Source organism: Cognatundibacterium oligocarboniphilum, from assembly GCF_013377855.1.
Taxonomy (GTDB): Bacteria; Pseudomonadota; Gammaproteobacteria; order Burkholderiales; family Burkholderiaceae_D; genus Undibacterium; species Undibacterium oligocarboniphilum.
The window spans coordinates 1-57,671 of the sequence record NZ_JABXYJ010000001.1 but is presented as its reverse complement, the minus strand read 5'-3'; the positions used below and the strand labels follow the sequence as shown (position 1 = coordinate 57,671).

At 49.9% G+C, this 57,671-nt stretch carries 51 protein-coding genes and 1 tRNA gene (1 of these 52 running past the window's edge); 23 read left to right on the top strand and 29 right to left on the bottom strand.

Features of this window, described 5'->3' with window-relative positions; genetic code table 11:
• Positions 1-542 carry the start of an aldehyde dehydrogenase gene (adh, locus tag HV832_RS00260; protein ID WP_176802050.1) on the bottom strand. The gene continues 979 nt to the left of window position 1, outside the view, so the window shows 542 of its 1,521 coding nt (coding positions 1-542); the start codon lies at positions 540-542; the stop codon falls past the left edge of the window.
• A 345-nt stretch (positions 543-887) separates the two neighbouring features.
• Entirely contained in the window at positions 888-3,236 is a 2,349-nt protein-coding gene (locus HV832_RS00255; protein WP_176801556.1) for a Tex family protein, read from the bottom strand.
• A gap of 367 nt (positions 3,237-3,603) precedes the next feature.
• Between HV832_RS00255 and HV832_RS00250 the strand changes: the two genes are divergently transcribed.
• From HV832_RS00250 to HV832_RS00230, 5 genes are all read left to right on the top strand, one after another.
• Positions 3,604-4,542 carry an alpha/beta hydrolase family protein gene (locus tag HV832_RS00250; protein WP_176801555.1) on the top strand — a complete coding sequence of 313 codons (939 nt, stop codon included), beginning with the start codon at positions 3,604-3,606 and terminating at the stop codon, positions 4,540-4,542.
• A 214-nt stretch (positions 4,543-4,756) separates the two neighbouring features.
• Positions 4,757-6,298 (top strand): COG3014 family protein, encoded by a 1,542-nt coding sequence (locus HV832_RS00245; RefSeq protein ID WP_176801554.1) that lies wholly within the window; start codon positions 4,757-4,759, stop codon positions 6,296-6,298.
• Positions 6,299-6,320: 22 nt separating this feature from the next.
• Complete coding sequence (locus HV832_RS00240) at positions 6,321-6,719, top strand: YcfL family putative periplasmic lipoprotein (RefSeq protein WP_176801553.1); 399 nt, start codon at positions 6,321-6,323, stop codon at positions 6,717-6,719.
• A 34-nt stretch (positions 6,720-6,753) separates the two neighbouring features.
• Positions 6,754-7,368, top strand: a complete 615-nt coding sequence (gene lpoB / locus HV832_RS00235) for a penicillin-binding protein activator LpoB (RefSeq protein WP_176801552.1) — start codon at positions 6,754-6,756, stop codon at positions 7,366-7,368.
• A 21-nt stretch (positions 7,369-7,389) separates the two neighbouring features.
• Positions 7,390-8,211: a penicillin-binding protein activator LpoB gene (locus HV832_RS00230; RefSeq protein ID WP_176801551.1), complete on the top strand. Its 822-nt coding sequence runs from the start codon at positions 7,390-7,392 to the stop codon at positions 8,209-8,211.
• 183 nt (positions 8,212-8,394) lie between these two features.
• On the opposite strand, the gene HV832_RS00225 is transcribed toward HV832_RS00230, so the two are convergent.
• The 12 genes from HV832_RS00225 to minC all read right to left on the bottom strand — a co-directional run bounded on the left by HV832_RS00225 (position 8,395) and on the right by minC (position 21,505).
• On the bottom strand, positions 8,395-10,005 hold the full coding sequence (locus HV832_RS00225) for an alkaline phosphatase D family protein (protein WP_176801550.1): 1,611 nt from the start codon (positions 10,003-10,005) through the stop codon (positions 8,395-8,397).
• 69 nt (positions 10,006-10,074) lie between these two features.
• Positions 10,075-10,494, bottom strand: a complete 420-nt coding sequence (locus HV832_RS00220; protein ID WP_176801549.1) for a GNAT family N-acetyltransferase — start codon at positions 10,492-10,494, stop codon at positions 10,075-10,077.
• 22 nt (positions 10,495-10,516) lie between these two features.
• Positions 10,517-11,341, bottom strand: a complete 825-nt coding sequence (gene prmC, locus HV832_RS00215; RefSeq protein WP_176801548.1) for a peptide chain release factor N(5)-glutamine methyltransferase — start codon at positions 11,339-11,341, stop codon at positions 10,517-10,519.
• Positions 11,341-11,841: a disulfide bond formation protein B gene (locus HV832_RS00210; protein ID WP_176801547.1), complete on the bottom strand. Its 501-nt coding sequence runs from the start codon at positions 11,839-11,841 to the stop codon at positions 11,341-11,343. Before HV832_RS00210 ends, prmC begins: the two co-directional genes overlap by 1 nt.
• A 97-nt stretch (positions 11,842-11,938) precedes the next feature.
• Positions 11,939-13,018 (bottom strand): peptide chain release factor 1, encoded by a 1,080-nt coding sequence (prfA, locus tag HV832_RS00205; RefSeq protein WP_176801546.1) that lies wholly within the window; start codon positions 13,016-13,018, stop codon positions 11,939-11,941.
• An 87-nt stretch (positions 13,019-13,105) separates the two neighbouring features.
• A complete protein-coding gene (gene hemA, locus HV832_RS00200) occupies positions 13,106-14,398 on the bottom strand; it encodes a glutamyl-tRNA reductase (protein ID WP_176801545.1) in 1,293 nt (430 codons plus the stop codon).
• An 80-nt stretch (positions 14,399-14,478) separates the two neighbouring features.
• The gene (locus tag HV832_RS00195; protein ID WP_223827309.1) at positions 14,479-16,860 is read right to left on the bottom strand and encodes a CHASE2 and HATPase_c domain-containing protein; all 2,382 of its coding nucleotides are present in this window, start codon (positions 16,858-16,860) and stop codon (positions 14,479-14,481) included.
• Positions 16,861-16,894: 34 nt separating this feature from the next.
• The gene (locus HV832_RS00190) at positions 16,895-18,598 is read right to left on the bottom strand and encodes a FecR family protein (RefSeq protein WP_176801543.1); all 1,704 of its coding nucleotides are present in this window, start codon (positions 18,596-18,598) and stop codon (positions 16,895-16,897) included.
• Between the two features lie 53 nt (positions 18,599-18,651).
• The gene (locus HV832_RS00185; protein WP_176801542.1) at positions 18,652-19,344 is read right to left on the bottom strand and encodes a response regulator transcription factor; all 693 of its coding nucleotides are present in this window, start codon (positions 19,342-19,344) and stop codon (positions 18,652-18,654) included.
• A gap of 268 nt (positions 19,345-19,612) precedes the next feature.
• A complete protein-coding gene (gene minE, locus HV832_RS00180) occupies positions 19,613-19,876 on the bottom strand; it encodes a cell division topological specificity factor MinE (RefSeq protein ID WP_176801541.1) in 264 nt (87 codons plus the stop codon).
• A 1-nt stretch (position 19,877) separates the two neighbouring features.
• The gene (gene minD / locus HV832_RS00175; RefSeq protein ID WP_176801540.1) at positions 19,878-20,693 is read right to left on the bottom strand and encodes a septum site-determining protein MinD; all 816 of its coding nucleotides are present in this window, start codon (positions 20,691-20,693) and stop codon (positions 19,878-19,880) included.
• Positions 20,694-20,758: 65 nt separating this feature from the next.
• Complete coding sequence (gene minC / locus HV832_RS00170; protein ID WP_176801539.1) at positions 20,759-21,505, bottom strand: septum site-determining protein MinC; 747 nt, start codon at positions 21,503-21,505, stop codon at positions 20,759-20,761.
• Between the two features lie 482 nt (positions 21,506-21,987).
• On the opposite strand from minC, the gene HV832_RS00165 reads away from it, so the two are divergent.
• Positions 21,988-23,826 carry an AMP-dependent synthetase/ligase gene (locus tag HV832_RS00165; protein ID WP_176801538.1) on the top strand — a complete coding sequence of 613 codons (1,839 nt, stop codon included), beginning with the start codon at positions 21,988-21,990 and terminating at the stop codon, positions 23,824-23,826.
• A gap of 586 nt (positions 23,827-24,412) precedes the next feature.
• On the opposite strand, the gene HV832_RS00160 is transcribed toward HV832_RS00165, so the two are convergent.
• Positions 24,413-25,234: an AraC family transcriptional regulator gene (locus HV832_RS00160; protein WP_176801537.1), complete on the bottom strand. Its 822-nt coding sequence runs from the start codon at positions 25,232-25,234 to the stop codon at positions 24,413-24,415.
• A 170-nt stretch (positions 25,235-25,404) separates the two neighbouring features.
• On the opposite strand from HV832_RS00160, the gene HV832_RS00155 reads away from it, so the two are divergent.
• A complete protein-coding gene (locus HV832_RS00155; RefSeq protein WP_176801536.1) occupies positions 25,405-27,102 on the top strand; it encodes a methyl-accepting chemotaxis protein in 1,698 nt (565 codons plus the stop codon).
• Positions 27,103-27,746: 644 nt separating this feature from the next.
• Here HV832_RS00155 and HV832_RS00150 read toward each other — a convergent pair.
• The gene (locus HV832_RS00150) at positions 27,747-28,025 is read right to left on the bottom strand and encodes a hypothetical protein (protein ID WP_176801535.1); all 279 of its coding nucleotides are present in this window, start codon (positions 28,023-28,025) and stop codon (positions 27,747-27,749) included.
• 173 nt (positions 28,026-28,198) lie between these two features.
• Between HV832_RS00150 and mobQ the strand changes: the two genes are divergently transcribed.
• From mobQ to HV832_RS00110, 8 genes are all read left to right on the top strand, one after another.
• Positions 28,199-29,515 carry a MobQ family relaxase gene (gene mobQ / locus HV832_RS00145; RefSeq protein ID WP_176801534.1) on the top strand — a complete coding sequence of 439 codons (1,317 nt, stop codon included), beginning with the start codon at positions 28,199-28,201 and terminating at the stop codon, positions 29,513-29,515.
• A 220-nt stretch (positions 29,516-29,735) separates the two neighbouring features.
• Positions 29,736-30,056, top strand: coding sequence for an XRE family transcriptional regulator (locus HV832_RS00140; RefSeq protein WP_176801533.1), 321 nt, complete (start codon positions 29,736-29,738; stop codon positions 30,054-30,056).
• A 119-nt stretch (positions 30,057-30,175) separates the two neighbouring features.
• Positions 30,176-32,080: a Dam family site-specific DNA-(adenine-N6)-methyltransferase gene (locus HV832_RS00135; protein WP_176801532.1), complete on the top strand. Its 1,905-nt coding sequence runs from the start codon at positions 30,176-30,178 to the stop codon at positions 32,078-32,080.
• Between the two features lie 102 nt (positions 32,081-32,182).
• Positions 32,183-33,208 (top strand): DUF7226 domain-containing protein, encoded by a 1,026-nt coding sequence (locus tag HV832_RS00130; protein ID WP_218131918.1) that lies wholly within the window; start codon positions 32,183-32,185, stop codon positions 33,206-33,208.
• A 175-nt stretch (positions 33,209-33,383) separates the two neighbouring features.
• Entirely contained in the window at positions 33,384-33,944 is a 561-nt protein-coding gene (locus HV832_RS00125; protein WP_176801531.1) for a hypothetical protein, read from the top strand.
• Positions 33,941-35,653, top strand: coding sequence for an AlwI family type II restriction endonuclease (locus HV832_RS00120; protein ID WP_176801530.1), 1,713 nt, complete (start codon positions 33,941-33,943; stop codon positions 35,651-35,653). The genes HV832_RS00125 and HV832_RS00120 overlap by 4 nt, the downstream gene beginning before the upstream one ends.
• A gap of 542 nt (positions 35,654-36,195) precedes the next feature.
• Entirely contained in the window at positions 36,196-36,837 is a 642-nt protein-coding gene (locus HV832_RS00115) for an antirestriction protein ArdA (RefSeq protein WP_176801529.1), read from the top strand.
• Positions 36,838-37,023: 186 nt separating this feature from the next.
• Positions 37,024-37,983, top strand: coding sequence for a replication initiation protein (locus HV832_RS00110; RefSeq protein WP_176801528.1), 960 nt, complete (start codon positions 37,024-37,026; stop codon positions 37,981-37,983).
• 271 nt (positions 37,984-38,254) lie between these two features.
• Here the strand turns inward: HV832_RS00110 and HV832_RS00105 are convergent, their stop codons facing one another.
• Positions 38,255-38,545 (bottom strand): hypothetical protein, encoded by a 291-nt coding sequence (locus HV832_RS00105; protein ID WP_176801527.1) that lies wholly within the window; start codon positions 38,543-38,545, stop codon positions 38,255-38,257.
• Between the two features lie 31 nt (positions 38,546-38,576).
• Entirely contained in the window at positions 38,577-39,827 is a 1,251-nt protein-coding gene (locus HV832_RS00100; RefSeq protein WP_176801526.1) for an MT-A70 family methyltransferase, read from the bottom strand.
• A gap of 148 nt (positions 39,828-39,975) precedes the next feature.
• On the opposite strand from HV832_RS00100, the gene HV832_RS00095 reads away from it, so the two are divergent.
• On the top strand, positions 39,976-40,848 hold the full coding sequence (locus HV832_RS00095; RefSeq protein WP_176801525.1) for a hypothetical protein: 873 nt from the start codon (positions 39,976-39,978) through the stop codon (positions 40,846-40,848).
• Here the strand turns inward: HV832_RS00095 and HV832_RS00090 are convergent.
• From HV832_RS00090 to HV832_RS00070, 5 genes are all read right to left on the bottom strand, one after another.
• A complete protein-coding gene (locus HV832_RS00090) occupies positions 40,802-41,365 on the bottom strand; it encodes a hypothetical protein (RefSeq protein ID WP_176801524.1) in 564 nt (187 codons plus the stop codon). The genes HV832_RS00095 and HV832_RS00090 overlap by 47 nt on opposite strands.
• A gap of 87 nt (positions 41,366-41,452) precedes the next feature.
• Positions 41,453-42,573 (bottom strand): IS3 family transposase gene (locus tag HV832_RS00085; RefSeq protein WP_399311108.1). Its coding sequence is split into 2 segments (ribosomal slippage): positions 41,453-42,315 and positions 42,315-42,573, totalling 1,122 coding nucleotides; the frame shifts between segments, so codons are not numbered across the junction.
• A 31-nt stretch (positions 42,574-42,604) separates the two neighbouring features.
• A complete protein-coding gene (locus HV832_RS00080; RefSeq protein WP_176801522.1) occupies positions 42,605-43,189 on the bottom strand; it encodes a hypothetical protein in 585 nt (194 codons plus the stop codon).
• 85 nt (positions 43,190-43,274) lie between these two features.
• Positions 43,275-44,894 (bottom strand): site-specific integrase, encoded by a 1,620-nt coding sequence (locus HV832_RS00075; protein WP_176801521.1) that lies wholly within the window; start codon positions 44,892-44,894, stop codon positions 43,275-43,277.
• Positions 44,895-44,986: 92 nt separating this feature from the next.
• A tRNA-Phe gene (locus tag HV832_RS00070) sits at positions 44,987-45,062 on the bottom strand.
• Positions 45,063-45,217: 155 nt separating this feature from the next.
• On the opposite strand from HV832_RS00070, the gene HV832_RS00065 reads away from it, so the two are divergent.
• The 5 genes from HV832_RS00065 (at position 45,218) to HV832_RS00045 (ending at position 50,346) form a co-directional block, all read left to right on the top strand.
• Positions 45,218-46,423 (top strand): FAD-dependent monooxygenase, encoded by a 1,206-nt coding sequence (locus tag HV832_RS00065; RefSeq protein WP_176801520.1) that lies wholly within the window; start codon positions 45,218-45,220, stop codon positions 46,421-46,423.
• A 10-nt stretch (positions 46,424-46,433) separates the two neighbouring features.
• Positions 46,434-47,177, top strand: a complete 744-nt coding sequence (locus HV832_RS00060) for a DsbC family protein (RefSeq protein WP_176801519.1) — start codon at positions 46,434-46,436, stop codon at positions 47,175-47,177.
• A 5-nt stretch (positions 47,178-47,182) separates the two neighbouring features.
• On the top strand, positions 47,183-47,782 hold the full coding sequence (locus HV832_RS00055; RefSeq protein WP_176801518.1) for a nucleotidyltransferase family protein: 600 nt from the start codon (positions 47,183-47,185) through the stop codon (positions 47,780-47,782).
• A gap of 156 nt (positions 47,783-47,938) precedes the next feature.
• A complete protein-coding gene (locus tag HV832_RS00050; protein ID WP_176801517.1) occupies positions 47,939-48,391 on the top strand; it encodes a DUF3429 domain-containing protein in 453 nt (150 codons plus the stop codon).
• A 59-nt stretch (positions 48,392-48,450) separates the two neighbouring features.
• Positions 48,451-50,346, top strand: a complete 1,896-nt coding sequence (locus HV832_RS00045; RefSeq protein ID WP_176801516.1) for a M61 family metallopeptidase — start codon at positions 48,451-48,453, stop codon at positions 50,344-50,346.
• A gap of 115 nt (positions 50,347-50,461) precedes the next feature.
• Here HV832_RS00045 and trpC read toward each other — a convergent pair whose 3' ends face one another.
• The 6 genes from trpC to rpe form a co-directional block, all read right to left on the bottom strand.
• Complete coding sequence (gene trpC / locus HV832_RS00040; protein ID WP_176801515.1) at positions 50,462-51,265, bottom strand: indole-3-glycerol phosphate synthase TrpC; 804 nt, start codon at positions 51,263-51,265, stop codon at positions 50,462-50,464.
• Between the two features lie 3 nt (positions 51,266-51,268).
• Positions 51,269-52,300: an anthranilate phosphoribosyltransferase gene (gene trpD, locus HV832_RS00035; RefSeq protein ID WP_176801514.1), complete on the bottom strand. Its 1,032-nt coding sequence runs from the start codon at positions 52,298-52,300 to the stop codon at positions 51,269-51,271.
• The gene (locus HV832_RS00030; protein ID WP_176801513.1) at positions 52,297-52,869 is read right to left on the bottom strand and encodes an anthranilate synthase component II; all 573 of its coding nucleotides are present in this window, start codon (positions 52,867-52,869) and stop codon (positions 52,297-52,299) included. The genes trpD and HV832_RS00030 overlap by 4 nt, the downstream gene beginning before the upstream one ends.
• Positions 52,870-54,366, bottom strand: coding sequence for an anthranilate synthase component I (trpE, locus tag HV832_RS00025; protein ID WP_176801512.1), 1,497 nt, complete (start codon positions 54,364-54,366; stop codon positions 52,870-52,872).
• Between the two features lie 243 nt (positions 54,367-54,609).
• A complete protein-coding gene (locus tag HV832_RS00020) occupies positions 54,610-55,293 on the bottom strand; it encodes a phosphoglycolate phosphatase (protein ID WP_176801511.1) in 684 nt (227 codons plus the stop codon).
• 90 nt (positions 55,294-55,383) lie between these two features.
• On the bottom strand, positions 55,384-56,049 hold the full coding sequence (gene rpe / locus HV832_RS00015) for a ribulose-phosphate 3-epimerase (RefSeq protein WP_176801510.1): 666 nt from the start codon (positions 56,047-56,049) through the stop codon (positions 55,384-55,386).
• 128 nt (positions 56,050-56,177) lie between these two features.
• On the opposite strand from rpe, the gene apaG reads away from it, so the two are divergent.
• Entirely contained in the window at positions 56,178-56,552 is a 375-nt protein-coding gene (gene apaG, locus HV832_RS00010; RefSeq protein WP_176802048.1) for a Co2+/Mg2+ efflux protein ApaG, read from the top strand.
• Positions 56,553-56,822: 270 nt separating this feature from the next.
• Positions 56,823-57,599 carry an enoyl-CoA hydratase gene (locus HV832_RS00005; protein ID WP_176801509.1) on the top strand — a complete coding sequence of 259 codons (777 nt, stop codon included), beginning with the start codon at positions 56,823-56,825 and terminating at the stop codon, positions 57,597-57,599.
• The last annotated feature ends 72 nt before the right edge of the window (positions 57,600-57,671 follow it).

Here is a 57,671-nt window from a genome sequence, read left to right as displayed (position 1 = left end):
GCAGCGAGCGCTGGCGCGACTTTCCAGACAGCCATCAGAATCGGGAAATTCCACGGAATGATCTGGCCGACCACACCCAACGGCTCATGAAAATGGTAAGCATAAGTTTCGGCATCAATCTGCGCCACGGTACCTTCCTGAGCGCGGATGCATCCCGCAAAATAACGGAAATGATCAATCGCCAGCGGAATATCGGCTGCCATCGTTTCGCGGATCGGCTTGCCATTGTCCAGCGTTTCTGCGGTCGCCAGCAGCGTCAGATTCGCTTCCATGCGATCGGCGATCTTGTTCAGAATGCCGGCGCGTTCAGCAGGGGAGGTTTTGCCCCAGGCCGTCTTGGCGGCATGGGCGGCATCCAATGCCAGCTCGATGTCTTCTGCCGTGGAACGGGCGATTTCGCAAAATGTTTTGCCGATGACGGGGCTGATGTTTTCAAAATAGGCACCCCCAACCGGAGCAACGAATTGACCGCCGATGAAATTATCGTAGCGGTTCTTGAATGGATTGCTGATCCCGAGTTTGCTGATGTCTGCCATGTTCATGATGTGTCGTCTCCAGAAATGTGTTTTGTAGGATGTTGTGGAACCCAGAAAAGCTGTTGCACGATTCTGTTTGAGCAAGCGCTGTGCCAGTCCGTGAAACGATGTTTCAGGATGATTGCGATATCGTTGCAGGGCTTGTGGATTCAGGGTTTTGGCTGATCTGGGCTGACTGGCGGAGAGGTGGCAGGAGTGTGCTGGCAGATGTTGTATCCTGTCACAGGGAACAACGCAGTGTGGCAAATTGGAACAGTCGCCGACAATAAAAAACGCAGGTAACCAGATAGTCACCTGCGTTGGTCATGCCAGCAAAATTTCTCGCTGGTAATGTACGGCGAGCGTTCCGGATCAGCCGCGTAATTTCGCGAAGGCAGCCGCCATCGCATTATTCGCCGGAGCGCTGGCCTGAATCCGTGACTGATGCTGTTGCAGGCGTTTCGCATCCTGCCGGTCGGCGCGTTGTTCCGGTTTGTTGCCGGCTTGCGGGGCGCTGTCGGTCAGGCGCATGGTGAGGGCGATACGCTGGCGTTTGACGTCGACTTCCATGACTTTGACTTTGACCACCTGACCAGCTTTGACGACGGTGTGCGGGTCTTTGACAAAGGTGTTGGATAACGCGGAAATGTGTACCAGACCATCCTGATGCACGCCGATATCGACGAATGCGCCAAACGCGGCGACGTTGGTGACGACGCCTTCTAAAATCATATCGGGCTGCAAATCTTTGATGTCTTCCACGCCGTCTTTAAAGGTGGCGGTGGTGAATTCAGGGCGCGGATCGCGGCCTGGTTTTTCCAGCTCTTTGATGATGTCGGTGATGGTCGGCACACCGAATTTTTCATCAGCATACTTGGCCGGGTTCAGCGATTTCAGCAAGCCGCTGTCGCCGATCACGCCTTTCACATCTTTCTTGATATCGGCCAGAATTTTTTCGACCAGCGGATACGATTCCGGGTGAACTGCCGACGCATCGAGTGGATTGCTGCCGTTCATCACGCGCAAAAAGCCGGCGGCTTGTTCAAAGGTTTTGTCACCGAGGCGCGGCACTGCGCGCAGATCGGCACGGGAGCTGAACATGCCTTTGGCATCGCGGAAATTGACGATGCTTTGCGCGACGCTGGCAGACAAGCCGGACACTCGCGCCAGCAAAGGCGCAGAGGCGGTATTCACATCCACGCCGACCGCATTCACGCAGTCTTCCACCACCGCATCAAGCGAACGTGCGAGCTGGGTCTGGCTGACATCATGCTGATACTGGCCAACACCGATGGATTTCGGATCGATCTTCACCAGCTCCGCCAGCGGGTCTTGCAGGCGACGTGCAATCGACACCGCACCACGGATGGACACATCCAGATCCGGCAATTCTTTGGACGCGAATTCAGACGCGGAATATACCGATGCACCGGCTTCGGAGACGACGATTTTGGTCAGCTTGAGTTCTGGTTTGAGTTTGATTAAATCCTGCGCCAGTTTGTCGGTTTCGCGCGAGGCGGTGCCGTTACCAATCGAGATTAACGATACCTGATATTTTTCAGCGAGCTTGGCCAGCGTATGCAGCGAACCGTCCCAGTCATTACGTGGCTGATGCGGGTAAATTGTGGCGTGTTCCATCACCTTGCCAGTCGCATCGACAATCGCCACCTTCACGCCGGTACGCAAGCCTGGATCTAGACCCATGGTGGCGCGCGGCCCGGCTGGCGCTGCCAGTAATAAGTCTTTCAGATTACGGGCAAAAACATTGATTGCCTCAATTTCCGCATGTTCACGCAGCTTGCCCATGAGTTCGGTTTCCAGATGCATGAACACTTTGACGCGCCATGCCCAGCGCACGGTGTCGGCCAGCCATTGATCGGCCGGGCGGTCTTTCTGACTGACGCCAAAACGTGCGGCGATGCGGCTCTCACACGGGTTCAGCGGCGCATCCCATTTTGGCTTTTCTTCTTCGCTGTCGAGGCGCAAAGTGACGGTCAGCATTTCTTCGCGGCGACCACGGAACAAGGCCAGCGCGCGATGCGATGGAATCGTGCCCAGGGTCTCTGAGTAATCGAAATAATCAGCAAATTTTTCGCCAGCATCTTCTTTGCCTGCCACGACTTTGGATTCGACGATGCCGTGGTCGTTCAGATATTCGCGCAGCGCTTGCAACAGGCTCGCATCTTCGGCAAAGCGTTCCATCAGAATCTGACGCGCGCCATCGAGTGCGGCCTTGGTATCGGGCACGCCGGGGTTGTCGCCGTTGTCGGTGCTGAAGGCGGGTTTCAGATATTGAGCCGCTTCGGTTTCCGGCGTCAGCATCGGATCGGCCAGCAAGGCATCGGCCAGTGGCAGCAAACCTGCTTCGACGGCGATCTGCGCTTTGGTGCGGCGTTTCGGTTTGTACGGTAAATACAAATCTTCGAGACGGGTTTTGTCTTCGGCGTGGGTAATCGCATCAAGCAATGCCGGTGTCATCTTACCTTGTTCATCAATCGAGGCGATGATCGCAGCACGGCGGTCTTCGAGTTCGCGCAGATAACGCAGACGTTCTTCGAGCAGACGTAATTGCGTGTCATCGAGGCCGCCGGTCACTTCTTTACGGTAACGGGCGATGAATGGCACGGTCGCGCCTTCATCCAGCAGGGCGACAGCCGCCGCTACCTGTACCGGTTTGGCGGCGAGTTCTACGGCAAGTCTTTGTTCAATCGAAGGCAGCATAAATTCAGAATCCAGACATAAAAAAGCAATGAAGGCGCTGATGATACGCAATTTGGGACTTTGCGCCAGTCTTGACAGCCAGACTGGCAGGGGGTAGAACCTCTGCGCATTATCGTACATGCAATATTGGCACTGCATTCCAGTTTGCCGGTGATAACGGGAGGACAGAAAGTATTCGCCCCGTCCCCAAGTCTGTGCGGCGGATATCGTCTTTTCAAAATGCTGATGGATTGGGGATCGTCTGCATGTCCATTTTGTGTTAACTGAACGGGAGTTTCCGGGATTGATGTTCAATTTATCCGCCTTCTATATACGTTGCCTGCATCGTTGTTTCGGTTTATTAGTTTGTGGCGTGATGCCGGTTTGTATGGCACAAGCCGGAGACAGTTTGCGTTTCCATTTTGCCGATGGGACTGATTCGGTCTATTTTTATCTGGAAAAGCAGGCGCAGACCACGATGAATCCGACCTTACTGTCACAGGCACATTCCGATGTGGTGCAACAGGAACATGTGAATGCACAGCGGGAAAACTGGTTCTTTGTAGTAGGAGGCTCAGGCTGTGCGAGTATGGGACGCTATTTGCTGGATTATTTTCGCGGACTGGACGGTGAATCTGGTCGCAGCCGGATTTGGTTGTTACAGAAACGGCATGTTGCAGCACAGGATGATGGTGCCAGCTGCAGTGAAGATTTTGTGCGGGATGATCATTTCAGTCGCTGGCAAGCGGATCAGCTGGAGTTCATCCGTTTTCAGCTTGCCGAAAATCACGTAATGCCACCACGAGTGATACTGATGGGAATTTCAGAAGGTGCAGAGTTGGCACCGGTGCTGGCGCTATCGATTCCTTCTGTCACCCATCTGGTTTTGCTTGCTCATAGTGGCGACAGCGCAATGGGGACTTATCAGGCACTGGCACAGTCGTATCCACATATGCATGCAGGATGGGAACAATTGCAGGCAGCATTGGCGACAATGCCCGAAAACCCTGACCGCAGCTTGATACATGGTCGTAGCTGGCGTTATTGGGCAGAAATCCAGTCAATAAATCATCTGGAGAACCTGCGCATGTGGAAAGGCCCCGTCTTGTGGGCATTTGGCGACGCTGACCCCCTGATTCCTAACGATGCTCGACAGAAGTTACAGCAAATGCTTAGACCTGCCCCCGGACAATGGCGGAATTGTGTTTTTCATGAAGCAGACCACGGTTTGCGTAGCCAGGATCAGCGATATCTGCCGGATTTCATGTGGCAGCTTGACCGGTGGCTGGCAGGTTATACGCAACAGGAACCTTGTCTTGACTGGTGATCACCTTAAGACGATGCCGTAATGCTGCATAAAAGATGAAGAGTAAAACTTGAGATCGCTTAATTAATTCAAAAATAGTTACAATTTTGCGAATAATGTGGTTTTTTTATAATGAAAAAAAGTAATGCTTTAATTATAATCGCATGCTCATGTCACGCAATTAATCTTTTTCTACAGAACGTTTCTTACTTTTTCCTATTTCTCCAGGATACCTATGCGCATTTCTATTTTTGCATTGACTCCGCTGGTGGCAGCACTTGTGCTCACGGGCTGCGTTACCACACCTACCCATGACAGTAAGGTTGCCAACTCTTTGGCTGTTGTGAAAACAGGCCAGATCGAAGAAGCGATTCAGCAAGTTGAAGCGCAGACGCAGGGAAAAAATGAAAATGACTTGCTGCTGAATCTGGAAAAAGGCGAGTTGATGCGCATTGGTAAGCGTTATCAGGACAGCCTGAATGCCTTGAATGTTGCCGATACAAAAGTCAAAGAATGGGAAGAAAATGCCAAGAGTAATCCTCAAAAGCTGATGGCACAGATAGGCGCTACCCTGATGGGCGATGCCAGTCGCGATTACGAAGGCCAGGATTATGAAAAAGTAATGTTGACTATCCGTATGGCGATGAACCGTATCAATCTGGGTGACCTGGATACGGCTCGCGTCGACATCAAGCGTACCCATGAACGTGAAGCGGTGATTGCGGAATTCCGCTCCAAAGAAACCGTCGCGGCGGAAGAAGAAGCCAAAGCCAAGGGTGTCAGCTCTGGCAATAAAGAATTGAATGGCTATCCGGTTGAAACTCTGAATGATCCGGAAGTACTGAAGCTGAAAAACGGTTACCAGAATGCGCTCAGCCACTATCTGTCCGGCTTTGTGTACGAAGCGCTTAACGAGCCTGGTCTGGCCGCGCCAGGGTATCGCAAAGCAATAGAATTGCGTCCTGAATTACCGGTACTGGAAGAAGGCCTGAAAGGTCTGGATCGGCGTACCAGTTTCCGCCGCAAGAAAGGCGTGACCGATGTGCTGTTTGTGGTCGAAGCCGGTAATTCACCTGCGCGTCAATCGAAAAAGCTGACCCTGCCGATTCCGACCGGGCGCGGACTGATTACCATGTCGCTGGCCTTCCCTGTCATTTATCCGGATAAGGATGCACCGCAGATCAATATCATTCAGGTTGGTAACCAGAATCTGCCGACAGCATTGATTACTGATTTTAACGTGATGGCTCGCCGTGCCTTGAAAGATGAATTACCGGGAATTTACACTCGGGCTGCGATTCGCGCTGCGGTTAAGGGTGTTGCACAGGATCAGATCAACAAGAATTTCGGCGCTTTAGCCGGACTGGCCGCCAATATCGCAGTGGCGGCGACGGAGAGCGATGCTGATGACCGCATGTGGCGTAGTCTGCCTGAGCGCGTATTCGTGGCACGTACATTTCTGCCACCGGGTGACTATGACGTGAACTTCACCGGACGTCCGGGTGAAATTAACAAGATCACGATCGATGGTCGCTACATGGTGGTTCCGGTGCGTCTGTATCAGAATAAAACCTATCTGGGCGACTTGGCCAAATTTGGCACAGTGACACCCATAGCTCAGCTCGAAGACAAAGCTGCAACAGCAGTACAGGACAGCAAATCGGCATCAAAGAAAAATCCCGCCAAATCGGCAAAGGCTGCAAAAACTGCAAAACCCACAGCCCAGTCTGGTACTACTGCTGCTGCCGGTGTTGCAGGGGCCGCAAATACCAATTAATCGCTACCCAAAGGACTGAACAATGAAAAATGCTCGTTTATTCGCAGCCAGCGCTTTATTCGCTGCTTGCTGGATTACTTCAGCTCAGGCTGCTAACGATATTCCGAATGCGTCTTCAGCGGGCATAGCGGCCAAGCTGATGGTACGCGGTACGCTGGAGGGCGTACAGGTGGTTGATCTGCGCTCTCAGCGTCGTAATGATGTCATGGTGGTACAGGCAGAAATGCAGAATCTGACCGACAAAGATGTGCGTGTGTATTACCGTTTCCGCTGGACTGATGCCGCCGGCATGCAGGTTGGTGATGGCGAAGTCTGGAAACCGTTGATGATACTTGGACGTCAGAGTCAGCTGATCAAAGGCACGGCTTATGGTCCGCAAGCCAATGACTTCAAAATTGAAATAAGTGCTGAACCACGCTGATACCTGATCCCGGAATGATATTAAGGAATAATTTATGAAATCGATCGCAACATTTTCCAAAATGATTTGTTTGCTGGCATTAGCCGGTATTTCGCTGACAGCATGTCAGACGAAATTGTCACAACCGACTGTCAGTCTCGCACGCCAGGTCAGCTATGGTGACAACAAAGCGGTAGAAACCGTTACTAATGAATTCGGGTCGACTGATCTGCAGATGATTGCAGAAAAAATGGTCGGCTCCTTGCTGGAAGATCCGGTACTCGCCAATCGTCCAACCCTGACACTGGCCGGTGTCCGCAACAAGACCAGTGAATACATCGATACCAAATCGATCATGAACAGTATTCAGACTGCACTGGTGAAAAGTAAAAAAGTGAAATTCACCCGCAGTGCTGACGAGATGCAGCAAGGTGTGGACGAGCTGCAGCGCCAGAACCAGAGTGGCCTGTATAAAGCACAGGGTAAAGCTAAAATCGGCAATATGACTGCGGCCAAGTACTCGCTGGAAGGTGAAATCGTCTCCATCGTTAAACAGAGCGCAACTACCAAAGATGTGTTCTACAAGATGACACTAAAACTGTATGACATCGAAGAAGGTTCGATTGAATGGCAGGATGAAAAAGAAATTCGCAAGACATCCAAAAAATAATTTTCCGGCAAAGGAAGCACGATGTTGAATGTAAAAAAAATGATTACGGTGCTGGCCTGTAGCCTGGCCAGCTTCAGCGCATACGCTGCTGAGCCGAAAATTGCGGTGACCGACCTGACTTATGAAGAAAAAGTCAGCGAATATTTCCGCGTCGTTTCCGCATCCAGCAAGAGTAGCGTCAAAGGCAGCTACAGCGAACGCGAAACCGACCACAGCTATTCCCAGCGTGGTAACGTTAACGCTAAAAGCGAAAGCAATTATTTTGAAGCCGAAGGCTACTACACCTATATCGATCGCGGCGAGCTGAAAACCTACACGTCCGATCTCAAAGGCGCCTTGCTCAAAGGTGGCGCGGTGCATCTGGTGCAGGCACGCCCTTATGTGGGCAAACCGATGGAAAAAATTTACGACATCATCGGTCGCATCAAGCAAGGCATGTATCCCGGCGCCGACTATGTCCTGTTCGGCACGGTCAGCAGCATTCAGTTCCGTCAGGAAAGCAATCAGGTCCCTTACAGCAATACGCTGACGGCCAACCTGTCGCTCGATCTGGTGGCCGATTTCAGCCTGATCAACACCAAGACCTATGAAGTGAAAGCCGCTTTCAGTGCCAGCGGTTCCGGCGTCGATACCAAGATACTGAGCCGTCCTGGCGACCGCGTAGCATTCAACCGCGGCAAGGTCATGCAAGAGACTTCCCGCAGCCTGGCGGACAATGCCTATAACGAACTGATGGTGCAGTTCGGCTTGCCGCGCGGTGCAAACGCTCGCCCGGTCAATGGTAACGGCAATGCCCAGCCGGTGGTGACGCCTCAGCCTGAACCGGTCACCGTGTATCGCTGATCCGTACAACGGATACCGGGTAAGTCATCGGGCGGTTTTGTTCGCCATATAAAAAGCCAGTCGCAAGACTGGCTTTTTTTTTTTTTTTTTTTCGGGTTTACCTGGATGATTTCCTGTGTTGTTCCCGACATGCTTACCGGTGTCGCCACCGACTGACATGTCTGCTCCGCGCTATTGAATGACTCAGGCCTCGGGATGAATATCGACTTTATATAATTCCTTACCGTCGATATCGTGTAGCGATACCTTCATAGCCTTGGTATGCGCATCGATTTCGGCGATGCCGAAGAATTGCAGCAGATCCGTCGGCGGACGATTCTGCTTGGAATCGGCCGGAACGCTGACGTAACGCACATCGGGGCCGAACGTTTTGTCCACCTCATTCGGACCGAAGGTGCCGGCGTTGATCGGGCCGCCGATGAATTCCCAGAATGGTTTGAAATCGGTGAACTGCGCTTTTTCCGGCATGTAGTAAGTGGCAGCAGCGTAGTGCACATCGGCTGTGACCCACACCACGTTCTTGATGTTGTGCTTTTTGATGAAGCCGAGCAGATCGGCAATTTCCAGTTCGCGTCCGAGCGGTTTGCCGTGATCGCCGTTGGCCCAGGCTTCGAACGTTCCTTTCGGCACATCGGGATTCAGATCGGGAACCACCAGCGAGATCGGCATATCGCTGGCGATCACTTTCCAGGTGGAACGCGATTTCAGCAGCCCTTGTTTAATCCATTGCAGCTGCGCTTTGCCGAGGAAGGCGGAATCCTGATTGATATCGGTCTGCAGGTTTGGTGAATTTTTACCGCGGTAGCTGCGTTCGTCCAGCATGAACACTTCCAGCAGCGGGCCGTAGGAAAACTGCCGGTAGATGCGATCCGGGTCACTCGCATCGATACGGAAGGGGTTGTATTCAAACATCGCGCGACGCGAATGCTTGGCCAGCGTATTCAGATCGCGTTGCTGGTAGCGTTTTTCCGCCGCGCCGATTTGCTGATCGGGATACCAGTTGTTGCGCACTTCATGGTCGTCCCACTGCACCAGGAAAGGCACTTCTGCAGCGAAGCGGCGCTTGTTGGCATCGAGGAAGTTGTAGGCGAAATTACCGCGATAATCGTCCAGGGTTTCGGCCACTTTGGATTTGGCCGGGGTGACGATGTTTTTCCAGATATCGCCGTTGCTGAGCCGGATTTCTGCCGGAATCGGGCCGTCGGCATATATCTGATCACCGGAATGGATGAAGAAATCGGGCTGGAAGCGGCGCATGCTTTCGTACACGCGGTAGCCGCCGAAGGCCTCGTTGATGCCGAACCCCTGTCCGGCTTCGTCGCCGGAAAATGCGAAACGGATATTCTTGCGGCTGCCACCGGGAACCATCAGGCTGCCGCTCAGGGTTTCGCTGAAGCTGCCCGGATGTGTCAGGTCTTCAAAGCGGACACGATAATAAGTGCGCTGGCCGGTTGGCAGGCCACCCAGGTCAACGCGCGCGGTGTAATCATTCGAAGGCAATGCCAGCACGGCCTGCATGTGCTGCGGGTTTTTCCATTCCGGATTATTAGCATACTCAACCCACATTTTCGACGGGCGATCAGCTTTGCTCCAGACGATGGCTTTGTCGAGCGTGACATCGCCACTCATGACACCGCACGGCAACTGCGGACGCAGGCGATCCGCCGTGATGACGGCCGGAGCCGTATTGTCGGCCAGGGCATGCAATAGTGGGGAGGTGCCGATCACGACACCGGTACCAGCGCCGAGCTGGCGCAAAAAGCGACGACGTGGAGGGAAAGACGGACCGGTCATAGTATCTCCTGTGAGCTATGCTGAAAATACCCAGTGTAAAAGCCGACTGTGACCGGATGATGAAGACAATCAGCCTGACCGATACATGCCGGGGCGATTGATTTCCATGAAGGTTTCAGGTTTTTCCGACGGTTTGAAGCCAAATTTTTCATACAGGCCGCGCGCTGTGCTGCTGACCAGAATGAAACGGCGTATCTGCTGCAGATCGGGATGTTGTTGTATTGCTTCCATTAGCTGCCGGCTATAGCCGCAACCGCGAAATGCCGGCAGCACAAAGACATCCATCAGATAGGCGAAAGTCGCTTTGTCGGTCACTACCCGGGCAAAGGCGATCTGATGCCCATCCAGATAACCGCCGAAACAAAGTGAATGGGCGATTGAGCGCTGGACGGTTTCCAGCGGAATGCCTGTTGCCCAGGGAGATGATTCCGAAAGAAACGTATGGATCAGGCTGATATTCAGTGCCGATGGATCAGTGGAGATGTACATGACTGCTCCTGTCGAAAAATGTTCAGATCAACTGCCCGCCAGATACCCGTTCAATGCCCGCCAGGTCGCGCCAGCTCTGGATTCCCGAGAAATAATGCTGCTCCAGCAAGGTGCGCACAGCTTCCGCCTGATCGTAGCCATGTTCCAGCAGCAACCAGCCTTGCGGCAGCAAATGGGCGTTTGCCTGGCTGATGAGGTGGCGGTATGCATTGAGACCATCACCATGATCGGTCAGTGCGTTCAGAGGTTCAAAGCGCAAATCACCCTGCGACAGATGCGGATCGTCTTTGACAATGTAAGGCGGATTGCTGACGATCGTGGCATAGCGTTCTGTTCCCAGTGCCTGATACCAGTTGCTGTGCAGCAGCCGTAATGTGTGTGGCGGCAATAATCGTTCTGCATTGGACTGTGCTACCGCCAGCGCTGCGGTGCTGATATCGGCAGCGGTGACCTGCAGATCCGCACGCTGATGCGCAATTGCAATCGCAATCGCGCCGGAGCCGGTTCCGAGATCCAGCAAGGCGGAGCCGGTCGGTGCATAGTTCAGTGCAAGCTCAACCAGCAACTCAGTATCCGGACGCGGAATCAGCACCGCCGGGGAAGTCTGAAACGACAGGCCGAAAAATTCACGTTCGCCAGTCAGGTAGGCAATCGGCTCTCCTGCAGCACGGCGTTGCAGCAATACCTGAAATTGCTGCTGTTGCGCGGTAGTGAGTTCGTAAGCCGATTGGGTGATCAGCTGTATCCTGCTGAAACCGGTCACGTGCATGAGCAGTATGCGGGTATCGGTTTTGTCCAACGGAGAACCCTGTTCACATTGCGCAATGCTCCACGATGTTTCTGACATCAGTGGTACTCTCCGAAAATGCTGGTCCGTGTGCGGGAGAAAAACAGGATGCCGAGTACCACGCTGAAAATCACGAACCAGATCATGGCCCAGGCGGGAATCGATAAACCGAGAATCGGGGGGTAAGGTGTTTCGCACAGACCGTCAGCGCGGAAAATGATCGGGAACCATTCGGATAGAAATATCTTGTTCAGACCGGTTTCCAGCGGATCGATACCGCAGGACAGCGTCGGATTGGACAGCACATATAAATGCTTGCCCGCGATTCCTATACCGGTCAGCGCAGACAGCGCAGCCAGGCCGATGCCATAGCGGCGCTGCGCCGGCGGTAAGAAGGCCGCAATCAGGCTGAACAGGGCGATGCAGAGAAATGCATAACGTTGCAGCACGCACAGAGGGCATGGCAGCATCAGCTCCACAATTTGCAGATACAGTGCAACACCCAGCAAGGTCAGGCAAATGACGGAAACGGCGATTAAAGCAGGACGAAAAGCGGGCATGGGAAATGAGTCCGTAAAATAAAGGCGGATGCCAGCTTACACGCTTTTGTGCTTACTTGCGCATGGGCTGTCAGCGTGGCACTCCTGATTGGATGGTTTATTCGTCGCCAAGTTCCGCCAGCAATTCGGCCTGATGTTCGGCGATCAGGGCGCTGGTCAGTTCTTCCAGATCACCGTCCATGATGAAGTCGAGTTTGTACAGCGTCAGATTGATCCGGTGATCGGTCATTCGTCCTTGCGGATAGTTGTAGGTGCGGATGCGTTCGCTGCGGTCGCCGGAACCGATCAGACTTTTGCGGGTCGCGGCTTCTTTGGCCTGCTTCTCGCGTAATTGTCCGTCCATGATGCGGGTGGCCAGTACCCGCATCGCCTGCGCCTTGTTCTGATGCTGACTGCGGCCATCCTGGCATTCGACCACGATACCGGTCGGCAGGTGGGTAATCCGTACGGCAGAATCGGTTTTGTTGATGTGCTGGCCTCCGGCACCGGAAGCGCGGAAAGTATCGATGCGCAGATCGGCATTGTTAATCACGACATCGGCCAGTTCGTCGGCTTCCGGCATCACGGCAACGGTACAGGCGGAGGTGTGAATCCGGCCCTGGGTTTCGGTGGCCGGAACCCGCTGCACGCGATGTCCACCAGATTCGAATTTCAGTCTGGAATAGGCACCGAATCCGGCAATGCGTACGATAACTTCTTTATAGCCGCCCAGTTCGGAGGCCGACTCGGACATCATTTCCACTTGCCAGCGGTTGCGTTCGGCAAAGCGGGTGTACATGCGCAGCAGATCTCCAGCGAACAACGCGGCTTCATCGCCGCCAGTACCGGCACGGATTTCCAGCAGGATGTTGCGCTCATCGTTCGGGTCTTTGGGCAGCAGCATTTTCTGCAAATCGCTTTCCAGATCAAGCATGGTTTGTTTACCGGTTTCGATTTCTTCCTGTGCCATGGCTTTCATGTCAGGATCGTTCAGCATTTCCTGTGCATCATGGATATCGTTTTGCGCCTGCTGATAGCGCTGATATAAGGCGACCAGCGGTTCCAGCTCGGCATGTTCTCGATTGAGCTTGCGATAACTGTCCATATCGTTGGTGGCGCCTTCCTGAATCAGTAGCTGATTCACTTCGTCAAGGCGCTCGGCGAGCTGATCCAGCTTGGAAAGCATTGATGGTTTCATAAATTTTGAATCGAAGAAAAACTGGAAAACGAAGATGGCGGAACGCCCCTGGGATGCCGTCACAGGCGGCAGAAAAAGGAAAAAGCGCTAACGCTTGGTGCGGAACAATTGGGGCAGCAGATGTGCCAGCCGCGCACGTTCGTCGCCACTGGCCTGATGCAGCGCCTGTTGCGGGCCATGCAGGAATTTGGCGGTAATACCTTTGGATAAGGCTTCCAGCACACTGTCGATATCATCGCCGCGTGCCAGCATTTTGCGGGCGCGTTCCAGCTCCATCAGGCGCAGCTGTTCGCTGCTTTCATGCAGATCCTGAATAACCGGCACGACAATCCTGCCATCAACCCAGTGCATGAAGGACTGTACCCGGGTTTCGATGATGGCTTCGGCCTGTGCCACGGCGGCCTGGCGGCTCTCTATGCCGGTCTGCACCACGCTGCCGAGATCATCGACGGTATACAGGAAAACATCATCGAGCTTGGCGACTTCCGGTTCAATATCGCGCGGCACCGCCAGATCCACCATGAATACCGGACGATGCCGGCGCGCCTTGACGACGCGTTCCACCAGACCCAGGCCGATGATCGGCAGAGAGGAGGCGGTGCAGGAAACGATGATGTCAAATTGTGCCAGTTGCGACGGCAGATCCGCCAGGCGGATCGCCTTACCGTTAAAGCGGTGTGCCAGTGCCTCGCCGCGTTCCAGCGTACGGTTGGCAATCGTCAGCGATTTTGGATTTTGCGCCGCAAAATGCGTAGCGCAGAGTTCAATCATTTCACCGGCGCCGATGAACAGCACATGCTGATCGGCAATCTTGTCGAAAATGCGTTGCGACAGACGTACCGCCGCGGCCGCCATCGAGACGCTGTGCGCGCCGATTTCCGTGGTGCTGCGGACTTCCTTGGCGACGGAAAATGTGCGCTGAAACATCTGATGCAGATAGGTACCCAGTCCACCCGCAGCTTCCGCCTGACGCACCGCATCCTTCATCTGGCCCAGAATCTGGGGTTCACCCAGTACCATCGAATCGAGTCCGGAGGCAACGCGAAAGGCATGACGAACAGCATTATCCTGTGGCAGGGTGTACAGGTGGGGCCGGAGCTCTGAATACGGTAACTGATGGAAATCAGCCAGAAAATGCGCTGTGGCATCAACCGGATTGGCTGCAGCACAGGCGGCATACAGTTCCGTGCGGTTGCAGGTCGATAAAATGGCGGCCTCATTACCCTGGACTGGCGATGTCCCTGTTTCGGCAGTGCGTTGCCCGAACCAGGTACGTGCCGCAACTACTGCCTGACCAATCTGTTCAGGCGAGAAGGCGACCTTCTCCCGCAGCGAGAGCGGCGCAGTCGTATGATTAAGGCCAACGGCAGTCAGTTGCATGCTTGGAAAGGGCGAGGAGACAGGTTGTCATTATAGCGCGTTGCAGCTATTCATTCCGGTAGTTACAGGCTTGATCCAGCTCAAAGATGAGTTGATGGTAATTTGACATTGAAGGTGCTGCCTTCGTTCGGTACGCTGGTGAAATCGATCTGAGCGTGGTGCCGGTCCAGTACCGCTTTGATAAAAACCATACCGAGTCCGACGCCGTCTTGCCGTGGCTGATCCGCATTTTTAAAACGCTGGAACCGCTGGAACAATTTATTTTGCTCTGAACGGGGAATACCGTATCCGTGATCAGCGATGCTGCAGATCACGGTGGCATCTGCCAGGCGTTGTTCCAGCGTCAGACTGCATTGAACCGAGGTATCGCGGGGACTGTATTTGATGGCATTGGACAGCAGGTTCGTCAGTACGCGGGTCATCAGCGCACGGTCAGCCCGGACCGGATAGTCACCCGGTGGAATGCTGGTTTCCAGCCGGATATTCTTGGTTCTGGCAAGTGACCACATTTCTTCCGTGGCATCGAGCAGTATTTCCCGGAAATCGATGGTTTCAAACCGGTAGTCCTGCGATTCGGCACGTGCCAGCTGCACAAAATTATCGGCCAGACCCAGTGTGATGCGCGATGCTTTTTCTATGCGGGACAACAGCTCATCCTGCGGTAATGCCGTGGTACTGTCTTTCTGCATTTCCAGCAGCGCCAGAATGGAGGCCTGCGGTGCGCGCATGTCGTGGGAAATGAAGTGCAGTGTTTCGTCCCGACTGCGCTCCGCCGCACGGATCGCCGTGATGTCGATGATGCTGATAATCCAGCCGACCAGTATTTTTTCAGCGTTATAGCAGGGCGCACTTTTGATCAGGAGATCATGGTTTAACGGATCGCGCACCTCAACACCTTGCATCATGCTGGCGGTATGTTGCAGATCGAGAATATTCCACCAGCTGAAAGCCGGGTCGTTGTTATTGTCACTGACTTGTGGTGTGCTCATCCGTGAAAACAGGTAAGGCACCAGAGAGTCGTTGACTTTCGGCAGACCGAGGCTGGCGAAGTAGATCAGCGCCGGCTGATTGGATAATAAAACATTGCCATCCGTGGTCGTGACCAGTGTGGCGTCCGGCAGACTTGCCAGACTGTCACTTACGAATTGCCGTAAATCGCGCACCCGTTCTGCGGCAATCCGCATGGCATTGATATGCTGCTCCAGTTTATCGGTGAGCACCGGGCGTGGGGTATCCTGAATATTGAGTTCAGGCATCAGATGCGGTTCTTTGTCGAGTGCCATAAATTCCTCGCCCAGATAGCGGATCGCCGCTTCCAGTCTGCGCCAGCTCCACAAAGGATAAGCCACTACGAGCGCGAGTACGGCGCCTGTCGGCGGCAGCCAGTAGCTGGCGTAACGCATAGCGAGAAAACTGCCGGTCATGGTGCTTGCCAGCAAAATCATGGTTGCCAGCAGGGCTTTTCTGGGCGACAGGCGTTGCAAGGCGATTAAACCGAGCAATGGAATGACCAGGTTATACAACATGCTTTGCCAGCGCGTGGCCATAATGATGGCACGTTCATCCAGCAGGCTGGCAAGGATATTGGCATTGATTTCAATGCCCGGCGTGGTGCCATCATTGCCCGAAACCGGTGTCGGGTAAGAGTCCGTCATTCCCGGCGCAGTCGGCCCGATCAGAATGTATTTATTCCGGATAAAACTGTCGGGGACTTCGCCTCTGAGAACCGACACATACGGAACTGACTGAAAATGACCGCTGCCCCCGGAAAAAGGGACGTACATCCGGTAGTCACGCTGCCAGACTCCAGACAGATGATCCGATTTTCTCAACGCCAGCGGCAGGCGCTGGCCCGGCAGGTAACGCTCGGTGCCGGACGGTATGTTTTGCGCGACGTCTTTCATGGCCAGCGCAAAATGCGGCCACCACTCATTCGACATTCCCTCCCGCAAAAAGACACTGCGTGTAATGCCATCCTGATCCGGTTCCAGATGAATATGGCTGATTTGCCGCGCCGCATTGGCGAGCATTGGAATAGGGCGGGTGGTTTCCAGCCCTTTTCCGGTATTTTGCGGTATCAGCGGCAAGATCACCCGGTTGCTCTGGGTCATGGCATCGGCCAGCAACTGATCGCCGCTGATCTGATCGGTGGCCGCTTGCGGTTCTTCTTCGGTGAACAGAATATCGAGACCAATTGCTGCCGGGTTTGCTGCGTTCAACTGTTTCAGCAATTGCGCATGACGCTGGCGTGGCCACGGCCATTTGCCTAGCTCATTGAGACTGTAATCGTCAATCGCCACCACCAGTATGTCCTGCCGCGCTTCATGCATATTCCATTGCATGAAGCGGTCATACAGGATCATGTCGGCATGTTCCAGTTTTCTGAAAATGATCAGGCTGGCAGTGAGTGACAGAAGCAGGAAACTCAGGATCAGCCATTCGCGAAAAGCGATATGTTCCATCCGTGAGTGCTGATCCTCCTGCATGATTTAACGATCAGAATCCGGGGCGGACAACCTGTCCGCCGCTGACGACCGGTTCGCCGGTTCCACTGGTCCATTGCGGCAGGATAGTGATTTTTTGTGTGGCGGAAAATGCGCCGACATAGCCATCCGGATCGGTGGCGCGAACCCGCAGGTAATACTGACCGGCTGCTGGTCGCGGGATCTTCAGTTCTGCCTGATCCAGTTCTTTGGTGAGGTACAGCGTATGGAAGGCCGGATCGGTGGCAATCTGAATCAGGAAGTGCTGACCAGGTTCGGAACTCCAGCTGAACGACATTTGTTTGCCGTCGCTATCGCCCATCGATGCTTGTGCCTGTGGCTGCGCAACCACAAATCCCTGCGTATCGCTGTACGGTCCCTGATCAGTGATGCCATTTTTCTGGATGACGGTGGCCACCCGCCAGAAATATTGACCGAGCGGAAGCGGTATGCCGGGTAATTGAACTTCCCTGATCTGGTTCCGGTCGGCCACCAGATTGTTGAACTCGCTGTCTCTGGCAATCTGCAGGTGATAAAAATCAGCTTGTGCCGCTTCCGTCCAGACGAAGTCGGCAGTTTCTGAACGAACCTTGTTTTTTGGCTGAATGGAAAATGGCGGCTCAGGACGTGCCTTGAGGGTGAATGCCTGCAGCATCGGCATCCCCTCCAGCCCCAGCCGGTCAATGGCGGTGGCGCGGATGAAATACTGACCGTCTGGCAGACCGTCAAACTTAAACCGGTTTTCTTTGAAGCGGTTTTCGGTCAGCACATTGAGTGCCTGCTGATCTTTGCTGATCTGGACACGGTAAGCCGCAGCAGTTGCCATTGGCTGAACGCTGAATTGCACGGTCGGGCGGATTTGCAGGGAATAATCTGCTGCCAGTACCGGTGCCGGCAGCAGATCAATCGCTTTGCCGACGCCATGGGTATCGATGATATTGCCCTTACCTGCAGGCAGAACCAGGCCGGTATTTTTTTTGCCGGCAGCGCTGTCAACTGCCACGCCGCCTTCCAGCACTTCATTGCCGGTGCTGGCATCGCTGACACCAACCCGGAAATGGGTTCCGCGCACGCCGGCAATCGCCAGCGGCGTGCGCACTTCAAAACGACCATGATTACTGATCAGACTGCTGACGCGTGATTCGACTTTTCCTTCCAGCAGCGTAAGCTCGGTTCTGGGGCTGGCAGTGAACCGGGTCTGGCGTAATTTACTCACTTTGACCTGACTGTTGGACGGGATGGAGATGCGCGACTCGTCCGGTAACGTCAGCGTCAGGAAGCCGTTTTTGCCGGTGATGATTTTTCCGCCTTCTTTCACGATACTGCCAATTGTCAATGTCACTTCCTGACTGTCATTCAGTGGCAGATAAGACGGTGTACCGGCCAACGCCACCACGCGCGCCTGGCTTTCTTCTTCAGGTAATAATTCCAGCGGGATCAGGATGGCTGTGCCAACAGGAATTGCACGGTCATCGGCGATTTTGTTGCGTTTGCTGAGCACTTTCCAGTTCATCGCCTTATCCGTGAAGCGCTTGGAAATGCCGGACAAGGTATCGCCTTGCAGTGCGAAATATGTCATGTCCGGCGGCGTGGCCACGACGCTGCCCGGTGTGCCGGTGGGGTGGGCAGCCATGGCAGAAGAAGATAATGTCAGCAGTGCAGCTATCAAACAATGACGGGTAAAACTGCGCCAGACGAAGCGATTGTTGGATAGCATAATGATTGACTCTTGATAAAAAAGAACCGGGTCAGATGGCTGACCCGGATGGTTTATTCTGCGGTAACTTGTTCCAGCCGGTAGCCATAGCTATAGACCGGCGCCAGTCGGTATCCGTTTTCCGGCCTCAGTTCGAGTTTACTGCGGACTCTGGAAATGTGGGTGTCCATGGTTCTGGATGGAATATCGACATCTCTGGACCAGACCGCTTCCAGAATGTAGGCGCGTGACAGAGGGCGCCCCAGATTTCTGAACAGGAGTAATGCCAGATCAAATTCTTTCTGGGTCATTTCTACCGGAACATCATTGACACTGACGCGCCCGGCGCGTGTTTCAAACTTGTAGATGCCGAATTGCAAATGTTCGGACGCCGTCTGGCTTGGGTAGGCGCGCCGCAACAGCGCCTGCACCCTGGCAACCAGTTCGCTGCGGCGTATCGGTTTGATCATGTAGTCATCCGCGCCTGCCGCCAGTCCTGCAACAATGTCATCTTCTCCTGAACGGCTGGTCATGAACAGGACTGGCAACGTCGGCGAGAGTTTTTCGCGCACCCAATGCAGGATCTCGGTGCCATTCAGATCAGGAACTTGCCAGTCCAGAATCAACATGTCGTAACTTTCACGGCGTAATTGATGCAACATTTCCTTGCCGCTCAGGAATGGGTGGCAGGTATGTCCTGCTGCATTCAAAATCGTGCAGACCAGTTCCAGCAGGTTGTTATCGTCGTCAAGTACAGCAATTCTCATGGATTGTTATCTTAGTGTCTGGCAATTGAGGAGGATTGCTTATCATTATATCGAAAGCAATTGAAAAAAATAAAATTTGTGAGTAAATGTAACTCCGCAAATCATTGTTTTACAGACAAATAAAATTTTTTTAATAACAATTTTAAAAAATAACTGCTTCTGAAGCATTTTTTACATCATTAGCCGACAGCGTGCTGCGCCGGATGCAGATAGCTGTCACCCGCATCCAGCCGGCCTGTTCAGCAGGCTGAACAGGCGCTGCATGCCTTTAATTGCGCATTTCCAGTTCCGGCAAGACCACATTCACATCCAGCACTTCGAGGTTACCCTGTTTATCGAGGGAGACTTTGATATCTTCCGGGCTGACTTTGGTGTATTTCGAAATGACGGCAATCAGTTCTTCCCGCAAGGCTGGCAGAAAATCATAGCCGTCGCGGCCAGTGCGTTCGCGGGCGATGATAATTTGCAGGCGTTCCTTGGCCGTACTGGCTGTTTTGGGTTTGCTGTTAAACAAAAAAGAAAGCAGAGCCATTTTATTTACCTCCGAAAATGCGCTGCAGCAGTCCTGGCTTTTCATAATTGATAAAACGCAGTGGGACATCTTGTCCGAGGAAGCGTGAAACGACATCTTCATAAGCTTCAGATACATCACTGCCTTTCATATGAATGGCAGGGTTACCCTGATTGGATGCGTGCAGCACTGCTTCGGATTCAGGGATGACGCCGATCAGTGGAATGCGCAGAATTTCCTGCACATCGGTGTAGGACAGCATTTCACCGGCTTCTACCCGTTTCGGGGAGTAGCGGGTAATCAGTAAGTGTTCTTTGACCGGTTCGCCGCCAGCCTGTGCGCGTTTGGATTTGGCCTGGATAATGCCGAGAATCCGGTCAGAGTCGCGCACCGATGAAACTTCCGGATTGGTCACGACAATCGCCTCATCGGCAAAGGTCAGCGCCATCACTGCACCGCGTTCAATACCGGCCGGCGAGTCACAGACAATGTATTCAAAGTCCATTTTAATCAGGTCGTTGAGCACGCGTTCAACACCTTCTTCGGTCAGTGCATCTTTATCGCGGGTTTGCGATGCCGGCAAAATAAACAGGTTGTCACAGTGTTTGTCTTTGATTAATGCCTGATTCAGCGTGGCTTCACCACTGATGACATTCACCAGATCATAGACAACACGCCGCTCGCAGCCCATGATCAGATCCAGATTACGCAAGCCGACGTCAAAGTCCAGTACGGCAGTCTTATGACCGCGTATGGCCAGACCTGATGCAAAACTTGCGCTGGAAGTGGTTTTCCCCACTCCGCCCTTGCCGGATGTCACAACAATGATTCTTGCCACAAATAACTCCTTTTTAATCCGAAATAACTGAAGCGGGGGTGCTCAGCCAATAAAGTTTTAACGATCTAAGCCACTGATTTGAGGGATGATACTTCAATACTGTCACCATTGAGCCGGACCTGCACAGGATGATTGGGCTGCAATGGCGGAAAGCCATTTTCAAAAGTCCGGTAAATTCCGGCAATGGAGACCAGCTCCGGCTCCATGGTCAGCGCAAAAATACGTGCTCCGGTGTTGCCGGTGGCGCCTGCCAACGCCCGCCCGCGTAAAGGCGCGTAGATATGGATACTGCCATCGGCGATCACTTCCGCACCGTTATTCACCGCTGCCGTAATGATCAGATCTGCTCCGCGCGCATAAATGCGCTGGCCCGCACGTACCGGCGTGTCAACGACCATGGCAGGGTTATTGCGGATGATGATTTGCGGTTCAACCGGCGCGGCAACTACTGGCGCCGGCGCTTCCGGTGGTCGCAACTCTGTTTCCAGCCGCGGCTTGCTGACGACGTCAATACTGAGGCCGTGCGAACGGATCAGTGCATGATCGGTCTCTCTGGCGTGGCGCACGGCGACCGGATGCAGGCCATGTTGCCGGAATAAGGGCAACAGCGCATTCCAGTCGACCAGGGTGTCCGCAATCGCCTCAACGTCGATGACGGCAAATTCATCATCAAAAAAATCAGGTGACCCGGCAGTCATTTCCTTTAAGGCGGTTTCCAGCACAGAAACGGACGCTTCATGCAACAGAACTGCAACAGCGACGACGGTGGAAATTTTGATTTCGATAGGTTTGCGCGTCAGACTGTTTTGCATAAATCCAGAGAAAAGTAGCGGTTACCAGACAGTTCCTGTTGGAAACAGCGCCGCTATAGGCTGAGTCCGGAATGCCTGTGCGAATTTACAGTTCGCCAAGAAAGAACTCATCCTACCAATTGATGGGCTGGATTGCAAAAATAAGCATCATTTGTTGGAAAGCTGCTAAAAGGTGTGGTTATTACTTAACTAGTCACATGACCTATTTTTTGTCAATGACCCGGATTATTGCTTTGCGCTCCCCAGTCTCTATACTGCAGCGGATTTTGCTGGCGTCAGCTAAGTTGTGACGGCGGCTGCCGCTGACTCTGCTTGCGCAGATTCATCCGGAATTCCGGAGAGGGCATACAATGCCAGTTATCTGAAGATGTCTGATGTTGCACCGGCTGCGCAACCTTGTACAGCACGCTGCCGGTATCGCATCAGCCAACAATCAATCTTTCGCTTATTTACTGCAGACACTTTTACTCATGTCCAATTCCATGTCATTCACTTCTGTCAGCGCATTATCCGGATTGCAGACTTTGCCGGAGTTATTCACCTGGCGGGTTGTCCAGACGCCGGATGCGGAGGCTTACCGTCAGTTTGATGAAAGTAGCGGTCGGTGGATCAGTTATTCCTGGCAGGAGACAGACCGGCAGGTGGGGCGTTTTGTCCGGGCCTTGTCGGCGCTACAGCCTGCACATGGTACACGGATCGCTATCCTGCTGCCCAATGGCCTGCATGCCGTCTGCATGGATCAGGCTGCTTTGCGCATGGCCTGCGTGCCGGTGCCGATGCATGCGCTGGATAACCCGGAAAGTATTGCCTACATCCTCATGGACAGTGAGGCCAGTTTCCTGATTGCCGCAACGGATCAGCAGTGGGCCGCGGTGGCTGCCACAGGCATCGCGATGCCTGCGTTGCGGCAAGTTGTCGTGCTGGAAAAAACATCCGGTGTCAACGATGGAGCCGATATGGCGGATCATATTCCGGTGGATAGTCTGGAGCAATGGCTGGCGCATGGCACTGTCGCCGCAGTGCCGGTCACTGCCGGTTTGCCGCAGCCGGATGACCTCGCGGCGCTGGTCTATACCTCAGGCACCACGGGTAAACCAAAAGGTGTGATGCTGACGCATACAAATGTCATGTCGAATGTAAAGGCCGTGGTGCAACGGGTTTCGCCGCTGGTCAGCGACGTATTCCTGTCATTCCTGCCACTCTCGCATACTTTTGAGCGTACCGCCGGTTATTACCTGCCGGTGGCAGCCGGAGCCTGTGTCGCGTTTTCGCGTTCGGTGAAGCAATTGCCGGAAGATATGGCGATTGTCCGTCCGACTATTCTGATTTCTGTTCCCCGCATTTACGAACGGGTGTACAGCGTGATCCAGACCAAGCTGGCGCAATCGCCATTTCAGTCGTGGCTGTTTCGTTCTGCGATTGCCGTTGGCTGGCGCCGGTTTTCACGGGAGCAGGGGCTGTTAGAAAAAGACGGCTTGCAGACCTGGACGGATGCGTTGCTGTGGACAGTGCTGGAGCCGCTGGTGGCGACCAAGCTCCGGAATCAGTTTGGCGGCCGTTTGCGGGTGGCCGTTAGTGGTGGCGCTGCGCTGTCCGCTACGATTTCACAATGTTTTCTCGGGCTCGGCATTCCTATCGTGCAGGGTTACGGCATGACCGAAACTGCGCCGGTCGTGGCATTTAATGCGCCTGACGACAATGATCCCACGACTGTCGGCCGCGTCATAGCCGGAGTGGAGGTAAAAATCGGAGAAAACTCGGAATTGCTGGTGCGTGGCCCGAACGTCATGCGCGGCTACTGGAAGCGGGAAGAAGATACTGCAAAAGCAATGGCTGACGGCTGGCTGCGGACCGGAGATCAGGCTGCCATTGTCAATGACAGGGTGCGGATTCTGGGACGTGTCAAAGAAATTATCGTGACTTCCACCGGTGAAAAAATTGCGCCGGTCGATCTGGAACTGGCCATCACCAGCGATCCGGTGTTTGAGCAGGCCTATGCGTTTGGTGACAACGCCCAGTTTATTGCCTGTGCGCTGGTTCTGAATCAGCGCTACTGGCACGAACTGTCGGCTGCGCTCAGTCTTGATCCGAACAATCCGGACAATCTGCATCTGTTGCAGGTCACTGATGTGGTGCTCAAGCGTGTGCGTGAACTGACCAGAAGTTTCCCGTTTTACGCCCAGCCGAAGGCCGTCATTCTTTCACTGGAACCTTGGACGATTGAAAACACACTCATCACACCAACCCTGAAACTGAAGCGCAATAACCTGGCAAAATATTTTGCCAGTGACATCAACCGCATTTATTCAGGAAAGCGCTGAACCGGCGAATCAAAAAATCAAACATAAAAACATGAGAAAATCAGGAAAGCCTGAGTATCCTTTTTTACGGCGGGCGTTATGGTAGGAAGCACCGAGCCAGCCGGGCTGCCTCAATGCGTTTGTTTTCGCATCCAGCGCCGGTAGCGCTATTTCCTGATCGCTTTTTACGTGTGCTGAACTTCAGTCATTCGCGCAGAACCTGTTTTTTAGATGAAACCCTTGACATATAAGGCTTGCGTGGTTCTACTCGGCTGAAAGCAAATGCCATTACGCATTCACGAAAGGATTGGATCGTCCAGCAGCTCTCCGGAGGGCTTCGTCAGTGGCATATTTTGATAGATTAGGCTTTCGCCAGTTCCTACCAATACCACCTCGAAAAATAATCTTGACTGTGTCTCTGAAGTTCGAAGCTGCGACGACAGAGGAAGCAAAAATGGATCCCTCTTTTACAGCACCGGCGTAGATGCCTCTATCGGCCACAAACGGATTGCTTCGCAAAAATTCCTGTTTTAGGGAGCAGGATATCGCTTTGGTTAAGAGCTTATGGCTTGAGCGTATTCCAGGCCACGCCGTTTCAAAGCAATACTCAGTTGAGAAACTGCTTTTGCCATTCCCCCGGCGAGACGCTATATCTTGCAGTGAATGCTTTGCTAAATGCGGGCTGGCTGCTGTAGCCAACGGCGAGAGCCGTCGCTTTGATCGATTTCTTTTCTTTTAAATATTTTTCAGCGACACCCATGCGCCAATTCAGCAGGTACTCCGCTGGTGGCACGCCGACGGTTTCACGGAAGTGATTGATAAAGCTGGTGCGCGACATCCCGGTTAAGCGCGCCAGATCATCCATCCTCCAGGGCTTTTCAGGGCTGTCGTGCATGGCTCGAATGGCTGCCGCCAGGTTGGGGTGAAGCAGACCCAGTAATGCTCCAGGCCGTAGTATGTCCTGCTTCTTTAGATGGCGAAGTATGTGCACCATCACGACGTCGCACAAGCGGTCAAGGACGAACCCATTGCCGAGGTGTTCCGATGATCCCTCATAAAACAACGCTTTCAGAATTGGCTCAAGGCTCGGTATGTCCTTTAAGTGAATGTGCAAAATGTCCGGGAGCGCGGAGGCAAAGGGATTGCGTTTGAAATCGTTGAATCGGATGTCGGCACAGATCAGATTCACGACCGATCCGGGTGGGACTGTTAATCGATGCTTGATGGGGCGCGGATACAGTATCAGCGCGGGCTCGGTGATATGCAGGTCAGGGAGCTCCTCATGCTCCATTACCAGCTCGCCGGAGCGGACAAAATGGAGCTGTCCATGCTCGCTTGTCCCCAACATGTTCGCGCCGCAAAAGTCGCCGTTAAAGAACGTCACGGCATTGAAGCCAAAGTAAGGCAATAAGTCTAGCAAGCGGTCCAATTCTCAAGTCCTCTTCGGGATATTGATTGATCTTCAGTAAGAAATGCTATCAGGTTTGTACGAAAAGAAATCATTTTTCTCAAATGTGTATCTTAAATGATATCGGCGAGAACGCTATTGCTAATAATAATTATGCCGTTGTCCGCCCATTTTTCCCTTGAAAGCACAAAATGAATTTGTCCAACTTGAAGATAGGAATCCGCTTGGCGCTGGGATTCGCCGTGGTATTAGTTTTGATGCTGGCCTTGACCGGGTTGGGCATCAAGAGCATGAAGAACGTCAAAAGCAACATGGACGACATCGTGAGCAAGAATGTGTACAAGATGGAATTGCTCCATCAGATGGCGGACTCCGTGCACATAACCGCTCGCGTGGTACGTACTATCGCTTTGCTGAACGATGACGAGGAGAGGGAACGTCAATTCAGAAAATTCCTGGACGCGGAGCAGACATATGAGAAGGCCTGGGGAGAGTTGACCAAGATCCCGGCTAGCGAAGCAGGCAAAGCGACACGAGACAAGATTCGTGAGGCAGCAGAAATAGCCCGTCCAGTGAACGCCAAAATTGCCGAACTTGCGCGTGCGCATAAAGTCGCTGAGGCAGTTGACTTGATTTTGAAAGAGTCGATTCCTAAGACCGGCAAATGGCAGGACGCTCTGTCCGAAGACGTTGCGCTGCTAAAGAACACGAACGAAAAGCAGGTTGCTGCCGCAACGGAGGAGTTTGAAAGCGCTCTGCGCTGGATGGTCGTTATGGCGGGCTTGGCGCTCGCCGTGGGCGCGGTATTCGCATGGGTCGTGACGCGCTCGATTACACGGCCGATCCATGCTGCCGTCCGCGTCGCGGAAACGGTTGCTTCGGGAGATTTGACGTCGCGTATCGAGGTGGCCGGCACAGACGAAACCGGCAAACTGATGAGAGCGCTAAAGAACATGAATGACAGTCTAGTCCAGATTGTCTCGCAAGTCCGAAGCGGCACCGATACGATCGCCACCGCCTCGTCGCAAATTGCGACTGGAAGTCTGGATTTGTCCTCGCGTACCGAGCAACAGGCATCGTCGCTGGAGGAGACGGCATCTTCCATGGAAGAGCTGACTTCGACAGTCAAGCAAAACGCCGACAATGCACGTCAAGCCAATAGTCTTGCGGTGTCGGCGTCCGAAGTCGCCGTAAAAGGCGGCGCAGTGGTTTCGCAAGTCGTCGAGACGATGGGTTCCATTAATGAATCGTCGAAAAAAATCGTCGACATCATTACCGTGATCGACGGGATCGCCTTCCAAACCAACATCCTGGCACTGAATGCGGCGGTTGAAGCTGCCCGCGCCGGCGAACAAGGTCGTGGCTTCGCTGTGGTGGCGTCGGAAGTGCGCTCCCTGGCTCAGCGGTCAGCGGCAGCGGCAAAAGAAATCAAGGAACTGATCAGCAACTCCGTGGAAAAAGTGGATAGCGGGGCGAAGCTGGTGGATCAGGCAGGCGCGACGATGCACGAAATCGTCGAAAGCATCAAGCGAGTGACGGATATCATGGGAGAAATCACTGCTGCAAGCCAAGAGCAGACTTCCGGCATTGACCAGATCAATGTCGCAATTTCTCAAATGGACGAAGTCACGCAGCAAAATGCCTCGCTAGTAGAGGAAGCGGCAGCCGCTTCGCAAAGCATGCAAGATCAGGCAAAGAATCTCCTCCAGCTGGTCGGCGTATTTAAAATGTCAGCGCCGAATCCTGAGCCCAGGAATGAAAAATCCAGCGAGATCATCGCGCTACGAAGCAAATCAAAGATGAACAAAAACGGGTCGCGTTTAGTTGCCGCCGAACGTAAGGATGCTCATTCGCTTAATGCAGGCAGCGCTGATTGGGAGGAGTTTTAAACCGGAAGTGGATTCGCTCCCACTTTATCGATTTAGGCCTGGTAATCGTGCCACAAGCTTTGGATCGCCCACGGCCTTCCCGCCATTCCCATAACAATCAACGTCTCGGTCGTCGAGTTCCGGGACAAGAATTTGGTGAGCCGCTTCAATAAAGTTATTCACGAATATGGCATCGATAGCGTCAAGCGCTGTAGGGATTTTTACAATCGTCAAGAGCCGCGGACATCATGCAGCTTGGCGCGGGGTATAACCGTTGCCAGTGTCAGAAAAAACGTCAGACGGACAAAAAAAATGGCCTCCCGAGGGAGACCACTTTTTTAAATCGCTTCGCTATCTAATTGATTTCGAAGGATTAATTCTTGGTGGCCCGGGGCGGAATGGCTACCAAAACACCTAAGTCATTGATTTATATAGGTGTTAGTCATAAAATCGCTACCAACAGGTGTTCCACTTGTTTGGAACACTTAATGCCATATTTTGACGCCAATTTTTCTAAAATGCCAGTACTCAGAAATTGGTATCGGCTACCGCACCAGCGGTAGCCTCACTTCCACGAAATTATTACTGAATTTTGGTCTATGTCGCATAGCAAAAGTCCAGACCAAAAATCACGATTTTGGTGTTCCAAATTCAACTGGGATTAATCAGACCAAAGACAGACGATCAATATCAGTGCTGTTAGTAGCATCATTCACCCCAAATATGGCGTAGTCTCTTTGTTCAAGCATTCCTGCCGCAATCAGTTCTCTACCGAGTTTTTGTAAGTCACCTTCAAACATTTTCATCACATAAGTACCTGCCAGAATCTTTCGTCTGGTTTCACGTTTCCTTTCCTCCATAGCCTCACGATTTTTTGTCTGCTGAATGCGAGCTTCGAGCTCAGCTTTTTGCTGAAGTAATTTGTTCAAATTAGGCTTACTCATTTTTTTGATCTCCTGTTTTTATTGTTTTGGCGTTGACATTTCAAATTCACCCTGTAGTACATAAATAACAAACAAAAAAGAAACGTCAACAGCAGAACAGCGAAATGCGCACTTATACGTCGTTACTCGACGTGTGCTCAAAGCTGAATGCAAAAATGTTCAGGAGAATACCTATGGCGATTTACCATTTGAGTGTCAAACTCATTACCCGCACCACAGGAAGAAGTGCCACAGCCGCCGCCGCATATCGTGCTGGTGAACAAATTCACGATAACCGTACTGCTCAAACCTTTGATTACACTCGCAAAAAAGAAGTGTCATATCGCCGTATCTTTGCACCACCCAATGCACCGCAATGGATGAAAGACCGTGAACAGCTTTGGAATGCCGCAGAACAGGCAGAAAGCAGAAAGGATGCGCAGATAGCACGTGAAATTGAGGTTGCCTTACCGATTGAGTTAAGCCCGTCACAGCAGATTATTTTGCTTGAACGATTTGTGCATACTCAGCTCACCAGCAAAGGCATGGTTGCGGATGTTGTCATCCACAATAAAAAGAACAATCCCCATGCTCACATTTTGTTGACCACTCGTGACATCAATATCACTCATGACGGATTCGGACAAAAGAATCGTGCTTGGAATAGTAAGGAACAATTAGAAGAATGGCGCGAGCAATGGGCTAAACATTGCAACAGGAGACTATCCATTGCAAGCAGTAAATCCCGCATAGATCATCGTAGTCTACAAGACCAAGGACTAGACCAAATACCTACCGTGCATGTCGGTGCAAATTGTAACGCAATGAATAAGCGAGGTATTTCCTCAAAACGAAAGGAATTCAACACACTAATCAAGGAGAAAAATATGATTAACGAAAAAAGTAAACAATTAATCGCGTCATTAAAATTGGACGATGAAATGAATCCAATCCAGCAGGAAATTGTTCAGGCAAAAAAATCTAAGCACTTGTTTTTAAACCCAACCGATTTCAACAACAGTAAAAAATACCGTGAGGCGATTTTTGCGAGAACCTACATCCCGATCTTGTTGGAGATATTTGCGGACTATTGCACTGGGGTGGACGAAATTGAAACCGAAATCGGCACATGCTTCCAAATCAATCTCAATGGTGGTGGCAAAGTCTATGACTACGGTAGTCAAATAAAAATAGCGAATGGCACTGACGCAGAAATCAAGGTTGCTATCAAACTAGCGGTAGAAAAAGGCTGGCAAGGACTCCATCTAACCGGTAGTGATGAATTCAAATCACAAGTATTTCTGGAAGCCATTTTATCAGGTGCATTTCGACTAGAACAAATCACTGGTTATAAACCAAGTAAAGCTGTCCTTGAGGTCATCCGTGATTGCAAACCGGCTTTGAAGATTGCCAACGAGAGCAATGTGATTAAAAGCTATGTGGTTGAAAAATCAGATGACAGCGGAACAGGTAGTGTGGAGCAGGGACATCTTCCACGATTGAAGATTTGAGCCGTCTAATTGCGCAGGTTGTCCAGGCGATATATGTTGCGGTTTTTTGCAGCAAATAAGAAACACTATCTCATTTGCACATTGATTTATGTTATCGAGGATTGGCATTAATTAATGTGTTATTTTGGTATCTTAAACATATTTTTATGTTTTAAGCACATAAAAATATTTCTTTTGAGAATAATTGTATGTGCTGTATTTTTACTATATGATGCGAGGCATGACCTATAAAGAATTTTGTCGTCAGCTAGGTAAAGCTGGACTGAATATTCGAGAATTTGCTGAATTGGTGAAAATGAACCAAAAGTCAGTAACGAATTGCGCCAAACGTGGCGAGATTCCCTCACATTTGGCAGTCATATCAACGCTTCTAGGTGAGATGGGCGAACGAAAAATTGACTTTCGGGCAGTTCTGGCAGGAATTGAAATTACTCCCAAAAAGCCGCGTGGCGGTGCTGCGTTAGGGCGATTTGGTGGAAGTAAGCAAACTGACTTAGATTTAGAGTCGAAGTTAGTCGAGACCGTGAATACAACAAATTAAGGGTTTAATACTCTGGATAGTATTGCGCCAAATACTGTGTTTATGTACAGTATTTGGCGCAATGCGTTCGTCAATTCCTTCTGAATTGGTCGTTTTGAAAAATTATTAAAGGTGAAATCATGGGACGTGTTTCCTTATTTGAGAGTCCGCAGGATTTAACTTTGGCGAAGCCGCTATTGAAATGGGCTGGTGGCAAAACGCAGCTTTTAGGTGAAATCATCCCTAAGATGCCGAAAAAATATGGCCGCTACATTGAGCCTTTTTTTGGCGGTGGCGCTGTTTTTTTTGCTGCGCGTCCTGAAAATGGAATCATCGCAGACAGCAATCCAGAATTGGTTAATCTTTATCGTACCGTTGCCACAGACGTGGACGGTGTGATTGCGCAACTTCGCCAATATGAGAACACGGAAGATGTGTTTTACGCTGTTCGCGCACTAGACGTAACCAAGTTATCCAATGTCGAGGCAGCAGCCAGAACCATATTTTTGAATAGAACCTGTTTTAATGGCTTGTATCGCGTCAACAAGACGGGGCAATTCAATGTCCCGTTCGGTCGCTACAAAAATCCCAAAATCATCGACGAGGATGCATTGCAGGCAGCATCTGTTTTGTTGAGTAATACCACGATCATTTGCGGCGACTACAAGACTGTTTTGCAAGAAAATGCACAAGCCGGTGATTTCATCTTTCTTGACCCCCCTTATCTGCCGATTTCTGAGTATGCCGACTTCAAGCGCTACACGAAAGAACAGTTTTACGAAGAGGATCATGTTGAATTAGCTGAGGAAGTCGAACGTCTTCACCAGTTGGGATGTCACGTTATCCTGACGAACTCAAATCATCCGCTGGTTCACGAGCAATACGCGAAATTCAATGTCGAGGTTATTCAAACCAAACGCTATATCTCCTGTAATGGTAAAGGACGTACGGGTGAGGATGTTATTGTTAATGTTTTACCTAAGCCTCGATTTGATCTAAGGTTGGTTCCATCTCCTTTACCTCAACAGGCCACGCTGTATCCACCAACCCGCTACATGGGTTCGAAAAATAAATTGCTGGCGGAAATTTGGGCAGTTGCTTCGCAATTTGAATTTGATACAGCCATCGATTTATTTTCTGGTTCTGGTGTCGTCAGCTATATGTTGAAGTCCCACGGCAAGGCTGTTATTAGCAATGATTATATGGCAATGTCTGCCACGTTCACCAAGGCGATGGTGGAGAACAAAGACATCACACTCACCAATGAAGAAGCGTTGGCATTGCTAGAGCCTCCTATCGCGATTGATCATTTCGTAGAACAGAAATTCCAAGGACTATATTTTACAGACGAAGAAAATCGCTTGATCGATGTACTTCGTGCCAATATTAAGGCGCTCAAGAATCCATACAAACGTGCCATTGCCATGTCCGCGTTGATACGTGCGTGCTTCAAGAAGCGGCCTCGCGGCATATTTACTTATGTCGGTCATCGCTATGATGACGGACGTAAAGACCTGTCGATGACGTTCCGCGCTCAGTTCCTAGAAGCAGTGGATGCTGTAAATAACGCCGTGTTCGATAACGGTCAAGAGTGCAAATCGCGTAATGGTGACGCGATGACGTTGAAAAAAACGGAGCCGGGCTTGGTTTATATTGATCCGCCATACTATTCGCCCCTGTCCGACAATGAATATGTGCGCCGTTATCATTTTGTAGAAGGCTTGGCACGCGACTGGAAAGGCGTTGAGATTCAGGAGCATACGATCACCAAGAAATTCAAGTCGTATCCGACCCCGTTTTCTTCACGTAAAGGTGCTGCAGAAGCTTTTAATATTTTGTTTAAGCATTTTCGTGAAAGCGTACTTGTGGTGTCTTACTCATCGAATAGTCAGCCGACGCTGGATGAAATGGTCAGCATTATGGCAAAGCATAAGAGTCACGTCGAAGTGGTGCCAGTTGATTACAAGTACTCCATTGGTAACCAAGGGAGCAAGGTTGGCGATAACAAAAACGACGTTCAAGAATATATTTTTGTCGGATACTAAAAAACTGGGGGAATGATAAATTCGATTAACCGCTTGTAGTAGTAATTCATTTTAAATAAAAATAGTATATCTGGGAAAATCACCAAAGAAACGGACCTTCATGTGACTTTATCGACAGTGATAACAACAGCGAATTTTCCCCAAGCTGATCGATTGGAGCAAGTCGGTAAAGTGGCAACGGCCATTTTCAACGGACATCAGGTCGATGCCGAAATTGAAAACTTTATTGGCCTCAATTCTGGTGGCCGTCAAGGGCGTTACTATCGACTGGCCGCCGAAGCTCTAGGTTTGATTTTTAACCAGCACAATTACGCCGTGTTAACGTCGCTCGGTAAAGAATACGTAGGCCTTACCACCAATGCGGCCAGAATGGATTTTCTCGCCCGTTGCTTGGTCGATACGCCTGTATTTCATGAGGCACTTCGTTACATCCACAAACACAAGCCCAGTGATAGACAATTGAAGAAATGGTTTAGGTCATTTTATCCTGGAGCGCAAAGCACGGCTGATAGACGGTTCCATACTTTCATAAGTTACATGCGTGATGCGGGTTTACTTCAACAATCTGCCAGTTCGAATCAATTACAAAAGTATATTGGTACCGTCGTCAAAAAATATGTGAATCCTACTCAAGGTTTGACTGGCCGCAAGTTGAAATTTACTCCGACGCATGTACCAACTGCATCGTCCACTGGTGTCATTCACTTCGATGTCGATGCTCAAAAACGAGAGCGAGCCAATTTAATTCATTGGCAGCTTGTCGACGCAAAGTCGTCATTTCTATTTGCGCGTGACCTTGAGCCCTACGCAAATAACCATATTGACCTGTTCACTGATGAGAATAGTGATGTCATTCTTTACGAGATGAAATCTGTTAATTCGCATGGAAATAATCTACTTTCACAGGTACGCAAAGCTATTTCACAGTTGTACGAATACCGCTACATTTATCAAGAACCAAAGGCGCGGCTCTGCATAGTAACCAATCATGGCATCGCAAAAAAAGACGATTGGTTGCTGACTTATTTGGCAAATGATCGCTCGATCGCCTATGTGTGGACTCATGACTTTGCTAACTTTGAATGCCACGATAGTGCAAAACCTTTGTTGGGAAATTTCGCCCCATAACTTCTTGATAGTATGATTATTTTTTGCAATAAAAAGCACGATGTTAAGGGTTAGGTTCTATGTCATTGACAATCAAGCGAACAAGGTTGGCGATAGTAAAAAACAATATTCAAAAAATATATTTCGATAGGTTGCCAAATTTATGCACCCAGACACAAAATTAATTGCATCTCATATGAAAGAATTTGGACTTAACCTTTTAGGTAGGGCAATCTATGATGCAACTTTCAGCGAAATATGTAAGCCGTTTTCTCATGCGTCAACTGTTACGCTTGCGGCTCAAGGTGCCGAAATTCTGATTAAAGCAAGAATTGCAGAAGAGCACCCATTACTGATTTTTTCTAAAATACCAAATATTTCTCAAAAAGATGATTTATTAGGAATTCAAAATTTATTTGATAGTGGGAAAAGTTATACCTATGAAGATTTACCAAATTTGCTGTGGGCGACTGTGGGAGTCCGAATAAAATCGTTGGACGAATATAAACAATTTGGAACGCTAAGAAATAAGATAATGCACTTCGCAGTCCCCAATGTTGATTTACCCAAATTAACATTGGAATTTATAATTAATGTCATGGAGCCTTTGATTGAGGAATTTTGGCAAGAAACTTCTCTCGAATATGCTGAGCAATTTGATGATGTAATTGTAAGCGAAGGCTATCTTAAGGAGCAGTTGATTCAGTATGGAATTTCTCTTACACCCAGGATTTTAACTTTTTTGGATGCACAATGAGACCATGGCATCTTGGTAATACAACCGTTCGCAGTCCTTTTAGATTGCGCGATGGTTTAGTCGCACTATCAACGTCATCGCTTCAAGGAAACTTGCGGGGAGAGGAGCAAGAACGTGCATTCCGTCGCTTGTTGGGCGAGCATGGTATTGTTGAACTTGGCGACGATGACACATACAGCGTAGGGCGTAAATGGCGTTCTGCACTGAATAAGCTGGGTTTTCTTTACCCTGAAGTACCACCCGCCTCTGGTATTCCGCAAGGTGAAGTCGGCCCCATCGACATGATTACACCAAATGGCTGGCGGTTGATTCGCGCTGATACCGTCCCAGCGATGCAAGAGTGCTTTTTGCGTGCATTGGCTGCGCATTACATCCCCTCCGCCCTGGAACGAAAGTTTGATTTTTCGGTGTTCTCACCGTTACGGCATACTCTGTCCATCATGTTGGAGCTGGAGAGGCAAACGGGAGAAAGTCGTCTTAATTTTATTGAAATGGCAATCGTCGTGCAGCTTACCAGTGGCGATGACACGCTTCCTGACATTGTGGCGCAAGTACTGGAGTTGCGGGCGCGTCGGCTTGTTTCGTCTAATAAACGAAAGTTTGACCGACAAGAGCGTGAGGCGGCTGCCGAATTACACAAATATGCAGCAGGAACATTCAATGACTATGCCGATACTAATCTGCGCTATCTCAAGGCAACAGGCCTTGTACAAAGCAAAGGACGCGGCCTTTCATTCGTTCCAGAGAAACATGTATTCATTGAAAAGTTAATTCAGGATACTAATATCCCCGATTCTGACCGCTCATATTTCATTACCTTGTGTAACGGTGCAGCACTACCGACCGACAACAAAGATTCGGCGCTAGTCGTTCTGGATGATTTGTTGCATCAACTCAATAAGCGCGGAATTCCATTTAATGCAGCGGGTAAGTCAACGGAAACCCCGGCAGATATAGCGATCATTCGTCATCAGATTGAGGGAATTTTGGCGGAACGGAACGAAGAAGAATATGCCGCTCAGCAAGTGATGGAATGGGAAGAAATCGCTGCATATATGGAGCTTATCATTACGAGAAAAGGAAAAAAAACTCTCTCAAATGGTGAAGATATCGAAGTACCGCAGGCCGAAGCTCCTGCCTATTTTGAGTGGGTTTTATGGCGTGCTTTTCTTGCGATTAATAGCTTGACGAACAAGCCGTATGAAGCAAGACGTTTTAAGATTGACCAAGATTTTTTACCTGTTGGCACCGCACCTGGTAATGGTCCAGATTTGATTTTTGAGTTTGAAGATTTTGTGATTGTAGTTGAAGTTACACTGACAGATAATTCGCGACAGGAGGCCGCTGAGGGAGAGCCTGTGCGTCGTCACGTAGCCGATCTTGTCACTTATTACAGCGAGCAATCTGGAAAACCCGTATATGGGCTTTTTATCGCAAATCGCATTGACTCTAATACTGCGGAGACATTCCGAATTGGCGTTTGGTTTACGAAGACTGATGACAAAATGCGATTGGATATTATTCCAGTGACACTTTCGCAGTTTAAAGCCTTCTTCGAAGCTCTGTTTACGACAGGCCGTGTTGAAGTCGGCCTGATACGTGAGTTGCTTGATCTTTGTGGTGAATTACGACCCGCGCATGAGGCACCAGCGTGGAAGAGAGAAATCGACGCAACCATCAATCAACGGATCGCAGCTTTGCCCCTCTAATTTTCAGTAATTTTAGTTAGGTTTTAAATGTTGAGGAAGGAGAAAAACTTTCTCCTTTCACTACCTGTTTCACTCAACGCTTAACAGAGTTTAGTGCAATGTACCCCCATCTCGCCCAGAAGAATGTTGTATGAGTGTACACTGCACTACGTCATTGCGTAGTGATAGTAAAAGTTTTTTTGCACCCGTCAATTCAAAATAATCATAGAAATTACAAAAATTTTTGAAGTAGCTTGAATTGCTTGAAAATGAATATCACCGCTTTGAAAATTAATGTCCAACTTACCTGAGATTGCTCAGATTACTTCTAAAGATCTTCGAAATAAAAATCCACGGCAACGCCCTCAAAGCCAATTCCACGACATCTCTGCTTTTGCCCGTCAATCTATCTGCACCACCTTTTCCTCGTCTCGCTAAAAACGCCAAGATTTGCATGTCTGCGAATCAAAGCAAGCATACCCCTTCGGGATTTTCTGCAATCGGTTCTCTCTTCGTTGCGACTGCGATTTTGACAAATTGCTTGCATTGTTTCTTGTCCAGCCATGCCATTCGTGGCTCAGGCGAAACGACTCAAAAATGATGCAGATAAACGAGTTGTGAAGTCTGCAAAAACAGAGCAGGTCAAAATCAACTTCAGGCTCAACCAGCCTAAAAACGATACGAAAGCAGAGAACATCATGAACACACTCTTCGCACAGCCTTTTAACCGTGATGCAAACGGTTTTTACTTTTACAGCTTGGAGTCATACACCGAGAAAGCAGAAAACTTGCTGGATCGCTTTGGCAATCCTGTGGAAGAGTTTGAAATTCAGTTTATTGATGGTGACGATTGTGAGTTATTTACAGCTTGTGGAGTTGATCAGGGCAATTTGCATACATGGTTTGAAAGCGTGCTTGACCTGAGCGACTATGAAAAAACAGCCTTATTTTATCTGTGCAGTATTTTGGGCTATAGCTTAGTTGATTCGTTGGAAAAAATTGACGATGTAAATTTGTCGGAAGGAAGTTTGAAGGATGTAGCAGTAAACCTGTTTGACGAATGCTACCTAAACGACGTGCCTGAGTCCGTCCGTGCATATATTGATTATGAAAAATTTGCCCGTGACTGTGAGCTGGGTGGCGACTTATGCGAATTTGATTTCAATGGCAAGACCCGGACATGCACCAATGCATCACGTGTATAAAAAAGCCTACCGCACCAGCGGTAGGCGAAAACATTTTCTACATAAAAGTGAGTTAAAAATCGAAAAAAATTAGGGTTAGAAATTACGGAAAAGTGATCAGAAATATATTTCTGATTATGTCGAAAATAGACTTGACTTGTCCCTTCGAATTTTGTTTGTTGGTAGTACCAACAACAAAAAGAACGGATGAGCCAACAACTAGAAGAATTTTATTCTCACCTCAATGAAGCAGTCATGACGACCAATGATTTTGCCGAGGGTATTAAATTTAGGAAGCGCGAAAAGGTCGATCAGTTTGCGTACTGCGGTCTGAATCAAATGTATAAACGTTACCTTAGTTTCGACCTTGATATTCCTGGTTCAGCATATCGCTTTGATGATTTGAATTTGCCGACGCCGACTATTATTACCATTAATCCAACGAATGCACATTGCCACTATCTGTACCATTTAAAAACGCCCGTGGCTTACCATCATAATAGCCGCACTGGTCCGCAAGATTATTTTGAGGCCATTCAGAATGAAATGGAAAGTCGCCTACGAGCCGATACTGCCTATAATCATACGATCACTAAAAATCCATTAAATGACCGCTGGCGTGTGCAAACATTCCCCACCAGCTATGATCTCGCAGATTTTCTAGAATATATTGATCTTCCGAAAAGAGGTACAGTACGCAAGCTACCCGACAATTTATTGATCAAAGGTCGAAATGATGAGCTGTTCCACACCTTGCGATTGTGGGCATATATTGCGGTACATAATTTTGCAGACTGTGATCGCTGGGATATGGCAGTGTTTGCCGAAGCAATGGAAATCAATATTTTGTTTGATAAACCCTTGCCGATGTCTGAAATTAAAAGCACCGCCAAATCGGTTTCTCGTGGGGTTTGGCGATACCGTCATCAGTTAGGTAACCATACCCCCAAAGTGCTCAAATTTACCGACGAAACCGCCACACAACGCATGAGCATGGGCGCTGACTATACTAATGCTGTCCGCGTAAAAAAATCTCTAGCGACCTTGCAAAGAGTAAAAGATGAATTGCAGAAATCGGGACACGTTAAGGTCACCATCTCACAGTTAGTAGAACATACAAGGATGAATATCAAAACTGTCCGCAAATACTTTTCGCAACTGTCTTAATCTGAAAAAATTTGGTTGACCGTTACGCCCTCCCATCAGGTAATTAGCCCAGATAGCTTAACCCGCCAGAGCGCTTCGAACCAAAGGAAATATCCGCAACCAGTAAATAAGCAGGAATAGCCGCTAGGCTACCAATTTATGAAATGTGGTACAGATAGGAAATCAAGAATGAAAACTAGAAAGAAGGGGAAATAAAATAGAAAATGGCCAACCGAAAAATTAGCCATTATTTTTTAAAGTTCATTTCAACGAACATACTCTGCCTTGAAAATTATTCGCAATTGATCTCTTCAATCAAGTCGTCGATTGCGTAAGGTACACCACCGGAAGACCCGAAAAATTCTTCCATTTCTTCCTCACTGAAACCAAATGCAGAGATTAGCAATTGTTCAGAAAAAAACTGACTAACGTTATTGGTGAACATTTCCATAAGATCAGAAAAGTTCATCGTATCGTCAAACGAGTCATAAGCATTTGAAAATGCATCGTCTGCAATTTTTGTTAAAAATTTCGTGGTAATACTTGGAATAATTTGTGCTTCAATAAATTCTGCTGCGTTCATTTTTTTCTCCTAAATTATTTTGAATAGTTGTTTATGCTGCTTGTTCTTCTAAAATATAGACATCGTCATTTTCGGCATTAATGATTTGCATGACTGGATTTAAAACTTGATCATCCGTGATACATTCGTTGCCGAAGCCACTCCAGCTTTTTCGTGGAACGCCGCGACAAAATAATTCAATTTTGTTTGACAATTCAGGGTACATTCTCTCAATCATCTCGTAGCAATAATCAGGCTTACGACTGTGTTCACGGCGACGGAATGCAAATACTGATTCTGGTCGAGAGGTTGGAGGCACTTCAGGCAATTTACCGCGAGTCGCAATTAATAAGATTTCATGCTGCACTCGTACATAAACACCTTGCCCGGCGGACATTTTGTCCCAGATGGATTGAGTCTTATAGGTAAATCCCCATGCATCAATCACTGCCAATGCTTCACGAATTAGGGATGCAGAGCACCACAAGAACAAAACGGCATCTTCGGCTGCAATGTCATTGACAGGCATTGCGCAAATATCTTCCAAAGTCATCGTTGGATATCCAACCGCAACCTCACCCATGTAGTCCCATGGTGGATCGGCCAGAATGACGTTATATGGCCCTGAACGAGGATCAAGTGGTTTGTTGTTAGCACGTTTTGCTTCGATTTCTTCCAAAATCTGAGCTCGACGAGCTTCAGTTTTTGCTTTGCGAAGTGCTTTTGCTTTTTCTAGAATTTCCTTCTCAGAGAGTTCAAGCACTTTGTTTTGAGCGTGTTCAGGCAAGGTCGCAATAACCGCAGCATTACTGACATTTAATTGACCATCATCAACAGCTTTAATTAATTCAGTTGAGCCAAGATTCAAAACCGACTTCGCCCGTTGCAATGAGTCGACAGATACTTTTAAATCGGAAGCCGCCTGTTTTTGAGATACGGTACCTGGTGTGTATTGATTGCCGCCAATGTAGGAATTTGCCATACGAGCCGCAATCATTGCTCGTTGCCCTTCTTCCAGATGGCGACGGTGAAAGTTAAGGCTATTGAGAATTCGCTCAATTGGATCATTCGTTTCAGGTAGCTCAGATAAAATTGGTGTGATACCCAATTCTCGGCATGCACGGTAACGAGCACGACCATCCAACAAGTAGCCGTTTTGTACGATAATTGCCACTTGCTGACCGTTGATGCGAATATCTTCCTTTAACTTCAAAAAAGCATCCGTGGTCATTTCTGGGAATAAATATGCTGCCTTATGAATTTTCATGGCAGGTTCAATTACTGCAGTGTTGATTGTGTTCATAAATTCTCCGTAAGTTAGGTTTAATTTCTATCTCGTCAGCGCTGATTCGATGGTGTGATTAAAACATTTGCGGAAATTTTTAATAATTGGCTGGATTTTTGCGATTTCCAGCCACCCCTTTGAGATTTTCACTATGTGAGACAACCGAATGACAAGTAAAAAAGGTGATAAAAGAAGCACCAAGAATAGTCAATTGAGCGTTTTTAATTCAATGCGAGCTGCTGCATGGGTGAGTGATCTCAAACGTAGAACGGGTGTGAGCAGTGATATAGGGCTATTAAAAGCTATTCCTACCATTGAGGGTATGGTGGTTCGTTTTGGACGGTATTTGTCGGGAGTTCACGTACCATCTGAAATGATCAGAAATGCTGTTCATGCCTACCCACCTGTAAGGATGTCGCGTTTTGTTTTTGAATTCGGTCCCGAAGATCAAGGTGGCTGTGTATCTCTTTGGATGCTATTCCAGGATTGTTATGATGAATTCTGGACGGTTATTGAAGATGTCATTCCCCGTTTGCAGACAGCTAGGGAGGAAGGGCATCATGAGCGGATAGATCGCATTGCTACGATTTTCTGTGCAACGGACACATGGGCGGATATTCGGTTAAAGCGTGCCTATTTGTTTGAACAAAATAATCCTGTTCAAGCTTACATGGATGAATTTCAGGTGACTCCTGAACTAAGATTTTTGGCAGCAGCTATCGCTATCTGGCGATTGAGTATGCTGGTGCGAGAGGGGGAAGAAGCGACCGAATATTTATTACAGTGCTTATTGACTGGACCGTATGTCCAAGTTTTAGAGACCCATGGAATTTATGAGCATATTTGCTTTTTGATTCGCGCTATTGCTGTGAGACATTACTTGATGCAGGGGCAGGCGAATCTAGCAGCGAAAATATTTTCTGAAATATACAAGCCAACAAAAAAACGAACTGCAAATAGAAAAGGTGAAAAAAACACCGATCTACCAGACTCTACAGAGGCTGTTTTTTCGTTTTGGAATTCTTCGGTTCTAAAGTAGCTTTAAATTTTTCTTTGAGTTCGTATTTTGCGATGAAATTTTTGAATATGCTTTGTCCTTGACCGTATTTTTCTTCAACGGAACTTGCAATTTGCCGTGCAGTCATTTGATGGTTATTTTTTTTGTCGGCGCTGAGACCTAAATTAAGAACACAATTAAGCAAACGGTCAAAGCTGGGTGTACATTGTTCATATGGTCGAATTTGGTATAAGTCGCCCTTGGTATCGGCTAACAGATGGGAACAATTGCCGTGAAACAGTTCTTGTCGTTGATCGTCGTAAATATGGCAAAGTTGATTTAAATTGATTCCATATTCTTCAGTTTGTTCAAATGCATAAATCAACGCATTCTCTTTGAGCGAACAGAAGTCATTTTCTACTACCTGTTGCCAAAACCATTGAGTGATGTTGAAGCCCTTGCGAATCAGTTCAGGCTCGAGTTCGCTAGCGATTGTCTTGGCTAATTCTTCGTTATGCAAAAGCGCTGACCTGAAAAATTGCAGCAACACTTCAGGCATGGCGATGTCTTTCCACTTATCATAAATCGCTCTTGCTTCGACAGCAGACTCAACAACCGCAACGCTGAACTCGACGTTTCCCCGTATTCAGTAGCAACCGGCTTTAGAGTCAGGGGTTAATGTAGCCGCTTTCGTGGCCAGTTGCCTAGCGTAGGCTGATGGCGTCAGCCCACCCAAGGATTTCTTCGGTCGTTCCTCGTTGTATTCCCTCCGCCAGCGTTCAATTACAGTGCGGGCATGGGCCAAGCTGACGAACCAGTGTTCGTTGAGACATTCATCTCGTAATCTTCCATTAAATGACTCGATGTACGCGTTTTGATTCGGTTTGCCCGGCTCGATCTGTCGAAGTTGCACTCCTCGACGGTGTGCCCAGGTCAACATGGCACGACTGCAGAATTCTTTGCCATTGTCAGTTCGAATGATCTTGGGAAGACCTCGCTTGAAACCTAATCGATCTAACATCCGCGTCAAAGGATATCCTCCAATAGCGCGTTCTGCCACGACAGCAACCGACTCATGCGTAGCATCATCCACGATGGTCAAACACTTGACCGCACGGCCTTCGGCAGTCCGATCGAACACAAAGTCCATTGACCAGACTTGATTGGCAGCATCCGGCCGAATCAATGGTTGCCGATCAGATACCGACACCTTCTTGCGTTTGCGACGTTTTACCTGGAGGCCGCATTGCGAATAGAGTCGCTCAACACGCTTATGATTGATTTGCAAGCCCGCCTGACGAAGCTTCAAATAGATCATCCCGGAGCCGTAACGGCGATGGCGGTGTGCGAGTTCGATGATGCGATCTCTCAGAGCACCATTTTTATCCGCACGAGGCTCATAACGCAACGCGCTGGCACTCATGTCTGCAATGCGCAGCGCATGGCGTTCGCTTAGCCCTCGTTGAACCATATGCCGCACCAGATCACGTCGTGCTGGTGCGGTCACCACTTTTTTTGTAGTGCCTCTTTCGTGATTTCATTTTCCAGCAAGGAATTCGCCAGCATGCGCTTGAGTCTCGCGTTCTCGGCTTCCAATTCCTTGAGTCGCTTGGCGTCGGATATGCTCATGCCGCCAAACTTGCTACGCCAAAGATAGAAACTCGCCTCTGAGAATCCATGCAGTCGGCATAGCTCTTTGAGTGGTAATCCAGCTTCCGCTTCGCGCAAGAAACCGATGATCTGTTCTTCTGAAAAACGCTTCTTCATGTCTAATCTCCTTAACAGATAGGATTAGACTCTAATTCCTTATGCTACTCAAATGTGGGGAGACGTCGAACTCACCATGTGCAATGAGTGATTCATTGATAGATGAAATCGTTTCTTTTGTCATTTCGGAAGGGTGAAATGACAAGGTGGGGATCTCGACTAATGAATATTGTGAAGGCTCACATTCCGATCTTACTGACCTGAAAAAACCAACCAATTGATCATCGACCTTCATCACAGGAATTTGCATTTGCCATGTTTCAGCAAGGTTGCCAAGGTCAACATCAGATTGGTTCTTAGCATTCACAGGTGCAGAAAACATGGGCACGATATGAGCAATAATCCAATCGTAAACAGACCCCAAACGATATTTTATTGAAGTAGAAGGCAAGCCTTGAATGCGCCATTGTTCAATCGTTGCAATTGGTTCTCCCAACCATTCTCCTAATGCAGTTTCATTTGTCAGACGTGCTGATAGAGAAGGCGAATAATTTGGAGAAGATTTTCGTATGATCACTGGTGATAACATCTCGAAAATTGCACCGAGATGAGCCATGCCAATCTGTGTGTCAGGTGATAATTGTTTGAGCTTAAGTAAAAATTCTAGTGGTGTCATATATTGTTTTATCGTGCCTACCGCTTTGGCGGTAGGCTATAAATTCATCGGGATTTTTGGTTTGCCTAGCGATGGATAAATTTATTCACGGAACCATATTTTTTGCCAACCATTCGTTCCACCAACCTTTTCGATATTTCAATGTATCAAAACGAATGAATGGAAAATCCAACGCCGAGAATGCATCCCTTGCCTGTACATCGGCAGATGCTTTACTGCGATAGTGTTTTGCTTTAATGCCGACAGGCGCATGTCCTGTCCATTGGTCAGCACGAACAGCATCTAGATCACTTGTGCCTAATGCGTCGGATACCGTGTCGCGGAAACTGTGCAAAACTTTTGTGCGCGGAACATGTACGCCAATTTTTTCGAGATAATTATTCACGTCCCTAGATAAATTGCGTTCTCGTTTTTCTCTGGAATCCATAGGTAGGTTCGGGAAAAGCCGTGTCGCACCAAGTGACCTTAGATCTGCCAGATAGTCATCAAAACCAATTTCCCATATTGTTGGATGTAATGGGATCGTTCTTTTTGATTGTGCATTTTTGAGTCGCTTGGTTTCTATCCTGTGCTCAATCGTGTCGGGTTTCTTTCTGGGGCGATGTTTAATCGAAATACAGCGAATGCCGTTTTCAATGATGATGTCATCCAGATCAAGGCAGGCAATTTCGTTGGCGCGAGCACCCGTAAATAAAAGCAGCAATGGTCCCCAAAATTGATGGGGTCGTTTCGCTTTCATAAACGTGGTGCTATCAAAGATTTTAATGAGTTCTTCTTGCTGGAAGGCTTCTGCGCCACCATCAATTTCGCCATCAGAATGGCGGACAGAATCTTCAAACGGATTCGGTTCAAAACAACGTCCCGCTTTGATTGCCCATGAAAAAAATCCAGATACATTGGTCAAATGATCGTTGCAAGTTCTAGCGGAAATCGTTTCTGGTGAAGTAGGATTGCCGCTGTCATCAAGCACAGTTGGTGGATTGAGCAGTATTTCAGACGCTGTACCAATTTTGATATTTCGTTTTTTTGCATGTAGAGGAATGTGTGAAAGTGCTTCATTAAAATCCGTACATTCCCGACGACTGATCTCATGCACCATACGATGATTGCCACCCATCATCATGCCGAATAATTCTAGGCTTTCGGTATAGGATTTTTTAGTCGCAGCGGCAATGCCTTTTTTGGAAAGTAGATATGAATCAAAGGCATCTTTCAACGTACTTGGTTTGGTTGGAAGTGCAGGAGCGAATTGAGTAATTTCGGCTTTTAATTTTTGCGCTTCTATTTTTAGTGCCTCCGTTGGTGGCGTTGGCGAAGCTGGTTGCTCGCCACGACTGGCATGCAAGAACAGAGCGAAGTTTTTCAGTTCTTCTTGGGCGATCTGTGGATTATCGTTTGTTTGAATACGAGCAGCAGAAATACTGCCATCCTTTCCAATAGTGAGTCCTTCCACAATCAGTTTTTTAATACTATCGGGATCAAGGCTGTCTGGATCAATGGTCATAAGTCGTGCCAATCTGGTAATCAATGGTAGCATTGTGCCAGAAAGTTGGTAGCCCGTAAGCCTTGCTGTTTTGGGGCAACGGGTAGACAGGGAGCGATTGAGTTCAGGCTGACCAAGAATGGTAGCGAGAATTTGCGGAAAAACGATTCGGAAATAAAAAACGCCGTGTCGAGAACGGCGTAGATGGGATGCTAGTTTCATCGGTATCACCTCAATGTGAGGTGGAACACCTGTTTGGAACACCTGATATTTTGAAGGTCAGAAACCTCAATCAGATCAACAACTTAAAATCTTGGTGGCCCGGGGCGGAATCGAACCACCGACACAAGGATTTTCAATCCTCTGCTCTACCGACTGAGCTACCAGGCCAAGACCACGCATTATAGAGACTGACGTTGTGTTTGGCAAGTCTCGTGGACAGAAAAATTTCTGGCAGGGGTGGTGGGGTATTGATTTGGCGCATCGGAGGGGCGTTCGCTGGTGCCGTATAATGGGGGTCTTGTTTCCGGGCAGGATGAATTGCTATGACAGATAAAAGGGTTGATTGCGATATTTGCATCGTTGGCAATGGCGCAATTGGTAAGGCGGCTGCTTTGGGCTTGGCGCAGGCGGGTTTGCGGGTGGTTGTGCTGGGGCGTGATCGGGTATCGCCAGCCGTGGATGCAGACTGGGATGTGCGGGTTTTTGCATTGAATCATGTGGCGCAGGACTTACTGGCTGCGCTGAAGGTCTGGGACGGCATGGATTTGCAACGTGTTGCTGCCGTTCATGGCATGGAAGTGTACGGTTGTCAGCCGGATGGTGCAGTTCAGGATGCCGGTAAGCTGGTGTTTGATGCCTATGGTGCGCGCAGTGATGAGCTGGCCTGGATTGTGGAGGATAAGAATCTTAACCGGGCACTCGATATGGCAATGCGATTCACGCAGAATTTGCATCTGCTGCAGGGTGCTGCAAAAAAACTGGCAGCGGGGGCAGATGCTGCTGAACTGACGCTGGACGATGGCCGGATGATCCGGGCCCAGCTGATTGTCGGCGCTGATGGCGCACAATCCTGGGTCAGGGGGCAGTGTGATATTGGTCTGGATTACCGTTCTTATGGACAGAAGGGCGTGGTCACGAATTTTGAAAGTGAAAAGCCGCATCACGGCGTTGCACATCAGTGGTTTATTGAAGATCAGGGCATTATTGCCCTGCTGCCGTTGCCCGGCAATCGCGTCTCACTGGTCTGGTCGGCACCGGATGCGCTGGCTGACACGCTGATGCAAGAGCCATTGCCGGTGCTGGTTGAGCGGCTGGAAGCATATTGCCTGCCTGCGCTGGGACATCTGACGCCGGTATTTCCGGAAAATATTAAAGCATTTCCGCTGACTCTGATGCGCCCGCATCAGATGATTGCTGAGCGGGTTGCATTAATCGGCGATGCTGCGCATGTGGTGCATCCGCTGGCAGGACATGGAATGAATCTCGGATTTGGTGATGTTGCGTGCCTGTTGCAGATATTAAAAGAACGCGAGTCCTACCGGGATTGCGGCGAAGCGCGTTTGCTGGAACGTTACCGCAGGGCGCGCAAAGAACAGGTGCTATTAATGCAGGCCGCGACCGATGGATTGTCGCGGCTGTTTGGTTCTGACCTGACGCCGGTGCGGCTGGTACGCAATCTGGGGTTGAACTTACTCAACAGATTGCCCGTCTTAAAGAATCAATTAATTGCTCATGCTATGGGAAAATGAAGGATATTGAATGAAACTGAAGCACTATATTGTTGCCATGAGCGCTGCTGTGATGCTGGTTGGTACCGGATTGACCATTGCACAGACACCGCAGGAAACCGCCGTTAAAAAACTGGTTGAACCGCGCCTGGCAGACGGGATTAAAGTCGATTCGGTTACTAAAACGCCGTATGCGGGATTGTATGAAGTCAGGGTCGGCTCAGAGGTTTTGTATACGGATGAAAAAGCCCAGTATCTGTTCATCGGCAATGTGATTGATGCAAAAAATGGCGTCAATTACACCAAAGCCAGAACCGATGATCTGAGCCGGGTGAAATTTTCTGATTTGCCGCTGGAATCGGCGTTGAAGATGGTCAAAGGGGATGGCAAACGCGTGATTGCCGTGTTTGAGGATCCGAACTGCGGTTATTGCAAGCGCCTGCGCAAGACGTTGGCTGGTATGGACAATATTACAGTTTATACCTTTATGTACAATATTCTGTCGGAAGATTCCGCCGTCAAATCAAAAAATATCTGGTGTTCTGCCGATCGCAATAAAGCATGGGAAGACTGGATGCTGAACGGTAAAGCCGCAGCACCGGCACAGTCTAACTGCGTCACGCCGAACGACAAGATTCTCGCGCTGGGACAAAAGCTGCGGGTAAATGGCACGCCGGCTATTTTCTTTGCAGATGGCTCACGCGTACCCGGTGCACTGGATGCTAAAGGGCTGGAGGAAAAATTTGCCAGCCTGCACAACGTCAAAGTCAACTGATTCAGATGCCCTTTTCCGTGCCCTGCACAGGGATTTTGCTGGCCGCAGGGCGAGGGCGTCGCTATGACCAGTCCGGTGCCAGCGACAAGCTGATGCAGTTATTGCCGGATGGTCGGACGGTCGTGCTGACCAGCGCGCTGCATTTGCGGTCTGTCTTGCCCGAAGTGGTTGTGGTTGTGCGTTCCGGTAATTCAGATCTGCTGCGTGAAATGGCGCAGCATGGGTTTCGCACGCTGGTTTGCGAAGAGGCAGACAGCGGCATGGCGGCATCGCTGACTTGCGCGCTGCGTGACACAATACACAGCACCGGATGGATCATTGCTTTGGCAGATATGCCATTTGTCCGGCCTGCGACGATTGCCGCCCTGCGTGATCGCTTGCTAAACGGTGCCGATATTGCGGCGCCGGTGTTTCAGAGGCGACGGGGAAATCCGGTCGGATTCTCCAGAACACACTTGCCTGAATTGCTGCAATTGAGCGGTGATCAGGGCGCACGCCATGTGCTGTCACATGCCATGGTCACTGCTGTCGATGTCGATGATGCTGGTATTCTGCATGATGTCGATGTGCCGGCAGACCTGATATTTCCTTCTGTTAAGGGCTGAACCAGTACGGCGGAAAACACCATTCCGGAGAGTGATTTAGCCGCAGATATATCTAAGTCTCCGATTTCCTCTTAAAATAGCGTTCTTTTGTCGTGACAGCCGCAGCAAACCGGGTGACATAAAAATCGGTAGCGGCACACATAGTAGCGGAATGGTATGCATAAACTGAATCAAAAACTGGTCATCCGCCTCGGTTTCCTCGGGTTGGTTCCTTTCGTTTTACTGACACTGGCATGCTGGCTGGTGCATCCGGACTGGCTCGGATATTTCATCAAGGCGCAGCTGGCTTACGGCATTGTGATTCTGTCTTTTCTGGGCGGTGTCCACTGGGGCGTCACTATCATGGCGGACGGCAAGGATGACGAGGAAACTAAAAAAGCCCTGATCTGGGGCGTGATTCCTACGCTGATTGCCTGGTGCTCATTAGGAAACATGCTGTTTGGTTTTCTGGTACAGGTTGCCGGCTTTATCGCTGCCTACAAAATAGATAAAAAACTGTATCAGAGTTACGCTGTCCCCGATTGGTTCATTGACTTGCGCCTGCAATTGACCCGCGTTGTCGTGACGGCGCAGATATTCACTTTCATCGCGGCCAACGTCCGTAGCTGATATCTCTGATCACGGCAAAAAATCACAATCAACTACAACACAAAGAAAGATCGTTGAGCATGACAACAGCGACGAAGCCTGAGAGAGACCGGCAAACCAGCAGTGCACGGAGCAGCGTATTATCTCCGGCGACCGTAAGCAGCTCACCGCATTACAGCATTATTCCCAAAGATCTGGCAGGACATATTTTTGAGGTCACTCTGACGATTGCTGCGCCTTCCGAAAGCGGGCAGCTTGTCAGTCTGCCGGCCTGGATCCCGGGTAGTTATATGGTGCGGGATTTTGCCCGGCATATCCAGCAGATCAGTGCCAGTTGCGACGGCAAAAAGATTGGGTTGAAAAAACTGGATAAACACACCTGGCAGGCTGCGCCGTGCAAAGCTGCGCTGACGATCAGTTATGAAGTGTATGCATGGGATTTGTCCGTGCGGGCGGCGCATCTGGACCAGACGCACGGATTCTTTAACGGCACCAGTGTTTTTCTGTCCGTGCATGGGCAGGAACATCTGCCGCATGTTGTCGATCTCCAGCGTCCGGCCGACCCGGCCTGCAAGACATGGCGGGTGGCAACTGCGCTGACCGAACTGAAAGCGAAACGCTACGGTTTTGGCACTTATACTGCCCGTAATTATGACGAGCTGATTGATCATCCGGTAGAAATGGGCGATTTCGTATTGGCTACCTTTGAAGCCTGCGGTGTTCCACATGATTTCGTGGTCACCGGTAAAGTGCCGAACATCGACATGGATCGCATGGTGGCCGATGTACGGAAAATCTGTGAAAGTCAGATTGCCCTGTTTGAGCCCCGCTCCAAAAAAGCGCCGATGGATCGCTATGTATTCATGACCATGGCGGTCGGTGAAGGATACGGCGGATTGGAGCACCGTGCATCCACCGCGCTGATTTGCAGTCGCAATGATATTTCCCTGAAACACCAGCCCGGTATGAGCGAGGGATATAAAGGGTTTCTTGGCTTGTGCAGCCATGAATATTTCCATACCTGGAATGTGAAGCGGATTAAGCCAGCGATATTTGCCGATTACGATCTGAGTCGCGAAAATTACACCAGTCTGCTTTGGTTGTTTGAAGGCTTTACCAGTTATTACGATGATCTGATGCTGGTGCGGGCCGGCGTCATTGACGAAGCGGCTTACCTGAAAATGCTTGCGAAAACCATCAATCTGGTTACCCGCGGCAGCGGCCGCAAAAAGCAGAGCGTGGCGGAATCCAGCTTCGATGCCTGGACCAAATACTATCGTCAGGATGAAAATTCTCCCAACGCCATCGTCAGCTATTACACCAAAGGTTCTCTGGTGGCCTTGGGACTGGATCTGACCATACGCGCAGCAACAGCCGGAAAGAAATCGCTGGATGATGTGATGCGCGCTTTATGGCAGCAGTTCGGCAGGGATTTTTATGCCAAAGCCCTGACTGCGAAACAGCAAGGTCTGGCAGAAAGTGAAATCGAATCCGTCATCATGAAGGCGACCGGTGTGGATGCCCGCCGTTTCCTGGATAAATATGTCCGTGGTACAGAAGACGTGCCACTGGCGAAGTTATATGCGGATTTTGGCGTGGCTGTTGATGCTGGCGATAACAGTAAAAAAGCCAGTCTGGGCATCAAAGTAGTGCCCGATGGGCGGGACTGCAAAATCGGAAACGTGTTTGAGGGCCGCGCGGCACATCTGGCAGGTTTGTCAGCGCTCGACGTGCTCATTGCCATCAACGGCTTGCGTGTCACGGCTGCCGATGTCGCAGACGGATTGAGCGCTGCAATAGGCCGCTACCGTGTTGGAGAAACTGTGGAAATTCATGCTTTCCGCCGCGATGAGCTGATGACAGTACATGCAACATTACAGGCGGAAGACATGCCTGCGGTATCACTGAACATTTCTTCACCCGGTAAAAAAACAGGCTTGAGCCGCCCCAGTTTTCAGAAAAAAAGCAGACGGTAAGTTCCGTTTCGGCTACCGGACTGCATCATTAAAAAAACCGTCGCCCTATATGACTGGGCGGCGGTTTTTTAACGTGGAGGACAGACAGGGAGCTTTATGCAGCTTGTCAGACAGATCAGATACCAAAGACTTTCGCCAGCTCTGCGCCGGGGTTTTCTGCCCGCATGAAAGCTTCTCCTACCAGGAATCCATGTACGTTGGCGGCACGCATCCGCGTTACGTCTGCAGCAGACATGATGCCGGATTCGGTGATCACCAGCTTGTCGGCAGCAATCCGGGGGAGTAACCCGAGCGTCGTTTCCAGCGATACTTCAAACGTCCGTAAATTCCGGTTATTAATTCCGATGAGCGGAGTCTTGAGTCTGAGTGCGGCTTCCAGCTCCTGCGCATCATGACTTTCAACCAGTACGCTCATGCCCAGTTCCTGCGCACAGGCTTCAAGTTCTGCCATCAGACCATGATCAAGTGCGGCAACGATCAGCAGGATGCAGTCGGCCCCCCACTGGCGCGCCTGATAAATCTGATAAGGATCAATGATGAAGTCTTTACGCAGTACCGGAATCATGCAGGCAGCACGTGCCTGCTGCAGATATTCCGGGGCGCCCTGAAAAAAATTCACATCGGTCAATACCGACAGGCAGGCCGCACCGTGTGCCGCGTAGCTGGCAGCAATGTCGTCTGGGTGAAAATCCGGACGCAGTATGCCTTTGGAGGGGGATGCCTTTTTGATTTCGGCAATCACAGCCGGTTGACCGGCTGCGATCCGGTGACGTAATGCCGCTTCGAAGTCGCGCATCTGTGCGCGGATTTCTTTGTTCGTTTCCACTTCATGACGCAGGCTGTGCAATGACTGATACTTGCTGGCTGCAACGATCTCGTTCTTTTTAACATCCAGAATTTGCTTAAGAATATCCGACATGTTTTATTTTCCGAGTTGTTGAGTGACCTGGACAAACTGTTCCAGTTTGGCGAGTGCTGCTCCGGAAGCAATGGTTTCCTGGGCTTTCCGGACACCATCTGCAATGGATCCGGTAATGCCGGCGCCATACAAAGCTGTTCCTGCATTCAGCGCGACGATATCGCGTGCCGGGCCATCGACGTTATTCATGACTTCCATGATTTTTTCGCGGGACTCTGCAGCACCCTCAACTTTCAGATTGCGGTTGGATACCATTTGCAAGCCAAAGTCTTCCGGATGGATATCGTATTCGCGGATCTCACCGTTGATCAGTTCCCCGACCATGGTTGGGGCGCCGAGTGATACTTCATCCATATTGTCGCGGCCCCACACCACCAGTGCATGCTGTGCCCCCAGTCTTTGCAGCACACGGACCTGAATGCCGACCAGGTCAGGATGGAACACACCCATCAGGATATTGGGCGCACCTGCGGGATTAGTGAGTGGCCCCAGAATATTGAAGATCGTGCGGACTCCCAGTTCTTTACGCACAGGCGCAGCATGCTTCATCGCACCGTGATGATTGGGGGCGAACATGAATCCGATACCGGTCTGCGCCACGGACTGGGCGATCTGCTCGGGAGTCAGATGAATGTTGGCACCTAAAGATTCCAGAGCATCTGCACTGCCGGAAGAGGAGGAAACACTACGTCCACCATGTTTGGCAACGCGGGCTCCGGCAGCGGCGGTAACGAACATGGACGCGGTGGAGATATTGAACGTATTCGCACCGTCACCGCCTGTGCCGACGATATCGATCATGTTCTGTGTATTAGCAAGCGGCACTTTGGTGGAAAACTCACGCATTACCTGTGCGGCAGCCGTAATTTCGCCGATACTTTCTTTTTTGACGCGCAATCCCATTGTCAGTGCGGTGATCATGACAGGACTTAATTCACCCCCCATCAGCTTGCGAAATAAGAACAGCATTTCATCGTGAAAAATTTCACGGTGTTCAATCAGGCGGGTTAATGCTTCTTGTTGAGTGATCGTCATGATGGTGTTCCAGTCAAAAAGTTTTTCAGCAGTGCATGGCCGTGCTCAGACAGAATGGATTCAGGATGAAACTGAACACCCTGCAGGTCGAATTCTTTATGCCGGACGCCCATGATTTCACCGTCATCCGTCCAGGCCGTGACTTCCAGACAAGCGGGCAGGCTGGCACGTTCAATTGCGAGCGAATGGTAGCGGATCACGGTATAGGGACTGGGCAGGTTGTTGAACACGCCGACACCGGTGTGGGCGATCGTGGACGTTTTTCCGTGCATCACCTGCTTTGCTCGCACAATGTTGCCATCAAAGGCCGCACCAATACTCTGATGACCCAGGCAGACTCCCAGGATCGGAATTTTTCCGGCGAAATGCTTGATGAGCGGCACAGAAATTCCGGCTTCATGCGGTGTGCACGGACCAGGGGAAATGCAGATATGATCGGGTTTCAGGGCGCTGATTTGCTCCAGCGTAATTTCGTCGTTGCGGAAAGTACGGACATCTTGACCCAGTTCGGCAAAATACTGCACGAGGTTGTAGGTGAAGGAATCGTAGTTGTCGATCATCAGTAGCATTTAAATTTCTCCATCCAGACCATCTTGAACCTGTTCTGCTGCACGTAATACGGCGCGGGCCTTGTTCTCTGTTTCCTGCCATTCCATTTCCGGCACCGAATCCGCCACCACGCCGGCAGCCGCCTGCACATACAGCATGCCATCTTTCAGCACGCCGGTGCGGATGGCGATGGCGAGATCCATTTCGCCGCCGAATGATAAATAGCCGCAGGCACCGCCGTAGATACCGCGCTTGACTGGTTCCAGTTCGTCAATCAGTTCCATCGCCCGGACTTTCGGTGCACCGGATAAGGTGCCTGCGGGGAAGGTTGCCTTCAGCACATCCAGATTGGAAAGATTAGGTTGTAAGATACCTTCGACATTCGATACGATGTGCTGCACATGCGAGTATTTTTCGATCACCATCTGGTCAGTGACTTTTACGGTGCCTGTTTGCGCGATACGTCCGATATCGTTGCGTGCCAGGTCAATCAGCATCACGTGCTCGGCGATTTCCTTCGGGTCCGCCAATAATTCTTTGGCCAGCTCTGCATCGCGTTCCGGTGTCGAGCCGCGCGGACGGGTGCCGGCCAGTGGCCTGATCGTGACTTTTTTATTGCCGTCATTCAGCGCTTCATTTCGTACCAGGATTTCCGGTGATGCACCGATAATCTGCATGTCTCCGAAATTGTAAAAATACATGTAGGGCGAAGGATTCAGGGAACGCAGCGCACGATACAGCGACAAGGGGGAGTCGACGTAAGGCTTCCGGATGCGTTGTCCGACCTGCACCTGCATCAGATCACCCGCCATGATGTATTCCTTGGCTTTTTCCACTGCCTTTAAGTAATCCTCTTTGGAAAAATCGCGGATGGATTCAGTGCGGACGGAAGAGGATGTGACCGGTGCATCGACGTTACGGCGCAGCATCGCCCGCAGGTCTTTGAGGCGTTGACGTGCTTTACTCCATGCTTCCGGTTGCGCCGGGTCTGCATATACAATCAGGTAGAGCTTACCGGACACGTTATCAATCACAGCCAGTTCTTCGGTCAGCAAGAGCTGAATCTCGGGTAATTTCAGATCATCTTTCGGCGCTTTGCCGGCCAGTCGTTTTTCCACATAGCGTACGGCGTCATAGCCGAAATATCCTGCCAGACCACCGCAAAACCGTGGCAGACCAGGGCGCAGGGCGACGTTGAAGCGGCTTTGGTAGGCGGCGATAAATTCCAGCGGATTCTGCTGATGTGTTTCGATGACGTCGCCATTGTTGACGACTTCAACCGTCTCACCGATGCTGCGCACCAGTGTGCAGGCAGGTAAGCCGATAAAGGAATAACGCCCGAAGCGCTCGCCACCCATTACCGATTCCAGCAGGAAGGTATTTTTCCCTGCATTCTGGCTTTGAGCGAGCTTCAGATACAGCGTCAGAGGGGTTTCCAGATCGGCGAATGCTTCCGCAATCATGGGGATACGGTTGTAGCCTTGCGCGGCCAACGATTTGAATTCGAGTTCAGTCATGATTTTCTTTCAGCCGCCCGTATGTTTGCCTGCGGCAGACATAGTGGGACACTTCTGGGTGTATGGACGGATAAAACTGATGGATATAACAAACAAGAAGTTGTGCAGGGGATGCGCACAGCTACTCGCGGCATTCAGTAAATTAACAGAATTGCCAGCGTCGCCATAGCCAGGCCTCAAAGGCGCCTGGTGTCATTGTCGGACGTTTGTTATCGAAAGACATTCTTGATTGGAATGGTGAAATTAATGTTGAATTTCTGCATTCAGCAGTTTTGCTGCCTCTAACAGAGAGCCGACTATACCATCACTTTCAATATTTTGTACAGGCTCTCCATGATTATATCCATAAGGAACACTCAAAACCGGGCAGCCGGCAGCGCGTGCTGCGACGGCATCATTGCTGGAGTCTCCGATCGCCAGCACATGTTGAGGGGGTAAAGAAAATTCCTGGCAAACGTGCAATAAGGGCAGTGGATCAGGTTTCTTTTTCGGGAATGAGTCACCACCGTAAATCAGCTCAAAATAAGAAGATAAACCTGTTTTCTGCATCAGTGGCACGGCAAAAGCGAGCGGTTTGTTAGTAACGCAGGCCAGCCGCAAACCCATTTTCCGGAACGCCTGCAATCCCTCCTTGACTTCAGGATAAAGGCTGCAATGCTTGCCATTGATGGTCAGATAGTGGCGCTGATAGGCATCCATCGCGGCATTAAACAGCTGCCCGGCTTCGTGCGTGGCGAGATCAATTGCCAACACCTGGCGGATCAGGTGTTCGGAGCCTTTGCCGACCATGCGTTTGATTTGCTCCAGAGTCAGCGGTTTCAGCTTGAATTCGGCCCGCATGTGGTTGATGGCGACCAGAAAATCCGGTGCAGTATCGAGCATGGTGCCGTCAAGATCAATGATGACGGCTTGAATAGAGGAGAACATAAGTAACAGGCTGGTGCGTATTGTGATGCGATAAGCAGTCAGGTCAGCTTATCGCATTGCCGGGATAACAGTATTGAGGTGCGGGATATATCAGACTTTCATTAATTCGCCGCGCATGGAATCAATAATGGCTTTGTAGTCAGGCTTTCCGAAAATAGCGGAGCCGGCGACGAAGGTATCGGCACCTGCGGCGGCGATTTCTGCAATGTTGTCCACTTTTACACCACCGTCGACCTGCAACATGATATTGCGGTCAGAGTCATCAATCATCTTTCTGACTGCGGCGATTTTTTTCAGGGTATGCGGAATGAAGGATTGTCCGCCAAAACCCGGATTGACGGACATCAGTAAAATCAGATCCAGCTTATCCATGACATGCTCCAGCACTTGCAGTGGTGTGGCTGGATTGAGTACCAGCCCGGCCAGGCAGCCATGATCACGGATCAGTTGCAGGCTGCGGTCAATGTGCTCAGAGCCTTCCGGATGGAAACTGATGATATTCGCTCCCGCTTTCGCAAAGTCAGGAATAATGCGGTCGACCGGCTTGACCATCAGGTGTACGTCTATCGGCACCTGCACATGAGGACGTATTGCTTCGCAGACGAGTGGGCCAATCGTGAGATTGGGAACGTAATGATTGTCCATGACATCAAAGTGGATCATGTCGGCTCCGGCGGCGACAACATTACGTACTTCTTCCCCCAGACGGGAAAAATCTGCAGACAAGATGCTGGGGGCGATACGATAGGTGGTCATGAGAAAATATCCTGCAAATAATCAATACGCTATTTTACCTTGCCCGGACGATGCCGGCAGTGGCAAGGTCTGGCACAATGCTTGTTTATATATTTTGTGGTTATTTTGAAATGGACGAAAAGGCGGATATGGCAACCTATCAGATGAGCGTCTCAGTGGTGACGCAATATTTACCGGAGCAATCCGAACCGGATCGTGGCAGCTTTGTTTTTGCTTATACCATTACGATCAAAAATACCGGCACTGTCGCAGCGCAGCTTATCTCGCGCCACTGGATCATCAATGACGCCAATAATCAGATGGAAGAAGTCCGTGGATTGGGCGTCGTTGGGCATCAGCCGTTTTTGCCGCCCGGGCAGAGTTTCGAATACACCAGTGGCAGCATCCTGAAGACGCCTCAAGGCACAATGAAGGGTTCTTATTTCTGCGTTGCCGAGGACGGACACCGATTTGAGGTGGATATTCCGGAATTTGTATTGTCTTTGCCGAGAACTCTGCACTAGCGATGCCGGCTGCTGTCGGTATCCTGACGATCTGCGTCGTGGGGCAGCGGTGTTTTTGTGTTTTCGGTGTGACCAGAAAACATCGTCCACCAGACGATAAAAATTAAGATACCAAGAGCGATTCCCGCCTCTAGTGCTAATAGCCACATGTCAGTTACCTTCACTGATAAAGTTGATCTGATTGATCATAAGCAGCCCGGGGTGACATGATGTATGCAATGATCACCGCAGCATTTTTCTGAAGTCTACACACAATTGATAGGAGTACATATGGAATTCGAATGCATCATTCTTGAAATTAAGGAAAAGGTCGGCCTGATCACTTTGCATCGTCCCAAGGCGCTCAATGCCTTGAATGATCAGTTGATGAATGAATTGGGTAGCGCACTCAAGAGTCTCGATAGCAATGAGGCAATCCAGTGCATCGTCATTACCGGTAGTGAAAAAGCCTTCGCCGCTGGCGCTGATATCGCAGCGATGGCGAATTACAGTTTCATGGATACTTACAAAGGGGATTACATCACCCGTAATTGGGAAACTATTCGCCAGATCCGCAAGCCGGTGATTGCGGCGGTTGCTGGTTATGCGTTGGGCGGCGGGTGTGAATTGGCGATGATGTGTGACTTTATTATTGCTGCAGAAAATGCCAAATTCGGCCAGCCTGAAATTAAGTTGGGCACATTACCTGGCGCGGGTGGCACTCAACGCCTGCCGCGAGCGATTTCCAAATCAAAAGCAATGGACATGTGCCTGACCGCACGCATGATGGATGCTGCCGAGGCTGAACGCGCAGGACTGGTCTCAAGGGTTGTTCCGCAGGAAATGTTGCTGGAAGAGGCAATGGCAGCAGCCAGTACGATCGCCAGTATGTCGTTGCCGATTGTCATGATGATTAAAGAGTCAGTGAATCGGGCTTATGAGACGACCTTGTCAGAAGGCGTACATTTTGAACGACGTTTATTTCAGGCGAGTTTTGGAACGGAAGACCAGAAAGAGGGAATGGCAGCGTTCCTGGAGAAACGATCCGCTGTTTTTAAAAATCAATAACTGAGTAAATAATTTAGACGAGGAGCTTGTCAGCGGCGGAAAAGTCGTTCATAATCTCGTTTCTCTGCTGCT

Bases quoted from the DNA above. Each gene is read 5' to 3' on its own strand.
- HV832_RS00230 (WP_176801551.1), top strand. From the start codon at position 7,390: ATGTTGAATGTAAAAAAAATGATTACGGTGCTGGCCTGTAGCCTGGCC.
- apaG (WP_176802048.1), top strand. From the start codon at position 56,178: ATGGCAACCTATCAGATGAGCGTCTCAGTGGTGACGCAATATTTACCG.
- HV832_RS00210 (WP_176801547.1), bottom strand. From the start codon at position 11,841: ATGCCCGCTTTTCGTCCTGCTTTAATCGCCGTTTCCGTCATTTGCCTG.
- HV832_RS00240 (WP_176801553.1), top strand. From the start codon at position 6,321: ATGAAAAATGCTCGTTTATTCGCAGCCAGCGCTTTATTCGCTGCTTGC.
- HV832_RS00065 (WP_176801520.1), top strand. From the start codon at position 45,218: ATGACAGATAAAAGGGTTGATTGCGATATTTGCATCGTTGGCAATGGC.
- HV832_RS00115 (WP_176801529.1), top strand. From the start codon at position 36,196: ATGCCATTCGTGGCTCAGGCGAAACGACTCAAAAATGATGCAGATAAA.
- HV832_RS00080 (WP_176801522.1), bottom strand. From the start codon at position 43,189: ATGACACCACTAGAATTTTTACTTAAGCTCAAACAATTATCACCTGAC.
- minC (WP_176801539.1), bottom strand. From the start codon at position 21,505: ATGCAAAACAGTCTGACGCGCAAACCTATCGAAATCAAAATTTCCACC.
- minE (WP_176801541.1), bottom strand. From the start codon at position 19,876: ATGGCTCTGCTTTCTTTTTTGTTTAACAGCAAACCCAAAACAGCCAGT.
- HV832_RS00255 (WP_176801556.1), bottom strand. From the start codon at position 3,236: ATGCTGCCTTCGATTGAACAAAGACTTGCCGTAGAACTCGCCGCCAAA.
- HV832_RS00195 (WP_223827309.1), bottom strand. From the start codon at position 16,860: ATGGAACATATCGCTTTTCGCGAATGGCTGATCCTGAGTTTCCTGCTT.
- HV832_RS00110 (WP_176801528.1), top strand. From the start codon at position 37,024: ATGAGCCAACAACTAGAAGAATTTTATTCTCACCTCAATGAAGCAGTC.
- HV832_RS00105 (WP_176801527.1), bottom strand. From the start codon at position 38,545: ATGAACGCAGCAGAATTTATTGAAGCACAAATTATTCCAAGTATTACC.
- HV832_RS00165 (WP_176801538.1), top strand. From the start codon at position 21,988: ATGTCATTCACTTCTGTCAGCGCATTATCCGGATTGCAGACTTTGCCG.
- HV832_RS00020 (WP_176801511.1), bottom strand. From the start codon at position 55,293: ATGTTCTCCTCTATTCAAGCCGTCATCATTGATCTTGACGGCACCATG.
- HV832_RS00125 (WP_176801531.1), top strand. From the start codon at position 33,384: ATGAAAGAATTTGGACTTAACCTTTTAGGTAGGGCAATCTATGATGCA.
- trpD (WP_176801514.1), bottom strand. From the start codon at position 52,300: ATGACGATCACTCAACAAGAAGCATTAACCCGCCTGATTGAACACCGT.
- mobQ (WP_176801534.1), top strand. From the start codon at position 28,199: ATGGCGATTTACCATTTGAGTGTCAAACTCATTACCCGCACCACAGGA.
- HV832_RS00100 (WP_176801526.1), bottom strand. From the start codon at position 39,827: ATGAACACAATCAACACTGCAGTAATTGAACCTGCCATGAAAATTCAT.
- HV832_RS00140 (WP_176801533.1), top strand. From the start codon at position 29,736: ATGACCTATAAAGAATTTTGTCGTCAGCTAGGTAAAGCTGGACTGAAT.
- trpC (WP_176801515.1), bottom strand. From the start codon at position 51,265: ATGTCGGATATTCTTAAGCAAATTCTGGATGTTAAAAAGAACGAGATC.
- HV832_RS00075 (WP_176801521.1), bottom strand. From the start codon at position 44,894: ATGAAACTAGCATCCCATCTACGCCGTTCTCGACACGGCGTTTTTTAT.
- rpe (WP_176801510.1), bottom strand. From the start codon at position 56,049: ATGACCACCTATCGTATCGCCCCCAGCATCTTGTCTGCAGATTTTTCC.
- lpoB (WP_176801552.1), top strand. From the start codon at position 6,754: ATGAAATCGATCGCAACATTTTCCAAAATGATTTGTTTGCTGGCATTA.
- HV832_RS00095 (WP_176801525.1), top strand. From the start codon at position 39,976: ATGACAAGTAAAAAAGGTGATAAAAGAAGCACCAAGAATAGTCAATTG.
- prmC (WP_176801548.1), bottom strand. From the start codon at position 11,341: ATGTCAGAAACATCGTGGAGCATTGCGCAATGTGAACAGGGTTCTCCG.
- HV832_RS00245 (WP_176801554.1), top strand. From the start codon at position 4,757: ATGCGCATTTCTATTTTTGCATTGACTCCGCTGGTGGCAGCACTTGTG.
- HV832_RS00150 (WP_176801535.1), bottom strand. From the start codon at position 28,025: ATGAGTAAGCCTAATTTGAACAAATTACTTCAGCAAAAAGCTGAGCTC.
- HV832_RS00050 (WP_176801517.1), top strand. From the start codon at position 47,939: ATGCATAAACTGAATCAAAAACTGGTCATCCGCCTCGGTTTCCTCGGG.
- HV832_RS00220 (WP_176801549.1), bottom strand. From the start codon at position 10,494: ATGTACATCTCCACTGATCCATCGGCACTGAATATCAGCCTGATCCAT.
- HV832_RS00120 (WP_176801530.1), top strand. From the start codon at position 33,941: ATGAGACCATGGCATCTTGGTAATACAACCGTTCGCAGTCCTTTTAGA.
- HV832_RS00030 (WP_176801513.1), bottom strand. From the start codon at position 52,869: ATGCTACTGATGATCGACAACTACGATTCCTTCACCTACAACCTCGTG.
- prfA (WP_176801546.1), bottom strand. From the start codon at position 13,018: ATGAAACCATCAATGCTTTCCAAGCTGGATCAGCTCGCCGAGCGCCTT.
- HV832_RS00090 (WP_176801524.1), bottom strand. From the start codon at position 41,365: ATGCCTGAAGTGTTGCTGCAATTTTTCAGGTCAGCGCTTTTGCATAAC.
- HV832_RS00185 (WP_176801542.1), bottom strand. From the start codon at position 19,344: ATGAGAATTGCTGTACTTGACGACGATAACAACCTGCTGGAACTGGTC.
- HV832_RS00250 (WP_176801555.1), top strand. From the start codon at position 3,604: ATGGCACAAGCCGGAGACAGTTTGCGTTTCCATTTTGCCGATGGGACT.
- HV832_RS00055 (WP_176801518.1), top strand. From the start codon at position 47,183: ATGCCCTTTTCCGTGCCCTGCACAGGGATTTTGCTGGCCGCAGGGCGA.
- HV832_RS00225 (WP_176801550.1), bottom strand. From the start codon at position 10,005: ATGACCGGTCCGTCTTTCCCTCCACGTCGTCGCTTTTTGCGCCAGCTC.
- HV832_RS00190 (WP_176801543.1), bottom strand. From the start codon at position 18,598: ATGCTATCCAACAATCGCTTCGTCTGGCGCAGTTTTACCCGTCATTGT.
- trpE (WP_176801512.1), bottom strand. From the start codon at position 54,366: ATGACTGAACTCGAATTCAAATCGTTGGCCGCGCAAGGCTACAACCGT.
- HV832_RS00135 (WP_176801532.1), top strand. From the start codon at position 30,176: ATGGGACGTGTTTCCTTATTTGAGAGTCCGCAGGATTTAACTTTGGCG.
- HV832_RS00155 (WP_176801536.1), top strand. From the start codon at position 25,405: ATGAATTTGTCCAACTTGAAGATAGGAATCCGCTTGGCGCTGGGATTC.
- HV832_RS00045 (WP_176801516.1), top strand. From the start codon at position 48,451: ATGACAACAGCGACGAAGCCTGAGAGAGACCGGCAAACCAGCAGTGCA.
- hemA (WP_176801545.1), bottom strand. From the start codon at position 14,398: ATGCAACTGACTGCCGTTGGCCTTAATCATACGACTGCGCCGCTCTCG.
- HV832_RS00060 (WP_176801519.1), top strand. From the start codon at position 46,434: ATGAAACTGAAGCACTATATTGTTGCCATGAGCGCTGCTGTGATGCTG.
- HV832_RS00005 (WP_176801509.1), top strand. From the start codon at position 56,823: ATGGAATTCGAATGCATCATTCTTGAAATTAAGGAAAAGGTCGGCCTG.